We start from the raw sequence: 55851 nt of genomic DNA on the forward strand, positions 1-55851 counted from the left end.
GCTGCGACCGGCCCGACGCATCACCCTGGAGGCCGATGTGACCGAGGCGAGTGGGCCTCACGACCGGGACGCGCTGCTCATGGCTCCTTCTCTCGTCATGCCGCTCACCGCTGTCCGGTGCCGTTCCTCGCGCGAGCGCATGCAGCGCGGAAAGCGCCCAGCACTGGACCGGAGTTGTCGTGTGACGTCATTCGCGGCTAGGAAGACGTCCAGCGCGGGGCTCTGGTTCACCTTTTCGAGCAGCATAATATCTCCGTCCATTCGTGAATCGCACCCTCACCCGCTTTTCGACACTTACGTTTGTCACATTCAGCGGGAATCGGCCCACGTCACTACGCGGTTGCTCCGCGGCGGGTCAGCCATGGCTGGCCGGAAAGTGCCTGCCCGGCGCTCGGCGTGACCGGATCGGGACGAGGGCGGCCAAGTGCGGCCGTCAGCAAGGAGAGCGGGCTCGACCAGGGGTGCAACTCCACTGCCAGGGGAGGAGCCACCCTCGCCGGGGCTGAATACCGGTGGGCCAGTTTGAGCCAGCACGGCAGGCTGAATTCGGAACCCCAGCGCCCTCATTCTCACTGGTCAATGCGTAAAGCATGACTAATGTCATCACCAACTTCGCGCCAAGGGTGGAGAAGTGCCATCGGCCAGTCGTCTCCCATTTCCTTTCCGTGTGTGATGCACGTCACGCGTAATGGGCTTGATTCCAAGCTCTGCAATATTCATATAGTGGTGCCCGTAACGGGGAGTTGATCGATCGTTGGCGAGCGGGTGCCGAGTAAGAAACTCAGGCGACGCTCGGAATTTCAGCCGCCCATGAGGGACGTGCGTGGTCCATTGATTTCATGGGTGATATTCCATGCGGGAATCTTTCGGCATTTCACTGCATACAATCGGCGACGATTCCAACGCCCCGACGCCTCGATTTAAATCAACAGGAGGAATGGATCATGGGCGAGATCGCTGCCTTTATGAACCAGCAGGAGCTGGGCTCCCTCGAGGACGGCCTGATGAACGCCGACGGCACCCCTGTCATGGCCACCCCGGCCGTGGCCGTGCCGGTCACTGCCAAGATCACGGCGGGCATTGTCGCCTTCACCGTCCCGGTGGGCGCGTACGTCGCCGGCCGTGTCGTCAACTAAAGGCCGCCAGTAAAGGCCGCCAGGCTTTCCGAGCATCTTCGAAAAGGAGATCAGAATGACTCACATCATCGAAAGCGTGCGTTCGATCACGGCGCCGACCCTGACCGAGGGCGAGCAGGACCGTGTCACCCGCACCATGCCGGTCGCTTTCACCCCGGCCGTCCTGGTCACCTGCCCTTACGCGGGCGGCGGGCTCGCGGCCGGCGCGACCATCGTCGGCGCCTATGAGCTCGGCCGTGCCGCCGGCGCCGGCGGCAAGTAGAGAACACCGTCAGTAGCCCTTGACATGAGTGTGGGCTTCTGAAGCCGCTCGGAGTGTGATCTCTGCGAGCACCAGGCGAGCTGTCGGGCCGCGCCGCAATCGCGGCCCGACAGCTTTCAGATATTAGCTCACCCATGGTTCAGTCGTGAGGAACATCTTGTGAGACGAATAAAGAAGGTTGTCTCGTCGCTTTTCTCTCCGGTGCCAATATCCCGGGACCGTGCCCTGGGTCTGTCTGAGCGACTCTCCGCGCTCACCACTCTCTCCTCCTCTCTCGAATATCTACACCAGCACAAGCAGCTCGACCCCGGTGGACTAAACGACTGGGAAATCATGAAGGAGACTCCGGAGACCAAGAACCTGGCAATTCGTAAACTCACCGAGGCCGTCAGTGGCAAAAAGGCAACCGTGGCGATACACGTCGCGCGAGCCGCCGTGAGTGCCGGGCTCCTTTTTCCGGGAAACAGTCGATGGCGCGGGGCAGGCAGCCTTTTCCTCACGGCTTCCACCTCCCTGCTGCAAACACGCCACCGCTATGGCACAGACGGTTCGGACCAGGTGGCGAACCTGGTGCAGACCGCCACCGGCCTCGCCCGCCTCTCGAACAGCCCACAGACCAAGGACGCGTTCCTCTGGTACGTGGGGATGCAGGCGAGCCTCTCCTACGCGGCTTCCGGCTGGGTCAAGCTCATCGGTGAGAAGTGGCGTGACGGCTCGGCGCTGCCCGGGGTGATGCGCACCCGCACCTATGGGTTCGAGAGCGCCTACCGCCTCACCCAGCGCTACCCCCGGACCGCGAAATACCTGCAGCACAGTGTGCTCGCGATGGAATGCCTCTTCCCGGTCGTGTACCTCGCCGGAGGCAAGCTGGCCCGCCCGATGATCGCGGCAGCGGGAAGTTTCCACGTGGCCAACGGCTTCGTCATGGGGCTCGGACGCTTCATGACAGCCTTCCCGGCCATGCACCCCATGGTCGCCTACACCACGGCGCCCAAGACGCACCCCTTGGTGGCGGGTCGCGACGACCGCGCGGTGAAGGCCGCGGGCCTGTTCCTCGCCGGAGGCATCGCCGTCGCCGCCGCGGTCGCCGCCCAGCGCCGCGCCGTGGTCCTCGAAGGCTGGCCCACGTCACGGAAGTTCGTCACCCGGCACGGCAACGAACTCATGTACGAGACGGGCGGCCGGGACGACGAGACGAATGCTCCGGTGCTCGTCTTCTGCGCGGGGCTCACCTCGACCTCCGAGCACTTCGCCTGGATCACCGAGCGGTTCGTGAACGACTCGGACAGCGCGGTCGTCGCCTACGCGCGAGCCGGGTACGCGGGCAGCCTCCGCCGGACCAGCGCGCCCTTCGTCCTGGACGAGTCGGTCGACGATCTGGAAGATCTGATCCGCGCCACCGTGCCCGCGCACCGCAAGGCGGTCCTGGTCGGCCACTCCCTGGGCGGAGAGCTGATTCGCAGGGTCTCGGCCCGGATTCCGGACCGGGTCGCCGGCCTCGTCTACCTCGATCCGTCCCACCCGGCCGAGCTGCAGCGCTCCGAGCGCCAGAGCGACGGTGCGAAAGACCTCAACGACAACATCACGCACGCGGCCCGCTACCTCTCCCTGGGCACCGGCATCCTCATGAGCCGCCCCGCGTGGCTCGACAGGCTCCCGGCGAACTACCGGGACAAGGTGTTCGCCCAGTACACCGACGCCCGCCTCTGGAAGGCCGGCAAACGTGAATGGGCAGCGGTCGAGAAGGACTTCAGGTCCTTCGACGGTGACCTGCCGCAGGTGGCGGCGCCCGCACTGATCATCGCTGCGCAGCAGACCGTGGACCAGGACCCCGAGCAGCTCCTGATGTACAACGAACTGGTCCGGGTGCACCAGAGCGGTGAGGTGAAGGTCGTCGACGGAGCCGACCACGACTCCCTGCTGACCAACGCGCTGTACGCCCACAAGACGGTGCAGCACATGACCGACTTCTTGAAGCACGCCACGGGCGACGCGCACAGCGAGCCCGCCCTCGACGGACGAGGAGCACAGAGGTGAAGCCGACAGCCATGCTCAAGGACACCTTCACCGGTCCCGGCTCCTTGGCGCGCGTCGTGGGCGCGGGGATGCTGGTGGCGACCGTGGCCGCGCAGCATCCGCACCCGGCGTTCGACCGGGTCCGCGGTAAGGACCTCTTCTCGTTCATACCGAACTGGAAGTTCTTCGCCCCGAACCCGGCGACACACGACTTCCACTACGTCTACCGCACCCTCGACCACACGGGCGGGACGTCGGAGTGGAGCGAGATCGACATGATCGAGCCCCGGAGGATGTACCAGGCGTTCTGGTTCGCCACCCGCCGCCCGGAGAAATCGGTGTTCGACCTGTGCACCGCCATCCTCCAGCAGGCCACCAAGGCCGGTGCGACGGAGGTGCAGAAGACCTCCTCCTACCGGGTCCTCGCCGAGTTCATCCGCAAGACGATCCGCGAACAGCAGGGTGAGGCGAACGTCAAGGGCTTCCAGTTCGCGGTCGTACGAGCCGCGGGGCACGACACCAGCGAAGAGCCCGAGCCCCTGTTCATCTCCCCGTACACCCCGATGCGCCGGGTCGGTCCGCACCTCGCCGCGGCCTGAGCACCACCGAGAACCACCGCCACACCAGTGTTGGAGAACGCGCCATGACCACCGCCCCGATCCCCGCCGATGACTTCGTCGGTTACCTTCGCACCTACACCGCCGACGCATTCGCCTCCGAGGAGAGCCTCGAAGACGTCTGGGACCGCTACCACGTCCCGGACGCCGGCCACGTGGTCAACCGGAAGCAGCGCGACCGGAGCGGCGCACTGAAGAACCTCGCGCAGTGGCGGGCGGACCAGACGCCGTACGAGCTGTGGATCCACGAGGCGGTGGTGGACGGCGACCGCGCCGCCGCCCGCTACACCATCAGCAAGCCCCTGGTGATGCAGGTACGGCACAACACCGAAGCGGTGATCTTCGCCGACCTCGCGGACGACGGACGGGTCGCGTCCACCGTCACCACCGCGCGGTCGACGTACGGATGGGGCGGCGCCGACACCGAGACGTGGGACAGCGACGCGGCAACCGTCGGCGCACCGAGCGGTGCGCCGACGGACCCCGCGGCCTACCTCACGACCTTCGCGGAGCTCGCCAACGACCCGGGCGTGCCCCTCGAAGAGGCCTACGACCGGTTCCACACCCCGGACTCCGTCCAGTACATCAACGGCACGTCGATGCAGCGCCCCGCGGCCCTGCAGTCCCTCGCCGCGGCCCGCGACAAGGGGCCCGACTACACCCTGGACGTCCATACGGCGCTCACCCAGGGCAACCGCTTCGCCGCCCGCTACTCCATGGTGCCCTCGCGGGACGGGCGCCGGGCAGGCGAGATGGAGGTCTTCACCTTCGGCGAGTTCGCCGACGACGGACGCGTGCGCCTCCTGCGCTCCGTGATGCAGACCAGGAGCGGCTACTGGCCCACCTGAGCCGCGCCACAGCCCCCGGACACCGCCCATGGGAAGTGACACCCCGTAATGACCAGCACAGTTGCAGACATCGGCTACGGCGCGCAGTTCGCGAAGTGGTACGACCGGATCTTTCCCCAAGGCGCCGACGCCCAGGCCACCGCGGACGCCCTGGCCCGACTCCACCCCGACCCCGAAACCGGAACCATCGAGTTCGGGGTCGGCACCGGACGCATCGCTGTCCCGCTCTCCCAGAAGACCGGACAGGTGACGGGAGTCGACTCGTCCCCGGAAATGCTCGCCCAACTCGCCGACGCCCCGGGGAGCGGCCAGGTCGTCCCCGTGCACGCCGACATCCGCACGTACACCGACACCCGCACCTACGGCCTGGTGTACGCGGTGTGCGGAACGCTGTCGATGCTGCTCAGCCCCGAGGACCAGCAGGAGACGGTGCGCCGCGCCGCCGAACTGCTGCACCCCGGAGGGCGGTTGGTGGTGGAGACCGGCAACCGCCCCGCGGTCGAGGCCCTCCACGAGGGCCGGCTGCGCACCACCCTCTTCACGCCCTACCCGGAGCCGGGAACGGGACTGCAGACCCACTCCACGCTCACCTCTGAGATCTGGCAGTGCTCCCACATCTGGTACGAGTCCGACGGCAGCACCCGTGTCGGCAGTGAGCTGGCGCGCCTCACGACCCCCGACGAGGTCGACGGATACGCCACGGCGGCCGGACTCACCCCCGAAGGCCGCTACGCCGACTGGAACCTCTCCCCCTACACCGAGCAGTACCCGATGTTCCTGACCACGTACACGAAGAGCGCCTGAACCACCGCCGGTGCAGCGAGCAGCACAAGGGAGGAACCATGATGACAACAAGCCGTGCGGTGTGGTTCGCGGTCACGTTCGCCTTCGCCGCGCCCGGCATGTCCGCGGTGTTCCGGGAGAACGGGCGGCTCACCCGACGGGCGATGGCCCTCGGCATCGTCTTCGCCACGAGCATCGCGGTGATCATGGCCATCTCCTTCGGGCAGGACGCGTCGTGAACTTCTCCGCGATCGTCCGGCGCCACCGGGTGCTCCTCGCCGTGGGCATCCTCCTCGGTCTCGGCGGCACCGCCGCGACCCTCGTACAGCCGCTCCTCATCGGCGACCTGATCGAAGCCGTCTCCCTGGACAAGTCGACGACCTGGCCGATCCTGTCCATCGCCGGCCTGTTCGTCGCGGACGCGGCGCTCGCCGCCACGCACTTCTACCTGATCGGCCGGGCGGGCGAGAACATCGTCCTCGACATGCGCTCCACCCTGACGGGACGCTTGCTCCACTCCCGGATACGGGCCTTCAACAAGCTCGAACACGGTGACGTGTTCACCCGTACCGTCTCCGACACCTCGCTCGCCCGGATCGCCCTGTCCTCGTCCGTCGCCCAGATGATCACAGCCGGATTCACCACGGTCGGCTGCATCGCCGTCATGGCCTGGATCGACTGGCGGCTGCTCCTGGTCACCGCCGGCTGTCTCGGCGCCGCGTCCACCCTCGCGCTGTTCCTGGCCAGAGCGGTCCGCAAGGGGGCGGTCCAGAACCGCGAGGACACCAGCGACTACGGGTCAGGACTCCTCCGGGTCCTCGGCGCGCTCACCACGGTCAAGGCCTCCGGCGCCGAGCACCGCGAAGCCGAGCGGATCGACGCGCTCGCCGACGCCGCACGCGGCAGCGGAATCCGGGTGACCCGGCTGTCGGCGATGCTGATGCCCGCGATGAACGTGGGCACCCAGGTCTCCCTCGCGGTGGTGATCACCTGGGGCATGGCCCGCACCACCACGGGAGCCCTCCCGGCCGCGGACCTCACCTCCTTCATCATGTACCTCTTCTATCTCGTCTCACCGCTGGTCACGCTCTTCATGTCGCTGGGGGAGTTCCAGCAGGGCCGGGCCGCCATCGACCGCGTCAACGACCTCGCCACCATCGACCAGGAGACCGTCGGGGCCCCGGCGGGACCTGTGACGGCGCGGGGCCGGGGCGAGTCCGAGGGCGCCGCCGCCGTCGAGTTCCGAAACGTCACCTTCAGCTACTCCGACACCGCGCCCCGAGCCCTCGACGACGTCTCGTTCGCGCTTCCCCCCACCGGTGTCACCGCGATCGTGGGGCCGTCAGGTGCGGGCAAGTCCACACTGTTCCAGCTGATCGAACGCTTCTATGACCCCGACAAGGGAACGGTCCGCGTCTCGGGTGACGACGCCGCTCTCCTGCCACTGCGGGAACTCCGCTCCCGTATCGGCCTGGTCGAGCAGGACTCCCCGCTCATGCGGGGCACGGTCCGCGAGAACCTCGTCTACGCCAGGCCCGACGCCACGGCGGAAGAGATCGCCCAGGCCGTGGAGGCGGCCCACCTCACCGACGTCGTCGCCGCCTTGCCGGACGGCCTCGACACCAACCTGGGGGAGGGCGGCGCCGGGCTCTCCGGCGGCCAGCGCCAGCGTCTGGCCATCGCCCGGGCCTTGTTGACCCGCCCCGCGGTCCTGCTCCTCGACGAGGTCACGTCGAACCTCGACTCGGACTCCGAGAGGGCGTTGCGCTCCGCCCTCACCACCATCGGAGCCCACTGCCAAGTGCTCACGATCGCCCACCGCATCTCCACCACAGCAGGCGCCGACGAGATCCTCGTCATCGAGCAGGGCCGGCTGAGAGCCCGCGGCAGTCACCTGGAGCTCATGGCGGAAGACGCCACCTACCGGCGCCTGGCCAGCCAGCAGTTGGCCCCCATCGGAGCCTGACAGAAAGCCGAACCCCGCCGGAACCCGTCACTCCACCGTGACAGGATGCGGGCGCCGCCCGTACTGACACACCTGCGAAGAGGTGCACATGCTCGTGATGCTGTGGAAGCGCTATGGCCTGGTGTTCGCCGCCGGTGCCTTGTGCGTCGTGGTGAACACGCAAGGTCTCGGCCCGCTCTGGTACACCGGCGTGGCGCTGCTGATCGTCGGTCAGACCATGCGCGTGACACTGATCCGCGCCCAGCGCCCGCCCCAGGACCGCGAGCCGGTGCTCCTCGGCATCCCTGTCACCGGGCGCTGGATGGCGCTCAACGGCCCGGCCACGAAGGTCCCCAGCCACACACACAGCCATGCGCAGACGTACGCCATCGACCTGAAGCATGTCCCCGAGGCGAGCGGCGACGACGGCGAGGGAGTCACGCCGCAGGCACCGCCTTTCCGCTGGATCTGGCCACTCGCCCGGCGCCCCCGCCTCTATCCCACGTACGGCATGCCCGTGCTCGCCCCCGCCGACGGAGTCGTCGTCGCGACCGGGGGACGACAGCGGGACCACCTCTCGCGCATGTCGCTCCCCGCCTTCCTCTTCCTCTACCTGGAGGGCTTCGTCCGCAGTCTCGGCTGGCCGGCCCATCTCATGGGGAACTACATCATTCTGGACATCGGCGACGGCGTGTACGCGGCCTTCGCACATCTGCGGCGCGGCTCGCTGCGCGTAGCCGTGGGCGACCGGGTCACGGCGGGCCAAGAGATGGCCGAATGCGGCAACTCCGGCAACTCGTCCGAGCCCCACCTGCACTTCCAGCTGATGGACGGCCCCGACGTGATGACGGCACGAGGTGTGCCGTTCGCATGGCGCTACCGCGACGACGAGGGCGAGGAACACACCGGCGTACCCGAAGACAGCACGCACTGCGTCCCTGTCTCACCCCTGTCGGGACCGCTCCAGGTGACGGGCGGGCCGGATCTGCCCGAAGGCCCCGACGCCCGCGGCCGGTGATCACCCGGCCACAGCGCCCCCCCCCGCAGCCGTGCGGGGGGCGTTCCACGAGGCGCGCGGATCAAAGCCGAACACCTTCGCGGGCAACACAAAGCGCTGGCCGGGATCGCTCCCGACCAGCGCGTTCGTGGTCAATCTTTGGTGTCCGAGGGGGGACTTGAACCCCCACGCCCGATAAAGGGCACTAGCACCTCAAGCTAGCGCGTCTGCCATTCCGCCACCCGGACCGGTGGTCTCTCGCGGTTTCCCGCGGCGACGTGGAAAACCATAGCAAACATTCGGGGGCCTCTGATCACACAGGTCAGGTGCGTGAACCGCGTATGACGGCGGGTGCCCGGCCTTGGGCGTCGGCGGGGGAACGCGGGAGGATGAGGGGGACCACCAGCAGCGATAGCGGGAGGAACCATCGTGAGCGAGTCGAGCAGGGCCGACAGGGCGGACGCGGCGGACCGGTCGCGGACCGTCACCGGTGAGGACGAGGTCGTCGATCTCTGCCGCGATCTGATCCGCATCGACACCAGCAACTACGGCGACCACTCGGGCCCGGGGGAGCGCAAGGCCGCCGAGTACGTCGCGGAGAAGCTCGCCGAGGTGGGTCTCGAGCCGCTGATCTTCGAGTCGCACCCCGGCCGCGCCTCCACGGTGGCCCGCATCGAGGGTGAGGACCGCTCCCGGCCCGCGCTGCTCATCCACGGCCACACCGACGTCGTACCGGCCAACGCCCAGGACTGGACGCACCACCCCTTCTCCGGGGAGATCGCGGACGGCTGCGTGTGGGGCCGTGGCGCCGTCGACATGAAGGACATGGACGCGATGACCCTCGCGGTCGTCCGGGAGCGCATGCGTACCGGCCGCAAGCCTCCGCGCGACATCGTGGTGTCCTTCATGGCCGACGAGGAGGCCGGCGGCACGTACGGCGCGCGCTACCTCGTCGACAACCACCCCGAGCTCTTCGAGGGCGTCACGGAGGCCATCAGCGAGGTCGGCGGCTTCTCCTACCAGGTCAACGAGGACCTGCGGCTCTACCTCATCGAGACGGCCCAGAAGGGCATGCACTGGATGAAGCTGACCGTGGACGGCACCGCCGGTCACGGTTCGATGATCCACAAGGACAACGCGATCACGGAACTGTCCGAGGCCGTGGGCCGGTTGGGCCGGCACGAGTTCCCGGTGCGGGTGACCAAGACGCTGCGGCACTTCCTCGACGAGCTCGGCGACGCGCTGGGCACCGAGCTCGACCCCGAGAACATGGATGAGACGCTCGCCAAGCTCGGCGGCATCGCCAAGCTCATCGGCGCCTCGCTCAAGAACACCGCCAACCCCACCCAGCTGGGCGCGGGCTACAAGGTCAACGTCATCCCGGGGCAGGCGACGGCGCACGTCGACGGACGCTTCCTGCCGGGGTTCGAGGAGGAGTTCCTCGCCGACCTGGACCGGCTGCTCGGCCCGCACGTGAAGCGCACGGACGTGCACGCGGACAAGGCCCTGGAGACCACCTTCGACGGCGCGCTCGTCGACGCCATGCAGACCGCGCTCCAGGCCGAGGACCCGATCGCCCGCGCCGTGCCGTACATGCTCTCGGCGGGCACGGACGCCAAGTCCTTCGACGACCTCGGCATCCGCGGCTTCGGCTTCGCGCCGCTCAAGCTGCCGCCGGAGCTGGACTTCGCGGGCATGTTCCACGGTGTGGACGAGCGGGTGCCGGTGGACGGCCTGAAGTTCGGTGTGCGCGTGCTCGACCGGTTCATCGACGCCTCCTGAACGCCGGTCCGTACGCCCCCGCGCGAGAGGAATGTGTGCTGAAACGAAACTCCAATAATCGTCAGCGCGTGCGCATTTGACTGAAAAGAGTGAAAGCGACCATACGCTCGTAGCCTCAATACTTCCTCCTCGTTACAGGTGGTGCGGTCCGCGGCTGGGATCGCATTGCCAACAAGGAGGAATAATGATCAAGAAGGTCGTCGCTGCTGCGGCTGCTACTGGTGGTCTCGTGCTCGCTGGTGCGGGTATCGCTGCTGCCGATGCCGGTGCTCAGGGTGCCGCTGTGAAGTCCCCCGGTGTGCTCTCGGGCAATGTCGTTCAGGCACCCGTCCACGTGCCGGTGAACGTCTGTGGCAACACGGTCTCCGTGATCGGGCTGCTGAACCCCGCCTTCGGCAACACCTGCGTCAACAAGTGACGTTGCAGTGCCTCACCCCATGAGGGTCTGAGTCTGTCGGCCCCGGAGTGCGCGCCATGCACTCCGGGGCCTTCCGGCATTCCGTGTGCGCGCCCCGAGGCGCGCACGCATTCCTGAAAGTCACAAGGCAGGGAAAACCTATGCGACAGGTCACTCGTAAAGGCCTGATCACGGTGGCGGCCGCGACGGGCGTGCTCGCGATCAGCGGTGGATACGCGCAAGCCGACTCGGGCGCCCGCGGGGGAGCGTCGGATTCTCCGGGAGTCGCGTCCGGCAACTCGGTCCAGCTCCCGGTCAACGTGCCGCTGAACGTCTGCGGCAACAGCGTCAACGTCGTCGGTGTGCTCAACCCGGCGGCGGGCAACAACTGCGTCAACACCTCCGACGAGGGTGGCGGCGGCAACGACAAGCCCTCGGGCGGCGGGTCCTCGGCGGACGGGCACACCAGTGACTCGCCGGGCGTCGCCTCGGGCAACGACGTTCAGCTGCCCGTCGACGTGCCGGTGAACGTCTGCGGCAACAGCGTCACCATCGGCGGCCTCGGCAACGCGACCGGCGGCAACGACTGCTCGAATGACGCGGGCGAGGGGACCCCGCCGGGCAGCGAGAAGCCACCGGGCGAGGGGACCCCGCCGGGCAGCGAGAAGCCGCCGACGAAGCCCGAGCAGCCGCCGGGCGGCCCGGAGAAGCCTCAGACGCCGGAGAAGCCGGGCGGGCAGGAAGAGCCGGGGAACCCCGGTGCGCCGGGTGAGAAGCCGGGGGACGACCGGACGGAGCCGAACCAGCCGGGGGCGAACCAGCCGGGGGCGCAGACCATCGCGCAGCCCAAGGGCTCGGAGACGCTTGCTCAGACGGGCAGCGAGCTGCCGGTCGGCGTCGTCCTTCCGGTCGGTGCGGGCATGCTGCTCGCGGGCACGGTGCTGTACCGCAGGACGCGGTCGAACGCTTGATCAGGGTGCGCGTCGCCGCCTGATCCGGTACGCAGAACGGAGGGTGCCCCGGCTGATCGGGGCACCCTCCGTGCTCGTTCCCTCACCTCACCAAGTGGCCCGCAGCTGGCGGATGATCCGCCGCTTCAGCCGCACCCTGCGGCTGCCGTCCGTGCGCAGGCTCAGGCGGTCCAGTTCCCAGTGGCCATACTCTGCGTGGTCGGTCAGCAGGCGCGTCGCTTCCTTGCGGGTGACCCCGCGCGGCACATACACGTCGACAAATTCGTATTCCGGCATCGCATCTATTGTGCAAGTACGGGCCCGGTACGGATAGCGTCTGCACTATGTCTGATGCTGCGCAGCCCACCGCTGCCGAGGTACGCGCCGCCGCCGAGGCGGTCAAGACCGCGCTCGACCGTCACCTTGCCGCGGTCGAACGCAGGTCGGGGGAGGACGACCCGGCCGTCTACGAAGCGTTCAACGAGCTGGCCGCCGCGGCCGAGGAGTACGACGAGCTTCTCTACGACCGCCATGACGAGGTCACCCCCTTCGAGATCCCCGGTTCCGACAGCGGAGTGCTGCCGCCGTACCAAGGCCCGGAGGAGGCGAACGCGCTCAGCGTGCTGATCCGCAGGGACTACGCCGTGGCGGAGCCGCAGCGGCTCCTCGCGCAGGCCCAGCGGGTCGCCGACCTCGACGCGGGCACGGCGGGCGAGAGTCCCGCCGCCGCGGCGGCGGGCAGCAGTGTGCACGCCGCGCTCGGGGTCCTCTTCGGTGAGTTCGAACCGGATGAGATCGCTTCCCGGCACAAGGAGTTCGGCCTGGAGGAGGGTGACTCCACGCTCTGGGTCACCGCGGCGGACGAACCCGCCGAGCCGGGGGAGTGGCTCGACGCCCCCTTCGACCAGGCGGACCCGCACCGGGTCGTGTGCCGGTTCGACGTCAGCGCGGTCTTCGACGACGAGCCGGACGACGACGGGATCGAGGTCGACCCCGACGTCCACGTCCGTGTCGATCCCGACGCCGTGGCGGTCCTGGAGGAGCTCGACGAGGTCGAGGAGGTCGAGGAGGTCGATGACGTCGATGAAGCGGACGTGCTCGACGTCGACGACGACAGAAGACCTCTGGACGCGGATCGCTGACCCCGCGGGCTCGCGGGTGCCGGTGGCCGCGGCGGCCACCGGCACCTGGGAGCGCGAGACCGTTCCGCGGCTCAGGCCGTGGTCGGGACCTGGGGGCGCAGGAGGGTCTGGAGGCGTGTCGTGCGGGCCTTGGCGGGGATCTCCGCCACCGCGCGCGGCAGCGCCTGCTCGGCGCCCTGGACCACCGAGAGGTGGCGCTCACCGCGGCTGAACGCGGTGTAGACCCACGGCCTGCTCAGGGCCGCGGTCGCGTCACCCGGCAGCACCACGACCGCCGCGGGCCAGCTCAGGCCCACGGCCTGGTGCGCGGTGAGCGCCCAGGCGTGCCGCACCGTCTGCTCCACCTGTTCCTTCGCCACGACGACGGGGGCGCCGTCGCACTCCAGGTGCAGCCCCTCCGCGTCGGCCCGCAGGACCCGGCCCAGCGTCGTGCGCCCGGGCGCCGGGACGTGGGCGACGCGGTCGCCGGGATCGAAACCGGCGAACCGGCCGGGGCCGGGATTCAGCCGCTCCTTGAGCGCGGTGTTCAACGCGCGCGTGCCCGCGGCGCCGCCGTGCCCGGGAGTGATCACCTGGGTGTCCTCCGGGGGCACCCCGATCGCCCGCGGCACCGAGTCCGCCACGAGCTGGACCGTGCGGTGGACCGCCTCGCCCGCGTCGCGCACGGGGACGATCACGACTTCCTTGCCCGGCGCCTCGACCTGGGTCAGCTCGCCGATGCCGATGCCGGAGACCAGTTCCCCGATGGGCCCGGGGTCCGGGACGCGTGAGACGACCTGCGGGCAGCAGCGCGCCGCCAGGAGGTCCGCGAAGACCCGGCCGGGGCCCGCCGACCACAGCACCCCCGGGTCGCCGCTCAGCACCAGCCGGGCGCCGTCCGGCAGGGACTCCACCAGCATCGCGGCGGTCTCCACGTCCAGCTGCGGCGCGTCCAGGACCACCAGAAGGTCGAGGGCGAGTGCGCCGTCCCTGTCCCGCCCGGGGCCCTCCGCGCCCGACAGAAGCCCCGCCACGGTCGCGGTGCCCGCCTCCTGCGGGCTCGTCCCCTCCGGGCCCGTGTCGTCCGTTCCGGACTCGTCCGTGCCCGCGAGCGCGGCGATGCGCCGTCGGCCCGCGGAGCTGTGCGTGACCGCCCAGGACCGCAGGCCGAGACCCGCGGCGGCCTTGACCACCGCGGCGGGCTCGGCACGCGCCGCCTCGCCGCCGGTGTGCAGCACGAGACCGTGACCGGCCACCGCGCGGATCAGCTCGGCGGTGGAACTCGAGGCCTCGCCTGCCGCGGACTCCCATGCGGCGGCCCGCGGGCCCGAACCCTCTTCCTTGGTCAGGGAGTTGATCACCCGGGCGAGACCGTCGGCGAGGCTCTCCTCCGCGAGGGCGTACTGCTCGAGGCCGACCAGGACGCGGACCGGCTGCTCCGTCTCCTCGCCCTCGCTGTCGCCTTCTTCCCGCGCGGGGGCCGGCGTCCCCGGTGTCTCGACGGCGTCCTGGAAGACCAGGATGTCGCCCTCCGCGATGGCGCTCTGCACCGCCGCGTCCGGATCGGGCACGGCACGCCGGCCGAGCGCCGCGGTGAGCGCCGCCGCGTCCAGGGCCGTGTGCCCCGCGACGGCCGCCTGCTCCAGGAGCCACGCGGTGATCGCGCGGCCCCTGCGCTCGTCCTCGGGCCCGCACTCCGCCCCCAGCAGCGCCCGCGCGAACCCGTCTGCCTGTTCCGTGCGCACGCCGCTGACCCGCAGCAACTGCCAGGGGTCCGCACGCAGCCGAGCGTCGGCGCCTTCGCCGAGCGCTGCCGCCGTCCGCGCGGCGAGGGCGGCGGGCGCGCCGCCCTCGGCGAGCACGGCGCGGACTGCCTCCACGGTCTCGTCACCGGGGCCCGAGGGGGCCGCCGCGGTGGGCTGCGGCCGCCGCGCGGGCTCCGGAGCCGACTTGCGGGGCGCGGGCCCGGGCTCGCTGAAGGCGCTGGCGACCGGCTTCTCGCCGCTCTCCACCGCGCGCACCGCGGCCAGCAGGTCGGCCGCCGTGCCGCTGAGCTTCGCCCCGGCGTCGACCGGCCCCTGTTTGGCGGCCTTCCGCTCGGCGATCCGCTCCTGGAGCTCCCGCTGAGCGGCGATCTCCGCTTCGGTCTCGGAGAGCTCCTTGCTCTCCGCGGCGGCTTCGGCACTGGCCGAGCCGCCCGCCTCGCCCACGCCGTCGGAACCGGCCTCGGCGGCAGCGGTGTGAGGCGCGTCGCCGTCGGCGGAGCCGCCCGCTTCGGCTGCCTCTTCGGAGCCCGCGGTGTCGGCCGCGCCCTCGGCCTCCGGCGCCCCCGCTCCGGTCTCCTCCGCGGCAGCGGCCTTCTCCGCTTCCTCCGCGGCAGCGGTTTCCGGCTCCGTACTCACAGGGTGCTCCAGTCGTGATCGGGGTAGCGGTGCACGGGCGCCGACACGTCGTCGAGCGCCCGGCAGATCTCGTCAGGAAGACTAAGGGTCTCCACTGACAATGCGGCCGTGAGCTGCTGCGCGTTGCGCGCGCCGACGATCGGGGCGGTCACTCCGGGGCGGTCGCGCACCCAGGCGAGAGCGACGTGAAGGGGCGTGGCCGCGAGGCCGTCCGCCGCCGTGGCGAGCGCGTCGACGACGCGGCTCGCGGCGTCGTCGAGATAGGGCGCGACGAACGGCGCGAGGTGCTCGGAGGCGCCGCGCGAGTCGGCCGGGGTGGAGTGGCGGTACTTCCCGGTGAGCACGCCGCGGCCGAGGGGCGACGAGGGCAGCAGACCCACGCCCAGGTCCATCGCGGCGGGCAGCAGCTCCCGCTCGACGCCGCGCTGGAGCAGGGAGTACTCCATCTGCGTACTGGCCAGGCGCGTGCGCGTGCCCGGGGCGGCGAGCTGCCACGTCGCGGCCTTGGCGAGCTGCCAGCCCGAGAAGTTCGAGACGCCCGCATAGCGCGCCCGGCCGCTGCTGACGGCGATGTCCAGGGCATGGAGCGTCTCGTCCAGGGGCGTACAGGGGTCGAAGGCGTGCACCTGCCACAGGTCCACGTAGTCCGTCCCCAAGCGCGCCAGGGAGGCGTCGAGCGCGGAGAGGAGGTGGCCCCGAGAGCCGTCGAAGCGGCGGTCGGGGTCCGGCACGCTGCCCGCCTTGGTCGCGATGACCAGGTCGTGCCGCGGCACGAGCCGCTCTATGAGGCGTCCGAGCAGATATTCGGCCTCCCCGTCGCCGTACACATCAGCCGTGTCGACGAGGCTGCCACCGGCTTCCCAGAACACCTTCAGCAGATCGGCGGCGTCGCTCTCCTGGGTGTGCCCCCAGGTGAGGGTGCCGAGTCCGATCCGGGACACGCGAAGGCCGGTACGGCCGAGATGCCTCTGCTCCATGGGCGCTGAGATTACTGGCCGTGCTCCAGCGGCGTGAGGGGCTGTGGACAAACCCGTGCCTGTGGAAAACCCGCTAACCCCCCGGCCACCCCCCGAGCCCGCCACTGACGATCCCCGCACCCACGCGCTACAGTCCCCGGCACAGGGACGTTACTGCTCAGTAAGGGGATTCGGCCATGCAGCTCGGGATCAACCTCGGCTACTGGGGCGCGGGGATGGACGCGGACAACCTCGCCGTCGCCAAGGAGGCCGACAAGCTCGGTTACGCGGTCTGCTGGGCCGCCGAGGCCTACGGCTCGGACGCCGCGACGGTGCTGTCCTGGGTGGCCGCGCAGACCGAACGCATCGACATCGGATCGGCGATCTTCCAGATCCCGGCCCGGCAGCCCGCGATGACCGCCATGACGGCGGCCACGCTCGACTCGCTCTCCGGCGGCCGCTTCCGCCTGGGCCTCGGCGTCTCGGGACCGCAGGTCTCCGAGGGCTGGTACGGCGTCAAGTTCGACAAGCCGCTCGCCCGCACCCGCGAGTACGTCGAGATCGTCCGCAAGGCGATGACGCGAGAGCGCCTCAGCCACGAGGGCGAGCACTGGACGCTCCCGCTGCCGGGCGGACCGGGCAAGCCCCTCAAGCTCACCGTCCACCCGCAGCGCGAGCACATCCCGCTGTACGTCGCCGCGATCGGCCCCAAGAACCTGGAGCAGACCGGCGAGATCGCCGACGGCGCCCTGCTGATCTTCCCCGCCGCCGAGCACCTGGAGGAGACCGCGATCCGTCACCTGCGGGCGGGGCGCGAGAAGGCGGGCAAGACGATGGACGGCTTCGACGTGGTCCCGACGGTGCCGCTCGCCGTGGGCGACGACGTCAGCGGCCTCGCGGACATGTTCCGCCCGTACACCGCCCTCTACGTGGGCGGCATGGGCAGCCGCAAGCAGAACTTCTACAACCAGCTCGCCCAGCGCATGGGCTACGAGAAGGCCGCCGCCGAGATCCAGGACAAGTACCTGTCCGGTGACAAGGAGGGCGCGGCGGCCGCGGTGCCGCGCGAGCTGATCGACTCGACCACGCTGCTCGGCTCCGTGGACCGCATCGCCGACCGGATGCAGGCCTACGCGGCCGCCGGGGTCACCACCCTGACGCTGGCGCCGGCCGGCTTCACGCTGGATGAGCGGATCGCGGCCCTGCGCGCGGGTACGCAGGCGCTCGAACGCGCTGGACTGGCGTAACCGGAGGGAGAGTTCTGCGGCCGTGGTGGGGGCTCGGGGGTCTTCCCCGCCACGGCCGTCACGGGGCACAACGCGTCATGGAGCCCGTCGGTTACGGCCCCGTCCGGGGGCGGCTGTCCTTCGTTCGGGGGAGCTGTCCGCGACACCTGTTGCCACACCCGCGCCGCCGCATTTGACTTGTTGGTTGCGGAGGTCCGCGCGGAGGGCATGGAGGTGCCACTGATGCTTTCGGCCAGGAGTGTCTTCGAGGAGATCCTCGACAACGACGAGTCGTTCCAGCTCTTCTGTTCCATCGCCGCCAGTGGAGAGTCGCAGGGCGGCTGGGAGAACGGGCGCATCGCGGCGCTGCTCCCCGAGGGCCGGCGCCACCTCACCGCCAAGGTCACCCGGCACGGCGCCGACGAGGACAAGCACGGGCGGATCTTCAACGCCCTGTTGAAGAAGCGCGGTCTGGCACCCGTCCCTGTCCCGCCCGAAACGGACTACACCATGCTCCTGGAGCAGAAGGGCATCGGCCTCGCGCACGAGAAGCTGCGCCGACAAGAGCCGCTGACCGAGCGGGACGTCGTCGTCTACCTCGCGCACAGCCGCGTCACCGAACAGCGCGCCGCCGACCAGATGGACATGCTGGTCAAGTACTTCGGCGACCACCCTGAGGTCGGCAAGGCCATCAGGATGATCTGCCACGACGAGGACAACCACCTGGCGTACTGCCACGAGGAGCTGCTCAGCCTGGCGGCGGCGGGACACGGGCGGACGATCCTGGACACCCTGCACGAGTGCGCGCGCGCCGAGACGCGTGTGTACCGCGACGTGAGCATCGCCGTGATGGGCCACATGGGACGCATCCTGGGCTGGCCGAAGGCCAAGTCGGCGGCGCTCGCCTCGGGTGTCAACGCCCTCTACGCGTACGAACGGCTCGGCGGCTGGCGGCGGATGGTGTCCCTGAAGATGCCCGAGCGGCGCGACGCCCTCGGCGGGCCCGCCACGTCGGCCGCCGGATTCGCCTGACCCGGCCGCCGCCCGAAGGGGCCTAGAGCCAGCCGCGGTGCTTGAACAGCCGGTAGAGGAAGAACTCGATCGCGACCATCAGCAGGATCACCGCCGGATAGGACCACAGCCAGCGCAGCTCGGGCATGTGGTCGAAGTTCATGCCGTAGACCCCCGCGATCATCGTGGGGACCGCGGCCATGGCCGCCCACGCCGAGATCTTCCGCATGTCGTCGTTCTGCCGCACGCTCATCTGCGCCAGGTGCGCGGAGAGGATGTCGGACACCAGGCGGTCGAGGCTGTCCACCCAGTCGTTCACGCGCGTCAGATGGTCGCTGACGTCCCGGAAGAACGGCTGGGCCGTGTCCTTCACGAAGGGCACGTCGGGCGCGAAAGGGCCCGACCCGGACAAGCGCATCATGGGCATCGCCAACGGTCCCGTGGCCCGGCGGAACTCGACGATCTGCCGCTTGAACCGGTAGATCCGGGACGCCGTGTTGCGGCTGCCCCCGCTGTCGGGCGAGAAGACCTCCGCCTCCAGCTCCTCCAGGTCGGTCTGCAGCTCGCCCGCGACTTCCAGGTAATGGTCGACGGTGGCGTCGGCGACCGCGTACAGGACGGAGGTGGGGCCGTGCCTGAGCATCTCCGGCTCGGCCTCCATGCGATGGCGTACGGCACCGAGGGGCGAGCCCTCGCCGTGCCGCACGGTCACCACGAAGGCGTCGCCGATGAAAACCATGACCTCGCCCGACGACACCGCGTCGCTGTCCGGCTCGTACACGACCGGCTTCAGGACCACGAAGAGGGAGTCGTCGAACACCTCAAGCTTGGGCCGCTGATGCGCCTTCAGGGCGTCCTCCACCGCCAGCGGATGCAGCCCGAACTCCCTGCTGACGTCGTCGAACTCCGCCTCGGTCGGTTCGTGCAGGCCCACCCAGACAAAGGCGTCCCCCGCGGCACGTGCCTCACCGAGGGCATGCGAGAAGTCCGCCTCGCACTCGGTGCGGCGGCCGTCCCGGTACAACGCGCAGTCCACGATCACGGGGGCATTCTTCCGAACCTCTGCTCGGGGCGCACCCCCGCGTCGGCTTAGGCTGGCCCGCATGCCCACGCTGATCCTCGTCCGGCACGGACGATCCACCGCCAACACCGCGGGCCTGCTCGCCGGGTGGACCCCCGGCGTGGCCCTGGACGAGCGCGGCGCCGCACAGGCCGCCGCGCTCCCCGGACGCCTCGCGGACCTGCCGCTCGCCGAGGTCGTCACGAGCCCGCTGCAGCGCTGCCAGGAGACCGTCGCACCGCTGCTCGCGGCCCGGCCCGACCTTCGGGCGCACACCGACGACCGCATCGGGGAGTGCCACTACGGCGACTGGTCGGGCCGCAAGCTGGCCGAGCTGTCCGACGAGCCGCTGATGGAGGTCGTACAGCAGCATCCGTCGGCCGCCGCCTTCCCGGGCGGCGAGTCCATGCGCGCCATGCAGACGCGGGCGGCCGAGGCGGTACGCGAGTGGAACGCGCGCGTGGAGCGCGATCACGGCCCCGACGCCGTGTACCTGATGTGTTCGCACGGCGACATCATCAAGTCCCTTGTCGCGGACGCCATCGGCCTCCATCTGGACCTCTTCCAGCGCATCTCCGTGGAGCCCTGCTCCGTCACCGCCATCCGCTTCACACGCCTGCGCCCCTTCCTGGTACGCCTGGGAGACACCGGCGACTTCGGGTCGCTCGCGCCCCGCGTGGAGCCGTCGGGCAGCGACGCGGCGGTGGGAGGCGATGCGGGAGCACCGTGATCGTCACCCGCAGTAGGGTGCAGTCGTCGCGCCGAACGGGCGCAAATGATCAACCGCAGTCGATCCCAATGGAGACAGGACGTGTCGCGTCAGGTGTTCCTCTACGACCCGCCGGACCGCTTCGTGGCCGGAACGGTCGGACTCCCCGGACGGCGTACCTTCTTCCTCCAGGCCTCCGAGGGAGTCCGGGTGACGAGTGTCGCCCTGGAGAAGACTCAGGTGGCCGCCCTCGCCGAACGCATGGAGGAGCTCCTCGACGAGGTCGTGCGCCGCAGCGGCGGCAACGCCCCCGTGCCCGCGGTCGCCCCCAGCGAGGTCGGTGACAGCGCGCCCCTGGACTCACCCGTCGAGGAGGAGTTCCGCGTCGGCACGATGGCGCTCGCCTGGGACGGCGAGGAGGAGCGGATGATCGTCGAGGCGCAGGCTCTGGTCGAGCTGGACGCCGAGTCCGACGAGGATCTCGCCGAAGCTGAGGAAAGGCTTCTGCAGGACGAGGAGAACGGGCCGCCGATGTTGCGCGTGCGGCTCACCGGGGCGCAGGCGCGCGCGTTCGCCAAGCGCGCCCTCGACGTCGTGAACGCGGGGCGGCCGCCGTGCCCGCTGTGCAGCCTCCCGCTCGACCCGGAAGGACATGTATGCCCGCGGCAGAACGGATACCGGCGGGGCGCGTGAGCACCTCCGAGGTGGCGGCGGACGCCGGGGTCGTGGAGCTGCTCACGCGCGGCGAGCTGACCGTCCGGGGACGGATCCGTGGTGCCTCGAACGCGGTGCTCTACTGCTCCGTCTCGTACGAGGGCCAGGAGGCCGCCTGCGTCTACAAGCCGGTCGCCGGGGAGCGCCCCCTGTGGGATTTCCCCGACGGGACGCTCGCGCAGCGGGAGATGGCCGCGTACGAGGTCTCCGAGGCGACGGGGTGGGGCCTGGTCCCGCCGACCGTCCTGCGGGACGGGCCGCACGGCGAGGGCATGTGCCAGCTGTGGATCGAGGGTTCGGACACCGACCCGGAGTCCGCCGATGGCGGCGGGGAGCTGCTGGCCCTCGTCGAGGGCGTGGAGCCCGGCGACGGCTGGAAGGCGATCGGCTTCGCCGACGTGGGGGAGGGGCGGACGGCGCTCCTCGTGCACGCGGACGACGAGCGGCTGCGGCGGCTTTCGGTGCTCGACGCGGTGATCAACAACGCGGACCGCAAGGGCGGCCATCTGCTGACCGACGGGGACCGCCTGTACGGCATCGACCACGGGGTCACCTTCCACGCCGAGGACAAGCTGCGGACGCTGCTGTGGGGGTGGGCGGGCGAGCCGCTGACCGCCGAGGCGGTGGGGGTGCTGGAGTCCCTGCGGGACGGGCTCGGCGACAAGGCGCCGCTCGCCCTGCGGCTGGGAAAGCTGATCACCGGCGCCGAGGTGGACGCGCTGCGCGCGCGGGTCGCCGCGCTGCTGGCGTCCGGGAAGCATCCCGTGCCCGGCGGGGAGTGGCCCGCCATCCCGTGGCCGCCGGTGTGATCCAGCTCCCGGCAGGTGCCCGGAGGCCGCGACGCCGCCGGGCGTGTGCCTGGAGGCCGCAAGACCGCCGGGCATGTGCCTGGAGGCCGCAACACCGCCGCCTCATAGCGGATCTCTCCCGCCCCGCCACCCGATTGTCCGGAACCTTGATCCCCCCGCTCGTATGCGGACGCTCCGTCCGGTTAGGCTCATGGCATGCATGCCTGGCCCGCTTCTGAGGTCCCCGCCCTGCCTGGCAAGGGCCGCGACCTCCGGATCCACGACACCGCGACCGGTGGTCTTGTCACCCTTGACCCCGGTCCCGTCGCCCGTATCTACGTCTGCGGCATCACTCCGTACGACGCCACCCACATCGGTCACGCGGCGACCTACAACGCGTTCGACCTGGTGCAGCGCGTGTGGCTCGACACCAAGCGGCAGGTTCATTACGTCCAGAACGTGACCGACGTGGACGACCCGCTCCTGGAACGCGCCACCCGCGACGGCAAGGACTGGGTCGAGCTCGCCGAGGGTGAGACCGCTCTGTTCCGCGAGGACATGACCGCCCTGCGGCTGCTCCCGCCGCAGCACTACATCGGGGCCGTCGAGGCGATACCCGGCATCGTGCCGCTCGTCGAACGGCTCCGGGACATGGGCGCCGCCTACGAGCTCGAGGGCGACGTCTACTTCTCGGTCGAGTCCGACCCGCACTTCGGCGAGGTGTCGGGACTCGACGCCGCCGCGATGAAGCTGCTCTCCGCCGAGCGTGGCGGCGACCCGGACCGTCCGGGCAAGAAGGACCCGCTCGACCCGATGCTCTGGATGGCCGCCCGCGAGGGCGAGCCGAGCTGGGACGGCGCCTCGCTCGGCCGTGGCCGCCCCGGCTGGCACATCGAGTGCGTGGCCATCGCCCTCGACCACCTGGGCATGGGCTTCGACGTGCAGGGCGGCGGCTCCGACCTCGCCTTCCCGCACCACGAGATGGGCGCCTCGCACGCCCAGGCCCTCACCGGTGAGTACCCCTTCGCCAAGGCGTACGTGCACGCCGGGATGGTCGCCCTGGACGGCGCGAAGATGTCCAAGTCCAAGGGCAACCTCGTCTTCGTGTCGAAGCTGCGGCGGGACGGCACCGACCCGGCCGCCATCCGCCTCGCGCTCCTGGCGCACCACTACCGCGCCGACTGGGAGTGGACCGACGCCGTCCTGACCGAGGCCCTGGAGCGCCTCGGCCGGTGGCGTGGAGCCGTCTCGCGTCCCGACGGCCCCTCCGCCGACGCCCTCGTCGAGGAGATCCGCGAAGCCCTGGCCAACGACCTGGACGCACCGGCCGCGCTCGCCGCGGTCGACGCGTGGGCGGCCCGCCAGGAGGCCGAAGGCGGTACGGAAGAGGGCGCCCCCGGCGTCGTCTCGCGCGCCGTGGACGCGTTGCTCGGCGTGGCCCTGTAACCACCGGTTCACCGAATGGGCCGCTCCGGAAGTCCAGGAGCGGCCCATCAAAGTCCTTGGCCGAGACGCACGTCGAGGCGCTGGACCACGGACCGCACCGCCACCCAGCGGTTCGCGGTCGCCGTCATGCCTCCGGTGCCGACGGCCGACACCTGGGCGAGCGACATGGCGTGGCTGAAGTCGGCCCATGGCTACGGCCCCGCCGAACGCGACCGCGGCAACGGGGAGTCGGGCGCCGCTGACGGCCACACGCTGGCCCTCGCCGGGACGACGTACGAGAAGGGGCTCGGCACCCACGCCGACTCCGCCATCGAGGTGTACACCGGTGGTCAGTGCTCGAAGTTCACCGCCGACGTGGGCATCGACGACGAGAGCAGCTGCGCGCAAGGGCCGCGCGCGAACCGGTCGCCGGTTCGCCGGCAGGGAGCTGCGCCGGGCGGGAAGGACTCCGCCCGGCGCCGCGGTCCGTTCACGCGACGGTGGGGAGCGTCACTTCGTGACCACGACGGCCAGCAGATACGCCGGGTTGTCGGTGTCGTAGTAGCCGTACACCCGCTGCCCGAAGGCGAACGCCTCCTGGACCTCGTCGCGGGTCTGCGGGTTGGGGTTGATGCACACCCGCCATGCGTCGTCGACCCACAGATAGAGGGCCGACGCCTGGCCGGGGAGGGGCTGGACGACGTCCCAGAACGACGTCGCGACATTCGACGCCATCGCCTGGGTGGAGATCTCGGGCGCCTGCGCCTGCGGAACGTTCTCCTGGCCGAGCTGCTGGAGCAACTGCTGGTAGGGCTGCTGCCGGCCGAGCTGTTGGAGCTGCTGCTGGAGGTGCGGCGGGGCCTGCTGCTGCATCCCCTGCGAGCCCTGCATGTCCTGCATTCCCGGTGTCCCCTGCAGGCCGCGCATGCCCTGCCGGCCGAACTGGTGCCGGCCTTGGGGCTGCTGGCCGAACGGCGGCTGTTGCTGTTGCTGTTGCGGGCCGAACTGCTGGGGCGGCGCGGTGCTCGGGCCCTGCCGGCCCTCTTGCTGCCGGCCTTGCTGCTGCAGGGGACTCATGTGCGGGGTGGTGCTCATGCCTGTGCCACCTTCCCTCGATGGTTGCGATGCCTCAGCCCGTGACGACCAGGCCGACGACCTCGTCGTCCGAGAACCAGACGCGTACGTCGGGGTGACCTCCGGCGAAGGCGGCGCGCACCGCCTGGCGGATGTCGGGGGACGGGTCGTTCAGGTTGCGCCACTCTCCCGCGACGAACAGCCGCAGACGCGGCGGGAGTTCGGGGGGATACGGGATCAGTTCGTCCCAGTAGCGCTCGGCCCGGCCGGAGCCCACCGCCGACGGCAGCAGGTTCGTGACCGCCGACCTGATGTCGGGACGGTTGCCGATCCGCTGCGAGGCCGGACGGCCCGGGGCGTCCTGCTGCGGCGAGCCCGTCGAGCGGAGCACCGCACGCGCCCGGTCCGGGTTCATCAGCTGCTGGCCCGCGGCCTTCAGCATGCCCTGCAGACAGGCCAGTGCGCCGACGACGACCGGTGAGGCGGACGAGGTGCCGGAGAACGTGTCCGTGTACCAGGCGATCTCGACCGGGCCGCCCTGCAGATCGCCCGGCTGGTTCCAGGAGCCGCCGGTCGTGGTCGTCTCGCGGCCCCAGCCCTGGGCGTCCACGCGGGCGCCGTAGTTGGAGAACCCCAGACGCGAGCGGTCGGGACCGTGATCGCGGCCGTGCGTGCCGGGCGGGGGCGCGCCCGCGCCGACCAGCACGGCGCGCGAGGGCTGGTTGGAGGGGTTGAAGGGGTTGCGCCACCACTCGGGGAACCCGTCGGGCCTGCGCTCGTACACCGCGTCGTCCAGGGACTCCGCGCCGTTGCCCGCCGCGCCCACCACGATGACGCCCTTCGCGGTGGCGTACCGGATCGCCGCGTAGTCGTCCGGCCACCACTCCAGGGCGACGTATCCACGCTGGTCGTCGCGCGGCTGGAAGTCGAACCGCGGTCCAGGGCGGTGCAGTTCGATCAGCACGATGTCACCGGGGCCGAGCCGCTCCGCCGCCGCGTGGATCGTGGCCGCGGTGCCAAGGGGCTGGAAGGAGGCCGTCGCGGTCATGGCCTCGGGCGCGATGCCGGTGATTCCCACCGAGTTGCGGTCGCCGCCGATCACACCGATCACCGCGGTGCCGTGGTTGCGCCAGGCCACGTCCTGGATGGGCGTGCCGATGACCACGCCGGCGAGCTTGCCGGCCAGGTCCTCGTGGCTCAGCTGCCAGGCGCCCTCGATGTCGATCACCGTGACGCCCTCGCCCGAACCGCCAAGACGCTGCCACGCCCAGTGCGCGTCGACGCCCTCCGGCGCGGGGCGCAGATAGCCTTGGCGGCCGGTGAAGTCGGGGGTGACGGGGGCGCCCTCCTTGCGGCGCCCCGACTCGCCGACGTCGGGCGAGCCGGACGGGCCCGACGGACGCTGGGCCGGGGTCTGCGCCCGGTCGGTCGCGCCGAGCGACGCCGGTACGGCACCCGGCTTGACGTACGCCGTGTCGATCCCCGGCAGCGCCGCCAACCGTGAGCGCAGCTCCTGTGCCCGGCTCTCGCCGCCGCGTACGCGGTAGAAGAGCGCCAGGTCGGGTACGCCGTCCTCGTCCGATTCCCGGTGCTGCCCGGCCGCGGGGTGCAGGCGCTCCTCGTTGCCGAACAGCGGTTCAAGGGCGAGCTGTTCGTCGCCGAGGAACATGTTCAGGGCCGACACGTCGGAGCCCGCCGCCGAGCGGACGCCCTCCGCCCCGGCCCGCAGCCGGGCCTCCGGCCGTGCGACGACGATCAGCTCCTGCTCGGAGGCATCGGGGGTGCGGTAGGTGAATCCCGCCCCGTCGGGTCCGGGGCCGTCGGCTCCCGGGCCCCCTGCCGGCTCTACCTGGTCGGTCATCGCTTCACCGCTCCCTTCGGTCCTGCGGGGGTGCCGTGCTGTGCGCTGTGGCCGCGCGTTCCGGGGCTCACCCTGCTACCGACGGGCGCGGCCGTCCACCCCCTTTGCCCCAACTGGGTTTGGAATCAAGGGGATCAGGGAACTTCGCGCAATTCGTCCGGAAGGCGATGTCACGCCTCGATCCGGCCACACGTCGAACGCGGTGGGGCGGCACCCTCGCGGATGCCGCCCCATGCCATGCGTCCTGTGCCGCTGTCAGTCCACGCCTGTGCCGCGTTGTCAGTCCTCGGACGAATCAGCGGGTCCGGATTCGCCGCTGCTCTCCTCGTCCGGTTCCTGTGCCGCTCCCGGGCCGGGCTCCGTGTCCGGGCGCGTCTGCGGCCTCGGCGGCCGTGTGCGGTCGCCGCCGGGGCTGTCGCGCAGATACGGGGCCGTGTCGCCGCCCTCCGTGGCGTGACCGCCGGGCACCGGCGGACCGCCGCCGTCGCGTCGCCGCAGATAGCGCTCGAACTCGCGGGCGATCGCCTCGCCGGTCGCCTCGGGCAGCTCGGCCGTGTCCCGCGCCTCTTCGAGCGACTGGACGTACTCGGCGACCTCGCTGTCCTCGGCCGCCAGCTGGTCCACGCCCACCTGCCAGGCGCGCGCGTCCTCGGCGAGGTCACCCAGCGGGATCCGCAGGCCGATGAGGTCTTCCAGGCGGTTCAGGAGGGCCAGCGTCGCCTTCGGGTTCGGCGGCTGCGAGACGTAGTGCGGGACGGCCGCCCACAGGCTGACCGCCGGGACGCCCGCGTGCGTGCACGCCTCCTGGAGGATGCCGACGATGCCCGTCGGACCCTCGTACTTCGTCTCCTCCAGGTCCATGGTGCGGGCCAGGTCCGGGTCGGAGGTGACGCCGCTGACCGGGACGGGGCGGGTGTGCGGGGTGTCACCGAGCAGTGCGCCCATGATCACCACCAGCTCCACGCCCAGCTCATGGGCGAACCCCAGGATCTCGTTGCAGAACGACCGCCAGCGCATCGACGGCTCGATCCCGCGCACCAGCACGAGGTCGCGCGGCTTGTCGCCGCCCACGCGGACCACCGAGAGCCGGGTCGTCGGCCAGGTGATCTTGCGGGCCCCGCCTTCCAGGAAGACCGTGGGGCGGTTGACCTGGAAGTCGTAGTAGTCCTCGGCGTCGAGCGCTGCGAAGACCTCGCCCTTCCACTCCTTGTCGAGATGCGCGACCGCGGTGGAGGCGGCGTCGCCGGCGTCGTTCCAGCCCTCGAACGCGGCCACCATGACCGGGTCGACCAGCTCGGGTACCCCCTCGAGCTCGATCACCCAGGCCTCCTTCCGACGTCCTTTACGTACGCCCCAACCTTACGGCGTCCGGCGGGGCCCTCCGCAGCCCCCTCGCGCGGGCTGCGATGAACGGATCACTGCCCCGCGGGAGGCTCGCGCACTCCCCCGGAACCTGTGCTTCACAGCGTCGAGCGCAGCCACTGCTCCACGCTCGCGATGTGGACCGTCGCCCATGACCTGGCCGCCTCGGCGTCGCGGTCACGCAGCGCGGTGAGGATCGCGCGGTGCTCGTGCAGGGTGCGGCTGACGGCGTCCTCCTGGGTGAGGCCGCGCCAGACGCGGGCCCGGGTGGTGGGTCCGGAGAGGCCGTCCAGGAGGGAGCAGAGCACGGAGTTGCCGGACGACTGCACGATGCCGCGGTGGAACTCCAGGTCGCAGGCGACCAGTTCCTCCACCGAAGGGGCCGCCCCCAGGGCGTCCAACTGCGCCGTCAGGACGTCGAGCTCGGCGTCGGTGATGCGGGCGCTGGCCATCGCCGTGGCGGCCGGCTCCAGGATGCGGCGCACCGCGAGGAACTCCAGGACCGTGTCGTCGCGGTGGAAGTCGACGACGAAGCTCAGGGCTTCGAGGAGGAGCTGCGGGTCCAGGCTCGTGACGTACGTGCCGTCGCCCTGTCGTACGTCGAGGATGCGGATCAGCGAGAGCGCGCGCACCGCCTCGCGCAGCGAGTTGCGTGACAGGCCCAGGTCGGCGGCGAGTTCACTCTCCTTGGGCAGCCGGTCGCCCGGGCGCAGCGCGCCGGAGACGATCATGCCCTTGATCTTTTCGATGGCTTCGTCGGTGACAGCCATGGGGACCTCGCCTCGCAGACGGAAGACATCCGATGTATCGGACGATTATGGCGTGCCCCGGCGCGGTCGTGCAGGTGGTCCCGCGCATACGCACTTCTCTCAGGGCTAAGATTTCCCTACTGACCGCGGGACGGCACTGACGGACGGCACTGACCGCGGGACGGGCGAGAGGGAGGCTACGGCACATGGCCGGGAAGAAGTCGGCGGGGCCCCAGCGGGACGCGGTCGCGTCGATCATCGAGGACTGGGCGAGGGAACGGCCGGATCTCGACACCGCGCCCCTGGAGGTCCTCGCGCGGCTGCACCGGACCTTCCTGCGTTACAACACCAGGCTCACCACGGCGATAGAGCGGCACGGCCTCGCGGTCGCCGGCTTCGACGTGCTGACCGCCCTGCGCAGGGCCGGGGCGCCCTACCGGCTCACGGCGGGCCAGCTCGCCGACTCCGGTCTCGTCTCGTCGGCCGGCGTGACGCTGCGCATCGACCGCCTGGAGAAGGACGGCCTCATCGTGCGCGAGCGCGACGCGCAGGACCGCCGCGTCGTCTACTCACGACTCACCGAGACGGGCCTCGCCAAGATCGACGAGGTGTTCGCCGAGCATCTCGACAACGAACGCCGGATGCTCGGCGGACTCTCCCCGGCCGAATGCCGTCAGCTGGCCCGCCTCATGTCCAAACTGGAGCGGTCCATCACCGACTCCGACGAGCCTCACGAAGCAGAGGCCTGAGCCTGAGCCTCCGCGCGGTACATCCGGCGCAACCGGACCACGCCCAGGTCGTGCTGGTAGAGGTTCTCGCGCTGGTCGGCGTCGGCGGGCATCGCCTCCAGCATCACGCGGTCCTGTTCGAGGACCTGCCAGTGGCGCTCCTCGATGAGGGTCTTGTACAGGAAGCGCCAGGTGTCGCGCTGCCACCCCTGCACGCGGCGGTAGCGCCAGAAGAAGACTCCGGTGCGGTTCTCGTCGACAGGGCAGACCATGCCGACGATCCCGAACGGACCGCCGGGACCGGCCGATGGCGGGTACGGGATGGTCAGGTCGACCCAGTCCACACCAGTGCGGCACAGCTCCACCCAGTCGAAGTTGACGCCCCGCTGGTCGGTCTTCTCGAAGAAGTAGCCGCGGTCCGTCTCCCGGATGCGGAACTTGGCGGTGGTGTCGCCGTCGTACATCGTGTGCGACTCGTGGTGCAGGAAGGCGCCGTGCATCGGGTCGAGGAGGTTCTCCACCGCGAACCGCCAGGGGCCGTTCCACTCCGCGTAGCAGAGGATCGCGTCGACGTCGGGGTCGGTGAGCGGTTCGGGCAGCGTCAGTTCGGCGGGCTCCGGGTGCCGCTCGTCGCCGAAGTACGCGAGGATCGCGCCGCCGATCTCCCGTACGGGCAGCGACGTGACGAGTTTCTTGCCCTCCAGGCTGCAGCCGGGAAGGCCCGGTACGGAGGAGACGGTGCCGTCGGTCTCGACCTCCACGCCGTGGTACCAGCAGGCCACCCGGTCCCCGAGGTGTTTGCCCAGAGAGAGGGGAGCCCCGCGGTGCGGACAGCGGTCGGCGAGCATCGACAGGGCGCCGTCGGAGCGGCGGAAGAGCAGCCACTGCTCGCCCAGCGCGGTGACCTTGCGCATGGCGCCGGGGGCGACGAAGCCCGAGGGGACGACGGGGTGCCACTGGTTGCGCAGGCCGGTGGCGTAGATGTGGTCTGCGGAAGCGGTTGGTCCTGCGAGGGTGTTCATCGGGGTCACGCTCCCAGTCGGTTCATCTCGGCACGGAAGGATTCTTCGGTCCACGGGGCGCCGTCGGGCGCGTGCACCTGACGGGCGTTCAGCCCGCCGACGACATCGGCGAGTTCGTGTCCCTCCTTGGTGAAGACCTCTTCGAGGGTGGCGGCGAGCTTGTACTCGTAGGGGGTCGGCTCGTGCGTACGGGACTGGTGGATGTCCAGGTACGGCCAGGTGGTGGTCACTGTTGCCTCCGGTGGGGAATCACAGGTCGAGGACGAGACGGCCGGACGCGCAGCGCGAGACGCAGATCATCATCGAGGCGTTCGCGGCGTGCTCGGCCGCGCTGAGCAGGAAGTCGCGGTGGTCGGGCGTGCCGTCGAGCACCCGGGTCTCGCAGCTGCCGCAGATGCCTTCCTGGCAGGAGCTGCTGACGCTCAGGCCCGCGGCCTCGGCGGCCCGCAGGATGGAGGTGTCGGCGCCGACGGAGAGAGTCAGGCCGGATGTTCGGCACTCCACCTCGAACGCGGAGTCGTCCCCGGCGTGCTCCCCGACGGGCGCGGCGAACCGCTCCACGCGCAGCCGGTCCGCCGGGCAGAGCGCTTCCACGGCGGCGAGCAGCGGCTCAGGCCCGCAGCAGTACACGAGAGTGCCGTCGGGCAGCCCGTCGAGTGCCGACGGGAGGTCGATGTGCCCGTGCTCGTCCTGCGGCACGACGGTCAGGTCGCCGTCCAGGGCGGCGAGTTCCTCGGTGAAGGCCATCGACTGCCGGTTGCGTCCGCCGTACACCATGCGCCAGTCGGCCCCGCGCCGCGCTGCCTCGCGGGCCATGGCGAGGAGCGGGGTGACGCCGATGCCGCCCGCGACGAAGAGATAGCTGGGGGCCTCCTCCAGAGCGAAGTGGTTGCGCGGCTCGGAGGCGGTGACCGTCTGCCCCGGCCGCAGCCTGGTGTGCACGTGCCGTGAACCGCCGCGCGAGGAAGCCTCATGGAGGACGCCGATGCGGTACGCGGACGCGTTCTGTGGGTCGCCGCACAGGCTGTACTGGCGTACGTGCCCGCCCGTGTGGAGGTCGAGGTGCGCGCCGGGGGTCCAGGCGGGCAGTGGCTTGCCGTCCGGGTGGGCGAGCTCGACGGAGAGCACTCCGTCCGCCTCCCAGGTCATGCGGCGTACGAGCAGCGTGAGTTCGCTCTCGCTCATGGTGGAGTCCTCCTCACTGGCCGGGGATCTTGACGGGCGGGGTGAACGGGTTCTTCATCGGTCCCAGGCGGGCCAGGTCGACCTCGACGAGGGTCGGCCCGTCGGATTCGACGGCGTGGCCGATCACCGGGTGCGCGTGCTCCTCGGCGGCGATCCTGGCGTAGGGCAACCCACAGGCCCTGGCCAGGAGTTCGAAGTCAGGAGTGGCGAGGTCGACTCCGGAGCGGCGCTCGCTGTAGCGGTCCTGCATGTTGCGCAGGACGCCGTAACCGCCGTCGTTGAAGACGATCAGTGTCAGGCGGGGCCGCTCCTGGGCGAGCGTGAGCAGTTCGCCCAGGTGGACGGCGAGCCCGCCGTCGCCCGCGAGGACGACGGTGGGCGCGTCGGGCCGTGCGAGCGCCGCGCCGATGCCCATGCCGAGCCCCTGCCCGATGCCGCCGCCGCGCGGGAAGACGTTGTCGCGGGGGTCGTACATCTCCAGGAGCCGGTTGCCCCAGCTGCTGGACGGGATGGTCACGTCCCGTGCCACGACCGCCTCGCGGGGGAGCGCGGCCCGGATGGCGTCGCAGATCGCGGCCTGCGGGCCGATGGTGGCGTGCAGGGTGGCGCGGACGTCCGCGCGGACGTCGGCGACCCGCCGCGTCCAGCTCTCGTCGGCCCGGCGCGCGTGCGGCAGCAGAGCCGAGAGCACCTCGGGCGCGTGACCGTGCAGGGCGTGGAGTGTCGGGTACGCACGGCCGAGGGCGCCGGCGTCGACGTCGATCTGGATGTGCGCGTCGGGGAGCGTGAGCCCGTAGTCGGCGGTCTCGTTGGACCGGAAGTGCGTGCCGACGCTCAGCAGCAGGTCCGCGTCGGCGAGGAGAGCGCGGGCGGCCGGGGTGGTGGCGAAGTTGCCGATGACCTGGGGGTGGTCCTCGGGCGCGGCACCCCGGCCCGAGTTGGAGGTGAGCAGCCCCGCGCCGGTGGCGTGCAGCAGCTCGGCCAGCTCGGCGCGCGCACGGGTGGCCCCGCCACCGGCCCAGACGAGGGGGCGCTCGGCTGAGGCCAACAGGGCGCGTGCGGCGTCCAGTTCAGCCTGGCCGGGGTGGGGGAGGACCGGGGCGGGCACCGAGTCGGCGGCGTCCGTCTGGGCCGCGTACTGCAGGTCCACCGGCCACTCCACGCTCGCCGGGCCGCCCGGATCCGCCAGGGCCGCTCGTGCCGCCTCGCGCAGGATCCGGCCCGCGTCGGCAGCCGACGGGACGGTTGCCGCGTACGTGGAGACCGCCCGGAGCATGCCCAGCTGGTCCTTGGTCTCGTGGATGAAGCCACGGCCGCTGCCCAGGAACTCGCTCTCCACCTGGCCGGTGACATGCAGGACGGAGGTGCCCGCGCTGAGCGCCTCGACCAGGGAGCCGGCCGCGTTGCCCGCGCCCGTCCCCGTCGAGGTGAGCGCGCAGCCGAGCGAGCCGCGGGCCCGGCCATAGGCGTCGGCCGCGTTCACGGCGGTCGCCTCGTGGCGCACCGGGACGAACCGCAGCTCCCGGTCGACGGCCTCGACCAGCGGCAGATTGTGCACGCTGACGATCCCGAAGACCGTGTCGACGCCGAGTTCCCGCAGGACGGCGACGAGGAGATCGCCGCCGGTGGCGTACTGCATGAGGGGTGTAGGAGGCGTGGGTGGCATGGGTGAGCTCCTCAGAGGATGCCGCGGCCGACGCCGCCGCAGACGTCGATGCTGGTGCCGGTGGTGTACGAGGCGCGGGGCGAGAGCAGCGCGACGATCGCGTACGCGACCTCCTCCGCGCGGCCCAGGCGGCCGAGGGCGATCCCGCGGTCCGCCGCGAGCTCCGCCTGCCAGTCCTCGTAAGCGAGCCCCGAGTCGGCGGCGGCGTGGCGGCGGGTCCACTGGCCGGTGTCGATCAGGCCCAGACAGACCGAGTTGACGCGGATGCCCTCGGGGGCGAGCTCCGTGGCCAGGGACTTGGAGAGGTTGAGGATGCCCGCACGGGCGGCGCTCGTGGTGATGAGGCGGGGCTCGGGCTGCTTGGCCAGCACCGCGTTCACGTTGACGACGCTCGCCGCGTCCGACGCCGCCAGATGCGGGCGGGCCGCGTGCAGAGGGTGGAGGACCCCGGCGAACTTCAGCTCCAGCTCGTCGCGCCAGTCCTCGGCGGTCGACTCGGCGAAGCCCTTCATGCGGGACTGCCCCGCGTTGTTGACGAGCCCGTCGAGCGAGCCGAAGGTTTCGGCCGCGCGCTCGGTGAACTCCCGCACGGCGTCCGCGTCGCGTACGTCGCACACGCCCGTGAGGAGGCGGTCACCGCCGCCGAGGCCGGCCGCCGCCTTGGCGAGGCGGTCGGCGTCACGCCCGCAGGTCGCGACGCGCGCGCCCTCGTCGAGCAGGGCACGGACCGTGGCCAGGCCGACGCCCGAGCTGCCGCCGGTGACCAGGACGGTCCGGTCGGAGAGGCCCAGATCCATAACTCAGTGCTCCGTTCCGTCAGTTCATGGTGAAGCCGCCGTTGACGGCGATCACTTGTCCGGTCAGATAGCGGGACTCCTCGGAGAGGAGGAAGGAGACGAGCCCGACGAGGTCGTCCGGCTGCTGCGGGCGTGAGATCGCCCGGTTGCCCCGGTAGAGCGCGTGCCGCTCGGCGGGGACCGTCTCGGTGGCCTCCACCTCGGTGAGCCCCGGAGCCACCGCGTTCACGGTGATCCCCTTGTCGCCGAGCTCCCGTGCCATCGCCCGGGTCAGCGCGATCACCGCACCCTTGGAGGCGATGTAGTGGGCCAGGCGAGGCGACCCGTAAAGAGCCGCGTCCGACGCGATGTTGACGATGCGCCCGGGGGAGCCGAAGAGCGGGTGCAGGGCCTTGGCGACCAGCCAGGGGCCGCGGGCGTTCACCGCCATCAGGCGGTCCCACACCTCGATGTCGATGTCCTGGAACTCCTTGCCGCCGACACCGTTGGCGAGCGCGGCATTGTTGACCAGGCCGTACAGCGCGCCCAAGTCGCTCACGCGGGCCCGCAGTTCATCGACCGACCCGGGGTCCGCCACGTCGCACCGCACGAAATGCGCGTCCAGGCCCTCCGCGCGCAGCCCGGCGACGGCTTCGCCGCCGAGCCCCGCGTCCACCTCGGCGACGACGACCCGGAAGCCGTCCTCGCCCACCCGGCGGGCCATGGCCAGACCCAGGCCACGGCCCGCGCCGGTGAGGACGACGGTGCGGTCGTCGGTCGTGCGGTCGTCACTCACGGGTGACACGTCAGTCACGGGTGACGCCGTGCATCGGCGAGTGCTCGGGATACGTCGGGACCTGCGGCTTCTGCGTGCCGATGACGACGCAGAAGAGCGCGTCGGTGTCGCCCTCGTTCTTCAGTGAGCGCGCCACGCCCGCCGGGACGACGATCATGTCGCGGTAGCCGAGGGTGCGGTACTCGACCTCGTCGGCACCCCGGTGGATTCCCACCTTGACCTGCCCCTCCAGGACGAAGAAGGCCTCCTCGACGTCGTGGTGGGTGTGCTCGGGGCCCTCGGCGCCCGGCGGGAGCAGCATGTTGGAGAAGGTGAAGCCGCCGGACGGCAGGATGCGGCTGTCGTTCTCGTGGTTGCCGGTCGCGCCGGAGCCGACGTAACGGATCTGGCCGCGGCGGTACTGCGGGCCCGCCTTCTCCTGGAAGGACAGCGTGCTGAAGTCCGCGACACGGGACTCCTTGGTGGCGATCAGCGAGTCGGTGTACTTGCCGAGGTCGCCGCCGTTGTCGTACTCGGTGGTGGTCAGAGGCATGAGGAGAGCTCCTGTTCGGGGGTGAGGGCTTCGGACACGGGGGCTTCGGGGATACGGGCGGTGATGCGCAGGTGGGAGAGGACCCAGGCGTTGAAGGCCTCGGGCCGCTCCTGGTTGGCCAGGTGACCGGCGTCCTTGACGATCACGTAGGCCGTCTTGTGCAGGGCGGCGGAGAGGGTCTGCGAGGCGTCGAGCCCGGTGATCCGGTCGTGTTCGCCACAGAGGACCAGGGCGGGTGCGCCGATCGCGGGCAGTTCGGGGCGCAGGTCGGCCGCGGCCATGGATTCGGCGGCGTACGCGTACCCGGGCAGGCGCACGGAGGCGGCCATGGTGTCGATGACGCGATGGACGAGCTGAGGGGGCGCGTCCGGAGACACGAGCCGGGGGCCGCGCCGCTCGGCGAACTCCCGCGGCCCGAGCTCCGCGAGCTCGGCGGCCCGCTGCCGCATGGCGTCGGCCTTCGCGGGATCGGTGCCGGAGCCCGCGCTGGAGTCCGCCACGATCAGTGAGTCGACGAGCTCGGGGTGGCGGGCCGCGAGCCGCAGCGCGATCACCCCGCCCCACGAGACTCCGAGGACGTGGGCGCTCGCGCCGCGCTCCCGGATGAGGTCGGCCGCCGCGTCGGCGAAGCCGTCCAGATCCAATGGCCCTTTCGGGTCGGTGGACTTGGCGTACCCGGGAGCGTCCCAGGCCACGACCCGCACGTACGCGGACAGCTCGGCGAGCTGCGGGGCGAAGGCGGCGGACGAGGAGCCGATGCCGTGCAGGCACAGCAGCACAGGGCCCTGTTCACCCGCCTCCTCGACGTGTACGGCCGTCACAGGATCTGCCCCGTCCGCCCCGCGAGCGCCGCGAGGCTGCGCAGGACCGCGTACGGCACGACCTGGCTGGTGGCCGGGTTGCCGGGGTCCGGCAGATGCGCGACCTCGAAGCGGTACGTGCCGTGCGCGCCGGACGCCTCGACGACGTGCCGCGTGTGGTGGGCGCCGGGGTCGGCGACGACCTGGACCCGCACAGCGTCCAGGTCGCCGACGGCGAGGGCGACCGAGGCCGCGACGTTGGTCGACTTGGGGAACTTCACGGGGACGTCCCGCGCGGTCCCGGACATGACCTCGACCGGGCCGGTGGCCGTCCGCAGCCGTGCCAGCAACTCGGCGCCCATCCAGGGTTGTTCGAGCGTGGCGGGCAGCTTCGTGGTGGTGAGCCGCACTTCGTCGAGCGGGCCGAGCGCACGCACCGCCTGGAGCAGATCGAGCCCGCCGACCGCGCCCCCGGTGAAGTACACCCGGCCGGGACCGGCGGCCAGAAGCCGCTTGGAGAGTTCCTCGTCGGTGAGCGCGCCGGTCGAGGCGATCAGCAGATCGGTCCCTGACGCGAGGACGCGCTCGCCCCATTCCCGTACGACACCCTGGCCCGCCGCCTCGACGATGAGATCGCAGCGCTCCATGGCCTCGTCGAAGGAGACCTGCGGGGCGGGGGCGCTCTCGCCGAGCGGACGGTTGTCGACGAGGCACGTCAACTCGGCGCCTGTAACGCGCTGTTCGGCCAGCGCGGCGCCGACGACGCGCCCGATCGCACCCCAGCCGACGATGCCGACCTTGCGTACGCGGCTCATGCCTGGACCTCCGGTTCGTCGCGGGAAGAGGGGGCGGACAGCGGGGCGGACAGCGGGCCGGGGTCGGGAGCCCCCGCCATGTGGCAGCGGATCTCCTTCGACGGCGGGCCCGCCGTCCCCCACAGGTCGGAGAGCTCCGGAACCCGCCGCCAGACCTTGGCGATCCACGCGTCCTCGACGATCTGCGCGACCTCGGAGGTGTACTCGCAGACGAGCCCGGACGGGTCGGTGAAGTAGGAGAAGGTGTTGTTGCCGGGGCCGTGCCGTCCGGGGCCCCACTGCGGGGTGATGCCGTGGTGCCTGAGCCGGCCGAGGCCCCGCATGAAGTGGTCCACCGAACTCATCTCGTACGCCACGTGGTTGAGCGAGGCCCACTGGGCCTGGTTGAAGGCGATGCAGTGGTGGTCGGCGTTGCAGCGCAGGAACGCCATCTGATGCTCGGACCAGTCGGAGACGCGCAGGCCGAGGACGTCGCGGTAGAAGGCGACGGAGGCGTCGATGTCCGTGGTGTTGAGTACCGCGTGCGTGACGCCGACCGGAACGGCGCCGTCCCGGCCGCGCGGCGCGACCGCGTGGACCTCCGCGCTGATCTCGATCAGGCGGTGCTCGGGGTCGGTGAAGCGCAGGCCGTAGCCGCCGCCCACCTGGTCGAGGGGGCCTGGGCCCGCCACCGGTGTGATGCCGCGCGCGAGCAGCCTGCGCGCGGCCTCGTCGACCTCGGCGGGCGTGCCCACCGCGAAGGAGATCCTGCCGAGGCCCGTGCGGTCGGCGCGGGTGAGCTGGAGGGCGTGGTGCTCGGCGCCGGTGCCGCGCAGCCAGGCGGCGGCGCCGCGCTCGGACTCCACGGTCTGAAGGCCCCAGACCTCCTGGTAGAAGTCGGCCGCCTCGGTGAAGGAAGGCGTGAGCAGTTCGACGGAGCGCAGGGCGCGCAGCCGTGCGACGGGGGGTTGAGGCATGACCTTCTCCAGAGGTACGGGGTTCGGTTGGCCCGGTTCGGTCGGCTCGGTTCAGTCGGCCCAGGGGAGGGGCGCGTCGGTCAGGCCCCAGTACAGGGACTTCTGGCGCTGGTGGGCGCGGATTCCGTCACGGCCCTTCTCGCGGCCGAGGCCGCTCTCCTTCATGCCGCCGAAGGGCGTGGCGATGCTGAACTGCTTGTAGGTGTTGATCCAGACCGTGCCCGCGTCGACGCGTCGCGCGATCCGCCAGGCGGCCCGGTGATCGCGGGTCCAGATGCCGCAGGCGAGGCCGTAGACGCTGGAGTTGGCCTGCCTGACGAGATCGTCCTCGTCGTCGAAGGGCAGCGCGACAAGGACGGGCCCGAAGATCTCTTCCTGGCAGGTCCGCGAGGAGTTGGGCAGGCCGTCCAGGACGGTGGGCAGGTAGTACGCCCCGTCCTGGTACTCCGCGCCCTCGGGTACACCCCCGCCGCACAGCACCCGCGCGCCTTCCTCGCGAGCGAGATCGACGTACGAGGCGACGGAGTCCCGGTGCTGGTGGTGGACGAGGGGTGCGACCTGGGTGTCGGGGCGGGTGCCGGGCCCGATCCGCAACTTCCGGACGCGCGCGACCAGTTCGCCGACGAACTCCTCGTACAGCCGACGGGCGACGAAGAGCCGGGACCCGGCGACGCAGGACTGTCCGCTGGAGGAGAAGATCCCGAACATCACGCCGGCCAGAGCCTGCTCGACGTCGGCGTCGGCGAGGACGACCGTCGGCGACTTCCCGCCCAGTTCGAGGGAGACCGGCATCAGCTTCTCGGCCGCCGCGTGGGCGAGCGTCCGGCCCGTGCTCGTGCCGCCGGTGAAGGTGACCTTGCCGACGTGCGGATCGCGGACGATGGCGTCCCCGACGACGCTGCCGCGGCCGGTGAGGACCGAGAGCAGACCGGCCGGGAGCCCGAATTCCTCCAGGGCGCCGCTGATGAGGCGGCCGAGCGCCAGCGAGACGAGCGGGGTCCACTCGGCGGGCTTGAGCAGGACCGCGTTGCCCGCCGCGAGCGCCGGGGCGAGCTTCTGGGCGTCGCTGGCTATGGGGGAGTTCCAGGGGTTGATCGCGCCGACGACGCCGATCGGCTCGTACACGCTCAGCGTCACGTAGTCGCCGCGCGAGGGGGTGATCGCCTCCTCGGCGGTCTCCAGGGCGGCGGCCGTGTAGCGGAAGGTGGCCGCCGCGCTGCCCACCAGGGCGCGGGTCTCGGTGAGCGCCTTGCCGGTGTCGGCGGTCTGCAGGGCCGCGAGGTCGTCCGCGGACCCCTCGATCAGCTCGGCGACGCGGTGCAGGAGCAGGGCGCGCCGGTGGGGCAGCAGGTCGCGCCAGCGGGGGTCGGCGGCTGCCGCGGCCGCCGCTCGGGCCGCCTCGGCGACCTCGTCGGGGGAGACGGCGTGGACGGTGGCGAGGACGCGGCCGGTCGCCGGATCGACGGTGTCGGCCGGGGCGCCCGCGCCGCGTCGCCACTCGCCCGCGATGAGGGCTTCGTCGGCTGGGATGCGGGGCATGGGGGCCTCCTGGGCGGCACGGGGCGGGGTCGAACAGAACGCGGCCGAACGGGACTTGAGGGAACGGGCCCGGGGCGAGCGCTGCACGCTCTTCGGTAAGTGCTAGGAATCTAAGGGCTTAAATATTTGGAGCGCAAGACCCTGCCCGTTGTCGTTCTTCGGCGAATTCCCTGTGCAGGCTCTTGACGGGCTCCGGTGTCCGGACGGTACAACTTAAGCGCTTAGAAGCTTTGCGCTTACTCGCTCCTTGGCTCGGGTTTCCCCAGACTCCGCAGTCCGTAGCGCTTCCCCGGCTCGCCCCCGTCCCCGCCCCCTCAGCAGCGGAGTACCCGCATGACGATCGACGCCTCCCCGGACCCAGCGGTCCGGGCCGCCATAGCCGCCCGCTTCGAGCGGTTGCCCCTGTGCCGCTGGCACGTCACCGTCCGCCTCATCGTGGGCGCGGTCACCTTCTTCGAGGCCTTCGACCAGCTCCTGATCGCCTACGCCCTGCCGGACCTGCGCCACGAGTGGGACCTCAGCACGTCCGCCGCGACGCTGCTGCTCACCGTCGGCTCGATCGGCATGCTGATCGGGGCGCTGCTCTCCGGACGCCTCGCGGACCGCGTCGGCCGCGTGAAGGTCATCGCGCTGTGCATCGCGCTGTCCAGCGTCGCCAACCTGGCCCTGTCCGTGACCACCTCACCCGACGCCTTCATGGCCCTGCGGTTCGTCCAGGGCCTGGCGATCGGGGGCGAGGTGCCGGTGGCGGCGACCTTCATCGCCGAGATCACCCGCAGCCACCGGCGTGGCCGCTTCGTCCTCCTCTACGAACTGGTGTTCCCGGCGGGCCTGACCGTGGGCGCGCTGGTCGCGGCCTGGGTGGTGCCGATGCTGGGGTGGCGCTGGATGTACGCCATCGCCGCGCTGCCCGGCCTGCTCTGCATCCTCGTACAGCGGAGGGTCCCCGAGTCGCCGCGGTGGCTCGCCGACCACGGCAGGGCGGACGAGGCGGACGCGGTGATGTCCGGCATCGAGGCGGACGTCGAGCGGATCACGGGGAAACCCTTGCCGCCCGTTCCCGACACGCTTCCCGATGCGGTTCCCGGCGCGCTTCCCCTCGTGGCTCCCGGAGAGGCGGCTTCCGGGCTGCGCGGCTTGTTCACCGGCCGCTACCGACGCCGGACACTGATCATCGGCGTGCTCTGGTTCACCGGTTACTTCGTCAACTACGGCATCACGTCCTGGCTCCCGACGATCTACCAGAACCGCTACGACCTGACCCTCTCCGACGCACTCCTCTACTCGACGGTCACGTCCTGCGCGGGTCTCGTCGGCTGCCTCGTCGCCGCGCTCACGGTCGACAGCGTGGGACGCAGGAAGGTCATCGCCGGCTGTCTGGGCGGGGCGGCGGTGATGCTGGTGGCGCTCGCGGCCGTCGGCGCGGACACGCCGGTCCAGGTCCTGGTGTGGACCTCGCTCGCGGCGGTCTTCTTCTTCGGCTCCAACATCTGCCTGTACCTCTACACGCCGGAGCTCTTCCCGACGCGGATGCGGGCGCTCGGCAGCAGTGTGGGCGGGGCGATGAACAGGCTCGGGGTCATCCTCGGCCCGATCGTGGTGGGAATCGTCTACGCGGGCGGCAACGTCTCCACGGTGTTCGTGATGCTGGGGGCGGTGGCGCTGGTGGGGTCCGTGGTGGCGGCCGTGGGGGCGGAGGAGACGGCGGGGAGGCGGTTGGAGGAGGTTTCGCCGTAGGGGCGTGGGATCAGCACGAAGAACGCCGGACGGGCTGAACAATCAGCCCGTCCGGCGTTCAGCCCGTCATGGGGGTCCCCCTGCTCTTCAAGAGCTTGGCGGAGTTCGAGGACGAACGCGGCGAAGCCGGTGACCGACGGCGCGCGACGCCCCCGGGGTCAGCCGAACCGCTCGATGCGGATCCGGTCGACCGGCTGGCCCCCGGCCACCAGCAGCCGCGACGCGTGCTCCGCGAAACCGTTCGAGCCGCAGATGTACGCCTCCCAGCCCCCCTCGGGCTGAGCGGCGCCGAGGAACGGCGCCAAGTGCTCCGCGTTCAGCCGGCCCTCGGTCCGTGTCAGGACGACCGTGGTCTCATCGCCGTACTCGTCCGCGTAAATGAGATCCCTGGACGTCCGCGCCGACACCAGAAGCCGCAGCGGCATCGGACGCCCGGCCCTCCGCCAGTGCCGCAGCATCGACATCAGCGGGACCACACCCGACCCCGCCCCCAGGAGCAGCGCGGGACGGTCACCGGGCCACGCGAAGAACCCCGAAAGCGGCCCCCGCACCTCCACCACGTCGCCGACGCGGGCGACCGTGTGCAGATGCCCGGACACCTCGCCGCCCGGAACGTGGTCCAGGGTCAGCTCGATCTCACCGCTCTCGGCGGCATCCTCCGGCGCGGAGGCGATCGAGTAGTGGCGCTGGGCGACATACCCGTCGGGCGCCGTCAGCCGCAGCATCAGATGCTGGCCCGGCAGGTGCCCCGGCCAGTCCGGCACCTTCAGACGGAAGGTCGAGACGGTCCCGGCGGCGTTGTCCCGGTGGACGTCCACCACCACGGCCCGCTGCCAGAGCGCCGCCGCACGATTGCTCACCGCGATCCGCCCCGGCACGGCGAACCGGGTCAGCGGCACGAAAGTCTCAGTCACCGGAGTAACGCTCCTCCCGCCACGGGTCTCCCCGGTGGTGATAGCCGTGTCGCTCCCAGAAGCCCGGCTCGTCGTGGTCGAGGAGCCGCAGCCCCGCGACCCACTTCGCGCTCTTCCAGAAGTAGAGGTGGGGGATGATCAGACGCGCCGGGCCGCCGTGCTCGGGAGGCAGCGGGCCGTCCCCGTACTCCCAGACGATCCACGCCTTGCCGCCCGTCACGTCGGCCAGGGGGAGGTTGGTGGTGTACCCCGTGTGCGCGTACGCGACGACGTGCGTGGCCTGCGGGCGCGGCCCTGCGGCGGCCAGGAACGCGTCGAGGCTCACCCCGCCGAAGCGCACCCCGAACTTGGACCAGCTGGTCACGCAGTGGATGTCGCCGCGGTACTCGGACGCGGGCAGCGCGTGCGCCTCGTCCCACGTCCAGGTGTGCGGGGTGGTGACGAGGCCGTCCACGCGGAACGTCCAGTCCGCGGGCGCGAGCTCGGGCGTCACCTCGGCGGACAGGACGGGCCAGCCGTCGGCCGCGTCGTACTGCCCGGGGGGAAGGCGCGGGTCGCGGTCGGCGGCGCGGGCGCGGCCGGTGAAGCCGCGGGTGGGTTCGACGGTCATACGGTGTTCGCCACTTCGGAGGTGCTCGTCGTGCTGGTGGGGCCGGGGCTGGTGGGGCCGGGCGCCGCGGAGTCCGCCGCGTCCTGCAGGGCGCGCAGCACGCGCTGCTCGTCCAACGTCACCAGCGTACGGTCCCGCATCAGGACCCGGCCGTCGACCACCGTGTCCCGCACGTCACTGGACGCGGCGGCGTAAGCCAGCATCGACCACGGGTCGTGCCGCGGGGTGAGGTGCGGCCGGGCGAGGTCGAGGACGATCAGGTCCGCGCGCTTCCCGGGTTCCAGCGAGCCCAGCTGGTCGCCGAGGCCCAGTGCCCGCGCCGACTCGACGGTCGCCATCCGCACGGCCTGCTCGGCGCCGACCGCCGTCGGGTCGCCGCCCGCCTTGTGCACGAGCGCGGCGACCTTCACCGCGCCGAGGAGGTCCAGGGTATTGGAACTCACCGCGCCGTCCGTGCCGAGGCCCACCGTGACGCCCGCGTCGAGCAGGTCGGGAACGCGCGCGATGCCGCAGCCGAGCTTCAGGTTCGACACCGGGCAGTGCGCGACGGACGTCCCGGTGCGGGCGATGATCCCGATCTCCGCGTCCGTGAGGTCGACGGCGTGCGCCAGCAGCGTGTCCGGGCCGAGCACGCCGAGGGAGTCGAGCAGCTCCACGGGGCGCATGCCGTGCTGCCCGGTGACCATCTCCACCTCGCCCGCGTTCTCGGCGGCGTGGATGTGCAGCAGGGCGCCGTGCTCGCGGGCCAGCGCGCTGATCGCCGTCAGCTGCTCGGGCCCCAGGGTGTACGCGGAGTGCGCGAAGACCACCGGGCGGGTGCCCGGCGCCGGGGTGCGGGCGGCCAGGTCCGCCGCGGCCCAGCCGAGCCGGTCGGCGTAGGGGCGGCCGTCCGGCGGGCCCGGCACGTCCATGAACGTGGGCCCTGTCAGCAGGCGCCACCCGGCGTCGCGGGCCACGGCCTCGGCTGCCTCGTGGAACCAGTACATGTCGAGCGCGGTGGTGACCCCGCCGCGCACGGACTCCGCGATCGCGCCCTGAATGCCCGCCGTCACCGTCCGCGGCGACAGGCCCCCGGCCTCCGCCGGGATCACCCGGGCCAGGAAGCCCTGGAGCGTGACGTCGTCGGCGATGCCGCGGAACAGGGTCATCGCGAGGTGGGTGTGCGTGTTGATCAGACCCGGCATGACGAGGCAGCCACGGGCGTCCACCTCTTCGGTGGCCTCGTAGGAGGCGCGCAGCCGCTCGGCCGGGCCGACCTCGACGATGCGGCCGTCGCGCACGGCGACGGCGCCGTCCCTCACGACGGTGCCGGACGCGTCGACGGTGAGGACGTCGCCGCCGTGCACCAGGAGATCTATGGAGCCGCCCCGGTCCTGGGCCGGCAGGTCAGTGGGGTGCATCGGTTCCGTTCTCCGTGAGGTGGTTCGCTTACGGCTCGTTCAGTGCTCCGTGCTGGCAAGGAGACGGAGCGCGTCCAAGGCTATCCGTGCGCCCCGGTCGACTCCCTCGGCCACCACGTCGCGGTGCGGGTTGTAGCCGCCTGTCGAGAAGGGCGCTTCCTCGTCGACGAGTTCGTCGGCGTTGGCACCGTCGATCACGAGCGCGCCGCCCGCGACCAGGCCGTGCGTGGAGGCGAAGACGTACAGCGCCGACAGCTCCATCTCGATGGCCGCGATCCCGGCGGCCGTGTACGCCTCGCCCGGCAGCGGCAGGAAGCCCGGCTGGAACGCGGCCCGCGTCCACACCACGCCGCGGTGGTAGGGGGCGTCGGCCGCGCGGGCCGCCCGCTGCAGGGCGATGACCGCCTCCGGGGCCGCGAACGCCGGGTACTCGGCGGGGATCAGCTGCTGGGTCACGCCGTCGTCGCGTACCGCCGCGTCCGCGATGACCAGGTCGCCGTCGCGGATGCCGGGGCGGATCGCGCCCGCCGTGCCGAGCCTCAGGATGGTGCTTACGCCCGCCTCCGCGAGCTCCTGGAAGAGGAGGATCGCGCCGGGGGCGCCGACGCCGTGCGAGGCGACGACGACGGGGGTGCCCTGCCAGGTGCCGGTGAACGTGCGGTACTCGCGGTGGTACGACACCTCCTTCGCGTCCTGGAGGAGATCGGCGACGGCGGTGGCGCGCGCCGGGTCGCCGACCACGACCGCCTGGCTCGGCAGGCCGGTGCGGGGGACGCGGGTGATGGGCAGCGCGTCGCCGGGCGTACGGGCGTCGGGGGACGTATCGGCTTCGGTCGTCATGAGGGTGCTCCTACCAGGGGCGACTTGCGGCGGCGCCTGCGCGCCGTGGACAGGAAAAGGGCGGCCAGGGTCACCACGTACGGGGCGGCGTCGGTCGCCTGCTGCGGCATGCCGAGCCCTTGGAGACGGAAGCCGACGGCCTCCGCGATGCCGAAGAGCAGCCCGGCGAGCAGGACGCCGAGCGGCAGGGCGCGGCCCAGCATCACGGCCACCACGGCGATCCAACCACGCCCGGCCGTCATGTTCTCCGAGAACAACGTGACGTTGCCGAGAGCGAGTTGGGCTCCCGCGAGACCGCACAGGACACCGGACGTCAGGACGGCGGCGTACTGGTACTTCGCGGGGCTGACCCCCAGCGTCGCCGCCGCGTCGGGCGCCTCGCCGACGCCGCGCAGGCGAAGGCCCCACGGATGGCGGGCCAGGAACACCGCGGCCACGGCGACAGCCGCCCAGGAGAGGTACACGAGCGCGGAGTGTCCGGAGAGGGCCGCGCCGACGAACGGGATGTCGATGCCGTCCAGGCCCGCAAGCCCCGGGTCGGAGAAGGTGCCCTGCACGCCGAAGACCGTACGCAGCAGGAACCCGGTCAGGCCGACGGCGAGGAGGTTGAGCGCGACGCCGAGGACGACGGCGTCCCCGCGCAGCGAGATGGTCCCGACGGCCAGGATCATCGAGTACGCCGCCGACGCGAGGGCGGCGAACACCACGCCGAGCCAGGCGCTTGAGGTGAACCAGCTGCCTGCGACGCCGCTGAAGCAGCCGACCAGCATCATGCCTTCGAGGCCGATGTTGAAGACGCCCGCGCGCTCGCAGATCGCACCGCCGAGCGCGGCGAGGAGGATCGGGGTGAGGGCGAGCAGCGCCGAGTGGAACAGCGCGGAGTCGATGCTCATCGCACGCTCACTTCCTTCACTTCGATCTCGGCGGTGGGCTTCTTCCTGGCCCGCCGCCACGTCAGGTTGAGCCGGGCCGCGAGGAAGACGATGACGACGGCCTGCAAGACCTGCGTCAGCTCACGCGGCACCTCGGTGGTGCGCTCCATGGCGAGCCCGCCCACTTCGAGCGCCGCGAAGAACAGGGCGGCGAGTGCCGTGCCGATCGGTGCCGCGGCGGCCAGGAGCGCTGCCGTGAGTCCGGTCCAGGTGTGCCCGGCCGCGGTCAGCGATCCGTCGATGAAGCGGTAGGGGAAGCTGAGGACGCCGATGGCGCCGACAAGACCCGCGACGGCGCCGGAGAGCGCCATGAGCCGTAGCGTGAGCCGCGGCCTGTCGACCCCCGCGTATGCGGCGAAGCGTGGATTGAGCCCCGTCATGCGGATCTCGTAGCCGGTGGCGGTGCGGGCGTCGGCGAACACGAAGACGGCGGCCGCGACGGCCACCAGGAGCAGGCCCACGGTGACGGTCGACGACCCGAAGGCGGGCAGCTCGACCCCGTCGGGCAGCCGCCGCGTCTGCGGAAGGCTCGACCCGTCCTCCTTCAGCGGAAAACGCGCGAGGTAGGAGGCGAAGGACATCGCCGGGTAGCCCAGGAGCAGGCTGCTGACGAGCAGCGGCACTCCGAACCGGTTCTGGCAGACGGCGGCGAGCGCGGCATAGCCCGCGCCGGCCGCCATCCCCGCGAGCAGCGCGGCGACGACGGTGAGGGGCGCGGGCAGCGGAGAGTAGAGCCCGGTGGCGGCGGCGGCGATCCCGCCGAGCACCAACTGCCCGTCCCCGCCGAGGTTGAGCAGCCCCGCCCGCATGGGGATCGCGAGCGCGACGGCGAGCCCGATGATGCTGGTGCCCGTGGTCAGCGTGGACCCGATGCCGTCGGGCCCCAGCGCGCCGCTGACCACGGAGCCGTACGCCTCGAGGGGGTCGGCCCCGGTCCCGACGAGGAAGAGCGCGCCGACCAGGACGGCGGCGATGACGGAGTGCAGTGCGGGCGCGCGCAGGACGCGCGCCCCGAGCGATACCCCGGAGCCGGGGGTCTGTGTCTCGGCCGCCATGTCAGGGGGCCTCCTTCACGGGGGCGGGGCGGTCGTCGCTCTCGCGGGGAGGCGGGTCCACGGCGCCGGACGGGGGAGCGGCGGCCGGGGAGGCGCCGTCGGTCTGATCGGTGACCGCAGTCGCAGTCGCAGCCCCGGTGCCGGGCGCGGGAAGTCCCGGGTCCGCTGCGGCGTCGCCCGGCGGGCCGGCTGCCTGCGCGGCTTTGGCAGGCGCGGCCTCCGGGAGGGACCCGCCCGCCATGGCGAGGCCGAGCGTGCGCTCGTCCGCGTCCGCGCGGGTGTACTCCGCGGCCACACGGCCCTCGTACATCACCAGGACACGGTCCGAAAGGCCGCGGATCTCGCTCAGTTCGGCGGAGACCAGGAGGATCGCGTGGCCCGCGTCGCGGTGGGCGATCAGCTGGTCGTGGATCGTCTGGATGGCGCCGATGTCGACGCCTCGGGTGGGCTGCTCGACGATCAACAGGGGTGACTCGTGGGCCAGTTCGCGCCCGATCACCAGCTTCTGGAGGTTCCCGCCCGACAGTGATCCGGCCGTGTGCCGGGACGAGGCCGCCTTGATGCCGAAGCGGTCGATCAGGACCCGCGCGTGCTCGCGGAGCCACGACGGGCGCAGGAGGCCGTGCCCCCGGTGGTGCCCCATCGCCAGGTTCTCCGCGATCGTCGCGTCCGGCGCGGTGCCGACCGCCGCGCGGTCCTCGGGGACGTAGGCGAGACCCGCCGCGCGCCGCCCGGCGGCCGACGCGTCCGTGATGTCCTGACCGGAGAGCGTGACGCGCCCGGAGGCGATCGGACGCAACCCGGCGATGGCCTCCACGAGTTCGCTCTGACCGTTGCCCGCCACCCCCGCGACGCCCACGATCTCGCCCGCGCGGACGCTGAGCGAGACCTCGCGCACCGCGTCCGTCGACAGGGAATCGACGAGAAGGACCTCACCACCCGGCGTACCCGTCGGATGCACCCGGTCCAACTCCACCGCGCGCCCGGTCATCGCCGCGGCGATCCCGTCCGCGGTGGTCTCCGTGGTCCGCATCCGGGCCACGACCCGGCCGTCCCGCAGGACCGTCACCGCGTCGCTGCCCTCCATCACCTCACGCAGCTTGTGGGTGACGAGGAGGACCGTGCGCCCGTCCTCCGCGAGGGACCGCAGCACACCGAACAGGCCGTCGGCCTCGGCCGGGGTCAGGACCGCCGTCGGCTCGTCGAGGATCAGCGTACGAGCGCCGCGGTAGAGGAGCTTGAGGATCTCCACCCGCTGGCGCACGCCCACCGGCAGGTCCCCGACCTTCGCCGCCGGGTCGACCGCGAGCCCGTGCTCCTCGGCGAGCGCACCCACGCGCCGCAGCGCCTCGGCCCGGTCCGTCAGACCGAAACGGCGCGGCTCGGCGGCGTACACGACGTTCTCGGCGACCGTGAAGGACGGGAAGAGCTTGAAACTCTGGTGCACCATGCCGAGGCCCGCCGCGATCGCCTCGCTCGGGCTGGCGAACGTCACCTCGCGCCCGTCGAGCAGGATCTGCCCGGCGTCCGGCTGCCGCAGCCCGTAAAGGACGGACATCAGCGTCGACTTGCCCGCGCCGTTCTCGCCCATCAGGGCGTGGATCTCACCGCGCGCGACGGTCAGATCCACGCGGTCGTTGGCGAGGGTGCCGGGAAACTCCTTGGTGATGCCGCGGAGTTCGACAGCGGGGGAGGCGGCGGTGGAGACGACGGTGGACTCAGGCCGCGGGGTCATCGACCTTCAGCTTCCCCGCGACGATCTCGTCCCGCAGCGACTCGACGCGCTTCAGCACGTCCTTGTGGTCGGCGATCAGGCACTTGGAGTCCGCGACGCCGGGTTCGAGGCCGGTCAGCGACATGCCGCCTTCCTTGAGGCCGTACGACACCGTGGTGCCGCCCTTGCCCTTGAGGATCTGCGCGATGCCCTTCTCGACGGCGACATCGGTCTTCTTCAGTACGTTGTCGACGACGACCCCCGGGTTGCCGAGGCACTGGTTCGCGTCGACGCCGTACGCCTCGAAGCCCTTGGCCTTCGCGGCCTGGAAGACGCCGGTGTTGCCGCCGGCGGCGGCAGCCATCACCTGGTCGACCCCGCCGGAACCGAGCGTCGCCGCCTGGTCCTTGGCGCGGGCCGCGTCATTGAACGGCGACTGTCCGCCGACGAAGAGCGTGCGGGACTTGGCCTTGGGCTGGGCCTTCTTCGCCCCGGCCGCGAACGGCTCGCTGTAGCGGCGGAACTGCGGGGTGTCGAGGACGTCGACGGCGCCCACCTTCTTGCTCTTGGTGAGCAGCCCGGCCTCGGCGCCCGCGAGATACACCGCCTCGTGCTCGCGGAAGACGGCACAGGTGACGTTCTCGTACGTCTTCTTCGTGCACGCGTCGACGAGCAGGAACTGCTGCTTCGGGTGCGCCTCGGCCTGCTGGGCGGCGATGTCGGCGAACTCGAAGCCGACGAGCGCGATGACATCGGGCGCGGAGTCCACGGCCGACTGCACGTTCTGCTGCTGCGAGGAGGTGTCGCTGCTCTGGAAGACCTTCGGAGCCCCCGCCCCCTGCGCCTTCGCCGCCGACTTCACCCCGCTGACGGCCAGCTTGAGGAACTCGTTCTGCGCCACCGGGTCGGGCGTGACGAGCGTGAACGCCTTGGCTCCCGCTCCGTCCTGCGCGTCGTCCTTCTTGGCCGCGGCGTTGCAGCCGGTGGCGAGGAGGGCGGCGCCCACGGCGAGGGAGGAGAGCCGGAGGGACGTACGACGGGATGTGCGAAGAGACATACGCGGGTACATGGACATACGGGAGCGCCTTCTCGAAGGAGCCTGGGAGCCCAGGCGGTGGCGGGGAGGGTCGGACGTGCGAAGCGGTGTCGCTCAGCGACAACCGCGACAGCGGCGGCAACCGCGGCGACAGCGGCACATTCGCCTGCCGTCGGTCACGGCGGGGCAGCGCATGGGGCCAGCGGCTTGCTGGGCTTTCATGGCTGTCCTCCTCGCACCGTGGGCCGGTCCGTCCTGGGTGGCGGTGAGGGTAACACCGGATTTCGGACAGCCGCACAAACGTCTCGAAATATGGTTCGAGCACGTCAGGTACGGTGACGGCACCCCTCCCCGCATGGCTGGAAACGCCCCTATTTTCCCGGAGTTGAGCACATGAGCAGCCAGGACCTGCGCGCTGTCACGTGGACGGCGGTCGCGGCGGAGGGCGGTACGCCGTCCCTCTCCCTCATCGACCAGACGGCGCTCCCGCACGCTCTGAAGCGCCTCGACTGCACGACCGTCGACGAGCTGATCGACGCGATCGTGCGGCTGGTGGTCCGCGGCGCCCCCGCGATCGGCGCGGCCGGTGGGTACGGCGTCGCGCTCGCCATGGCGCAGGGTGAGCGCGAGGGCTGGGACCGGGCACGCCTCGACGCGGAGGTCGCGCGGGTACGTGCGGCGCGGCCCACCGCCGTGAACCTGATGGTGTGCGTGGACCGGGTCGCGCCGCTCATCGACTCCGGTCTGCCCGCGGTGCTCGCGGAGGCGGACGCGATCGTGCGCGAGGACCTGGAGGCGAACCACGCGATGGGCGCGTTCGGCGCCGACTGGCTCCTGAAGCGGGTGGCCGTGGACCGCCCGCTGCGGATCCTCACCCACTGCAACACGGGCGCGCTCGCCACGGCCGGCTGGGGCACGGCGCTCGGCGTCATCCGCGAACTGCACGGCCGTGGCCGCCTGGAGACCGTGTACGCCGATGAGACCCGCCCCCTGCTCCAGGGCGCGCGGCTCACCGCGTGGGAGCTGGTGCAGGAGAAGATCCCGCACTTCGTCCAGGCGGACGGGGCGGCGGCGGGCACGATCCTGCGGGGTGAGGTGGACGCGGCGATCGTCGGCGCGGACCGGATCGCCGCGAACGGCGACACGGCCAACAAGGTCGGAACGGTGGGGATCGCACTCGCGTGCGCGTACGCGGGCATCCCGTTCATGGTGGCGGCGCCCACGACGACGGTGGACCTCGCCACGGCCACGGGTTCCGACATCCACATCGAACTGCGGGGTGAGGAGGAGGTGTTGGAGTGGGCGGGGGTGCGAACGGCTCCCGCGGAATCCCGCGGCCACAACCCCGCCTTCGACGTGACCCCAGCCTCACTGGTCTCGGCGCTGGTGACGGAGCGGGGCGTGCTGGAGGTGGCGGCGGGGGAGTTGCCGGCGGACGGCTGAAAGACTTCCCCCGAGCCGGGGGAATCTTTCAGCCCGTCCGGCGATTGAGGACGAACTCGGCGGAGCCGGTGATGACGGTAACCAAGGCTCCCGAAAGGCCCCCGCGCCGGAGCGGGTTTTCGGGAAGGGGCGGGGTTGGGGAGAACTCAACCCCGCGTCAGCTCAAGCTCCAGCAACCACTCCACCACCTCAGTACGATGCCGCGCCTCCCGAGGGTCCGCCCCCCACACGTACAGCCCGTGCCCGGCGACGACCACCGCCGGCATGCCGGGCTGGAGCGCCGCCTCAAGACGATCCCCAAGGACCTCCATGTCCTGGCTGTTCTCGATCACCGGCAGCGTCACAGCGACCTCGTGCGTCCCGTGGCCGAGCCCCTTCAGCATCTCCAGGTCCCGGAACGCCACACCCCCGGGCTTCCGGTGCCCCATGGCGACCGACGCCACGGTGTGGACGTGCACCACGGCCCCGGCCCCGGTGAGCGCAGCCACCCGCGCGTGCAGCGCCGCCTCCGCGGAGGGGCGCCCGGCGCCGAGCGCGGCACCGGACGCGTCCGTCAACACCACGTCCGCGGACGTCAGTTCACCCTTGTCCCGCCCGCTCGCCGTCACCGCGAGCTGAAGCGGCGTACGCGAAAGGACCACAGACAAGTTCCCGGACGTACCCCGCATCCATCCGAACGACGCGAAGCGCGCGGCCTCGGCGGCGAGGACGGCGCCCGCCTCCTCCAGATCCAACGAAGCAGTGGTCTCACTCATCGCATGCTCCTGGTTCCTGACGAGGCTGATCTCATCGAAGGCCGCGGCCTCCGGATGCCCGCCGACCCCGGCGGCGAAGTAAGGCTCCCCGGCCCGCCGTACGCCCACGACTCGCCACCCGGCGTCCCGCGCCGCGTCGAGCTCCCCGAGCCGGTCGGAGAGGAAGAGCGTGCGGCCCGGGTCCACCCCGACAGCGGCTGAAATCGCGCGGTAGGAACCGGGCTCCTGCTTGGGCCCCGCGTTCTCGGTGTCGTAGAAACCGCTGACGAGGTCCAGCAAGGACCCCTCGGGCGTGTACGTGAACCACGCACGCTGCGCCGCGACCGACCCGGACGAGTACACGTACAACCGCACCCCGTCCGCGGCCCAGCCCCGCAGCACGTCGATCACCTCGGGGTAGAAGTGCGAGATCAGCTCGCCCCGCGCGAAGCCCTCCGCCCAGAGGATGCCCTGGAGCGTCTTGAGGGGAGTCGCCTTGCGGTCGGCGTCGACCCACTCACCCAGGATCTTCTCCACACGCCCGGTGTCCGCGTCCGGTTCACCGGCCAGTTCACGCACCTGCGCGACGGCCCGCGCCACCTCCGGCTCGTCGCCCCGCGAGGCGAGCAGCGCCCCGAAGCGTTCGCGCGCGTAGGGATACAGCACATCCACCACGAAGCCCGTGGCGCTCGTGGTGCCCTCGATGTCGAGCACCACGGCGTCCACGGAACCCTCGTCGAACCGAACGGTCACGCCGTGTACCCCGCGTGGATCGCGTCGAAGTCCGGGAAGCGGTCCGCGATCGGGCTGCCGGTGAACGTGCCGATCCAGCCGTCCTCCTCGTGGAAGAAGCGGATCGCCGTGAACGAGGGGGACGTACCCATGTCGAACCAGTGCGTCGTGCCGCGCGGCACCCCGAGCAGATCGCCCTTCTCGCAGTAGACCGCGTGCACTTCGCCGCCCACGTGCAGATAGAAGATCCCGGAGCCCGCGACGAAGAACCGCACCTCGTCATCGTCGTCGTGCGTGTGCTCGGCGAGGAACTTCTGCCGGGCCGCCTTCGCCTTCTCGGGCCACTCGGGGTCGTCGCTGGGGTGCAGCGCGACCACGTCGACCGTCTGGAAGCCCTCCTCGGCGTTCAGCAGGTCGATCTCCGCGCGGTACGCGGCGAAGACGGTGTCGCTGTCCGCGTCGGCGGGCACGTCCTCGCGCACCGGCCACTGCTCGTAGCGCACACCGACGGGGGCGAGCGCGGCGGCGATCTCCACCGGGTCCGCGGTGCGGCGTATGACGGTCTCGGGGCCGGTCTCCGGCCAGGTCGTCAGGAGAGTCATGGCTCGCTCCAGAAGGGGTCGGGGTGGGTACGGGGATCGTAACTCGCAGGTCAGCAGAGGTCAGCCGTCGTTACGCGCCGTCCCACAGCGTGGACGGGCCCGGACGTGCCGCAGGGCGGCTTCCCGTGGGAAACCGCCCTGCGACGACTCTCGAATCTCGCACCGATGCGGCTACTTGCCGTCGAGCACGTCCTGGACCTTGGCGCGTACGTCGTCCGTGGCGAGGCCGCGGATCGTCAGCGTCGTACGGCGGCGCAGGACGTCGTCCACCGTCTCGGCCCACTCGTGGTCGCGGGCGTAGACGACCTGTGCCCAGATCTCCGGGGCGTCCGGCGAGACGCGCTCGGCGAGCTCCGGGTTCTCGTTCGCCAGACGGGCGATGTCGAAGGAGAGCGAGCCGTAGTGCGTCGCCAGGTGCTTGGCGGTGTCGGCGGCCATGCGCGGGCCGGGCGCGGGCCCGTCCACGAGCAGGCGGTGCGCGACCGCGCGCGGGTTGGCGATGCCGGGCAGCGGAAGTCGCTTCTGGAGCTGCGAGATCGGCTCGTAGTCGTCGCCCAGCGGGTGGCCGGGAAGCGACTCCAGCTTCTTCATCACCGTACGGCCGATGTGGCGGAAGGTCGTCCACTTGCCGCCCGCGACGGAGAGCATGCCGCCCGCGCCCTCGGTGACGACCGTCTCGCGCTTGGCCTTGGAGGTGTCGCCGGGTCCGCCGGGCAGGACGCGCAGACCCGCGAAGGAGTACGTGATCAGGTCGCGGGACAGCTGCTGGTCGCGGATGGAGAACGCGGCCTCGTCCAGGATCTGCGCGGTGTCGGACTCGGTGACGCTCACGTCGGCCGGGTCGCCCTCGAACTCCTCGTCGGTCGTGCCGAGCAGCAGCATGTCCTCCCACGGCAGGGCGAACGTGATGCGGTACTTGTCGATCGGCGTGGCCAGCGCGGCCTTCCAGGGGGCGGTGCGCTTGAGGACCAGGTGCGCGCCCTTGGAGAGGCGGATGGAGGGGGCCGCGTCGGGGTTCTCCATCTTGCGCAGGTGGTCGACCCACGGACCCGTGGCGTTGAGCACGAGCCGCGCGTTGACGCCGAACTCGTCGCCGCTCATGCGGTCCTTGAGCTCCGCGCCCGTGACCCGGCCCTTGGTGAACCGCAGGCCGGTGACCTCGGCGTGGTTGAGGACGGCGGCACCCGCCTCGACGGCCGCGCGGACCGTCATCAGGGCCATGCGGGAGTCGTTCATCTGGTCGTCGCCGTAGACGGCGACGGCCTTCAGGTTGTCCGTGCGCAGCTCCGGCACGTCCTGCGCCGCCTTGGAGGGCGAGAGCAGGTGGCCGACGCCGTCGCCGAACGCGGACAGCGCGCTGTACGCGAAGACGCCCGCGCCCAGCTTGGCGGCGCCGTGCGGGCCGCCCTTGTAGACGGGCAGGTAGAAGGTGAGCGGGTTCGCCAGGTGGGGGGCCACCTGACGGGACACCGCGCGACGCTCGAAGTGGTTCTCCGCGACCAGCTTCACCGCGCCGGTCTGCAGGTAGCGCAGACCGCCGTGGAGGAGCTTGGAGGAGGCGGAGGAGGTGGCGCCGGCGAAGTCACCGGCGTCCACCAACGCCACCCGCAGTCCCGACTGCGCGGCATGCCAGGCAGTGGAGATGCCCAGGATTCCGCCGCCGATCACCAGGAGGTCGTACGTCGCCTTGGAAAGCTGCTCCCGGGTCTCGGCGCGGCTCGCCACTCCAAAAGAAGCACGTGAACCGGCAGCCGGATGCGTCCCGAGGGCAGGGACGCTCTGCAGGGTGGTCATTTTCTTTACTCCTCGCCACTTTCGTCGAGCCAGCCCATGGAACGCTCTACGGCCTTGAGCCAGCTCTTGTACTCACGGGCGCGGGTGTCCGCGTCCATGCGGGGGGTCCACTCCGCCGCCCTGCGCCAGTTGGCGCGCAGTTCGTCGGTGCCGGACCAGAAGCCGACGGCCAGACCGGCGGCGTAGGCGGCACCGAGGCAGGTCGTCTCGGCCACCATCGGGCGCACCACCGGTGCGTCGAGGAAGTTCGAGAGCGTCTGCATCAGCAGGTTGTTGGAGGTCATGCCGCCGTCGACCTTGAGGGCCGCGAGCTCGACGCCGGAGTCCTTCGTCATGGCGTCGGTGATCTCACGGGTCTGCCAGGCCGTGGCCTCCAGGACGGCGCGCGCGATGTGCGCCTTGGTGACGTACCGGGTCAGACCGGCGATCACACCGCGGGCGTCGGAGCGCCAGTACGGGGCGAAGAGGCCGGAGAAGGCCGGTACGAAGTAGGCGCCGCCGTTGTCCTCGACCGACGACGCGAGCGTCTCGATCTCGGCGGCGGAGTTGATCAGGCCCATCTGGTCCCGCATCCACTGCACCAGCGAACCGGTGACGGCGATGGAGCCCTCGAGCGCGTAGACCGGCTTCTGGTCGCCGATCTGGTAGCCGACGGTGGTCAGCAGGCCCGAGTAGGAGTTGATGGCCGACTCACCGGTGTTCATCAGCATGAAGGTGCCGGTGCCGTACGTGGACTTGGCCTCGCCCTTGGCGAAACAGGTCTGCCCGAAGAGGGCCGCCTGCTGGTCGCCGAGCGCGGAGGCGACGGGGACGCCGCCCAGGATGTCGCCGAGCTTGCCGCCGGTGACCTCGCCGTAGACCTCGGCGGAGGAGCGGATCTCGGGGAGCATCGCCAGCGGGACACCGATGGACTCGGCGATCTTCTCGTCCCACTTCATGGTGTGCAGGTTCATCAGCATGGTGCGCGACGCGTTGGTGACGTCGGTGACGTGCCTGCCGCCGTTGACACCACCCGTCAGGTTCCAGATGACCCAGGAGTCCATGGTGCCGAAGAGGATGTCGCCCGCCTGGGCGCGCTCGCGCAGGCCCTCGACGTTGTCGAGCAGCCAGCGGGCCTTCGGCCCGGCGAAGTAGCTGGCCAGCGGCAGGCCCGTCTCACGGCGGAAACGGTCCTGGCCGACGTTGCGGCCGAGCTCCTTGCACAGGGAGTCGGTGCGGGTGTCCTGCCAGACGATGGCGTTGTGCACCGGCTCGCCGGTGTTCTTGTCCCAGAGCAGCGTGGTCTCACGCTGGTTGGTGATG

At 71.2% G+C, this 55851-nt stretch carries 53 protein-coding genes, 1 tRNA gene and 1 pseudogene (1 of these 55 only partly in view); 23 read left to right on the forward strand and 32 right to left on the reverse strand.

What is annotated here, in order from left to right; genetic code table 11:
- The first annotated feature begins 944 nt into the window (after positions 1 to 944).
- The 9 genes from AB0I94_RS28855 (at position 945) to AB0I94_RS28895 (ending at position 8625) form a co-directional block, all read left to right on the forward strand.
- Complete coding sequence (locus AB0I94_RS28855; RefSeq protein WP_363312622.1) at positions 945 to 1136, forward strand: hypothetical protein; 192 nt, start codon at positions 945 to 947, stop codon at positions 1134 to 1136.
- A gap of 55 nt (positions 1137 to 1191) precedes the next feature.
- Positions 1192 to 1398, forward strand: coding sequence for a hypothetical protein (locus AB0I94_RS28860; protein ID WP_363312623.1), 207 nt, complete (start codon positions 1192 to 1194; stop codon positions 1396 to 1398).
- 570 nt (positions 1399 to 1968) lie between these two features.
- Complete coding sequence (locus AB0I94_RS28865; protein ID WP_363312624.1) at positions 1969 to 3435, forward strand: alpha/beta fold hydrolase; 1467 nt, start codon at positions 1969 to 1971, stop codon at positions 3433 to 3435.
- Positions 3432 to 4013, forward strand: a complete 582-nt coding sequence (locus AB0I94_RS28870; RefSeq protein WP_363312625.1) for a hypothetical protein — start codon at positions 3432 to 3434, stop codon at positions 4011 to 4013. The genes AB0I94_RS28865 and AB0I94_RS28870 overlap by 4 nt, the downstream gene beginning before the upstream one ends.
- Positions 4014 to 4057: 44 nt before the next feature.
- Positions 4058 to 4879, forward strand: a complete 822-nt coding sequence (locus tag AB0I94_RS28875) for a nuclear transport factor 2 family protein (protein WP_363312626.1) — start codon at positions 4058 to 4060, stop codon at positions 4877 to 4879.
- 48 nt (positions 4880 to 4927) lie between these two features.
- Positions 4928 to 5683 carry a class I SAM-dependent methyltransferase gene (locus tag AB0I94_RS28880; RefSeq protein ID WP_363312627.1) on the forward strand — a complete coding sequence of 252 codons (756 nt, stop codon included), beginning with the start codon at positions 4928 to 4930 and terminating at the stop codon, positions 5681 to 5683.
- Positions 5684 to 5721: 38 nt separating this feature from the next.
- Positions 5722 to 5901 carry a hypothetical protein gene (locus AB0I94_RS28885; protein ID WP_363312628.1) on the forward strand — a complete coding sequence of 60 codons (180 nt, stop codon included), beginning with the start codon at positions 5722 to 5724 and terminating at the stop codon, positions 5899 to 5901.
- The gene (locus tag AB0I94_RS28890) at positions 5898 to 7628 is read left to right on the forward strand and encodes an ABC transporter ATP-binding protein (protein WP_363312629.1); all 1731 of its coding nucleotides are present in this window, start codon (positions 5898 to 5900) and stop codon (positions 7626 to 7628) included. The genes AB0I94_RS28885 and AB0I94_RS28890 overlap by 4 nt, the downstream gene beginning before the upstream one ends.
- An 88-nt stretch (positions 7629 to 7716) precedes the next feature.
- Entirely contained in the window at positions 7717 to 8625 is a 909-nt protein-coding gene (locus AB0I94_RS28895) for a M23 family metallopeptidase (RefSeq protein WP_363312630.1), read from the forward strand.
- A 139-nt stretch (positions 8626 to 8764) separates the two neighbouring features.
- Here AB0I94_RS28895 and AB0I94_RS28900 read toward each other — a convergent pair.
- Positions 8765 to 8852: transfer RNA gene (locus AB0I94_RS28900), tRNA-Leu, on the reverse strand.
- 181 nt (positions 8853 to 9033) lie between these two features.
- Between AB0I94_RS28900 and AB0I94_RS28905 the strand changes: the two genes are divergently transcribed.
- The 3 genes from AB0I94_RS28905 to AB0I94_RS28915 all read left to right on the forward strand — a co-directional run bounded on the left by AB0I94_RS28905 (position 9034) and on the right by AB0I94_RS28915 (position 11754).
- Positions 9034 to 10386, forward strand: a complete 1353-nt coding sequence (locus AB0I94_RS28905; protein WP_363312631.1) for a M20/M25/M40 family metallo-hydrolase — start codon at positions 9034 to 9036, stop codon at positions 10384 to 10386.
- A gap of 184 nt (positions 10387 to 10570) precedes the next feature.
- Positions 10571 to 10804 (forward strand): chaplin ChpH, encoded by a 234-nt coding sequence (gene chpH / locus AB0I94_RS28910; protein ID WP_363312632.1) that lies wholly within the window; start codon positions 10571 to 10573, stop codon positions 10802 to 10804.
- A gap of 140 nt (positions 10805 to 10944) precedes the next feature.
- Entirely contained in the window at positions 10945 to 11754 is an 810-nt protein-coding gene (locus tag AB0I94_RS28915; RefSeq protein WP_363312633.1) for a chaplin family protein, read from the forward strand.
- An 87-nt stretch (positions 11755 to 11841) separates the two neighbouring features.
- Here the strand turns inward: AB0I94_RS28915 and AB0I94_RS28920 are convergent, their stop codons facing one another.
- Complete coding sequence (locus AB0I94_RS28920) at positions 11842 to 12030, reverse strand: DUF5703 family protein (RefSeq protein WP_363210842.1); 189 nt, start codon at positions 12028 to 12030, stop codon at positions 11842 to 11844.
- A 47-nt stretch (positions 12031 to 12077) separates the two neighbouring features.
- On the opposite strand from AB0I94_RS28920, the gene AB0I94_RS28925 reads away from it, so the two are divergent.
- Positions 12078 to 12875: a hypothetical protein gene (locus tag AB0I94_RS28925; RefSeq protein WP_363312634.1), complete on the forward strand. Its 798-nt coding sequence runs from the start codon at positions 12078 to 12080 to the stop codon at positions 12873 to 12875.
- Between the two features lie 71 nt (positions 12876 to 12946).
- On the opposite strand, the gene AB0I94_RS28930 is transcribed toward AB0I94_RS28925, so the two are convergent.
- Positions 12947 to 15256: a helix-hairpin-helix domain-containing protein gene (locus AB0I94_RS28930; RefSeq protein ID WP_363312635.1), complete on the reverse strand. Its 2310-nt coding sequence runs from the start codon at positions 15254 to 15256 to the stop codon at positions 12947 to 12949.
- Positions 15253 to 16233 carry an aldo/keto reductase gene (locus tag AB0I94_RS28935; RefSeq protein WP_363312636.1) on the reverse strand — a complete coding sequence of 327 codons (981 nt, stop codon included), beginning with the start codon at positions 16231 to 16233 and terminating at the stop codon, positions 15253 to 15255. Before AB0I94_RS28935 ends, AB0I94_RS28930 begins: the two co-directional genes overlap by 4 nt.
- Before the next feature lie 176 nt (positions 16234 to 16409).
- Here AB0I94_RS28935 and AB0I94_RS28940 point away from each other — a divergent pair, with 176 nt between their 5' ends.
- Together AB0I94_RS28940 and AB0I94_RS28945 are read left to right on the forward strand one after the other, a co-directional pair.
- Positions 16410 to 17459 (forward strand): LLM class F420-dependent oxidoreductase, encoded by a 1050-nt coding sequence (locus AB0I94_RS28940; protein WP_363312637.1) that lies wholly within the window; start codon positions 16410 to 16412, stop codon positions 17457 to 17459.
- A gap of 222 nt (positions 17460 to 17681) precedes the next feature.
- A complete protein-coding gene (locus AB0I94_RS28945; RefSeq protein ID WP_363312638.1) occupies positions 17682 to 18470 on the forward strand; it encodes a ferritin-like domain-containing protein in 789 nt (262 codons plus the stop codon).
- Between the two features lie 22 nt (positions 18471 to 18492).
- On the opposite strand, the gene corA is transcribed toward AB0I94_RS28945, so the two are convergent.
- Complete coding sequence (gene corA / locus AB0I94_RS28950) at positions 18493 to 19491, reverse strand: magnesium/cobalt transporter CorA (protein ID WP_363312639.1); 999 nt, start codon at positions 19489 to 19491, stop codon at positions 18493 to 18495.
- A 61-nt stretch (positions 19492 to 19552) separates the two neighbouring features.
- On the opposite strand from corA, the gene AB0I94_RS28955 reads away from it, so the two are divergent.
- From AB0I94_RS28955 to AB0I94_RS28975, 5 genes and pseudogenes are all read left to right on the forward strand, one after another.
- Positions 19553 to 20239 (forward strand): histidine phosphatase family protein, encoded by a 687-nt coding sequence (locus AB0I94_RS28955; protein ID WP_363312640.1) that lies wholly within the window; start codon positions 19553 to 19555, stop codon positions 20237 to 20239.
- Positions 20240 to 20320: 81 nt separating this feature from the next.
- Entirely contained in the window at positions 20321 to 20911 is a 591-nt protein-coding gene (locus AB0I94_RS28960) for a DUF3090 domain-containing protein (RefSeq protein WP_363312641.1), read from the forward strand.
- On the forward strand, positions 20875 to 21741 hold the full coding sequence (locus AB0I94_RS28965) for an SCO1664 family protein (protein ID WP_363312642.1): 867 nt from the start codon (positions 20875 to 20877) through the stop codon (positions 21739 to 21741). Before AB0I94_RS28960 ends, AB0I94_RS28965 begins: the two co-directional genes overlap by 37 nt.
- 195 nt (positions 21742 to 21936) lie before the next feature.
- The gene (gene mshC, locus AB0I94_RS28970; RefSeq protein WP_363312643.1) at positions 21937 to 23166 is read left to right on the forward strand and encodes a cysteine--1-D-myo-inosityl 2-amino-2-deoxy-alpha-D-glucopyranoside ligase; all 1230 of its coding nucleotides are present in this window, start codon (positions 21937 to 21939) and stop codon (positions 23164 to 23166) included.
- Between the two features lie 93 nt (positions 23167 to 23259).
- Positions 23260 to 23538, forward strand: a pseudogene (locus AB0I94_RS28975) (NPCBM/NEW2 domain-containing protein); the annotation flags it as partial.
- A 117-nt stretch (positions 23539 to 23655) separates the two neighbouring features.
- On the opposite strand, the gene AB0I94_RS28980 reads toward AB0I94_RS28975, so the two are convergent.
- The 4 genes from AB0I94_RS28980 to AB0I94_RS28995 all read right to left on the reverse strand — a co-directional run bounded on the left by AB0I94_RS28980 (position 23656) and on the right by AB0I94_RS28995 (position 28212).
- On the reverse strand, positions 23656 to 24240 hold the full coding sequence (locus tag AB0I94_RS28980) for a hypothetical protein (protein WP_363312644.1): 585 nt from the start codon (positions 24238 to 24240) through the stop codon (positions 23656 to 23658).
- Between the two features lie 34 nt (positions 24241 to 24274).
- A complete protein-coding gene (locus AB0I94_RS28985; RefSeq protein WP_363312645.1) occupies positions 24275 to 26080 on the reverse strand; it encodes a S8 family peptidase in 1806 nt (601 codons plus the stop codon).
- A 279-nt stretch (positions 26081 to 26359) separates the two neighbouring features.
- Complete coding sequence (locus AB0I94_RS28990) at positions 26360 to 27400, reverse strand: PAC2 family protein (protein ID WP_363312646.1); 1041 nt, start codon at positions 27398 to 27400, stop codon at positions 26360 to 26362.
- Positions 27401 to 27540: 140 nt separating this feature from the next.
- Positions 27541 to 28212 carry a FadR/GntR family transcriptional regulator gene (locus AB0I94_RS28995; RefSeq protein ID WP_363312647.1) on the reverse strand — a complete coding sequence of 224 codons (672 nt, stop codon included), beginning with the start codon at positions 28210 to 28212 and terminating at the stop codon, positions 27541 to 27543.
- Between the two features lie 185 nt (positions 28213 to 28397).
- On the opposite strand from AB0I94_RS28995, the gene AB0I94_RS29000 reads away from it, so the two are divergent.
- Positions 28398 to 28940 carry a MarR family transcriptional regulator gene (locus AB0I94_RS29000; protein WP_363312648.1) on the forward strand — a complete coding sequence of 181 codons (543 nt, stop codon included), beginning with the start codon at positions 28398 to 28400 and terminating at the stop codon, positions 28938 to 28940.
- Here AB0I94_RS29000 and AB0I94_RS29005 read toward each other — a convergent pair.
- The 11 genes from AB0I94_RS29005 to AB0I94_RS29055 are packed head-to-tail and all read right to left on the reverse strand — an operon-like array spanning position 28922 to position 39006.
- Positions 28922 to 29941, reverse strand: coding sequence for an aromatic ring-hydroxylating dioxygenase subunit alpha (locus tag AB0I94_RS29005; protein WP_363312649.1), 1020 nt, complete (start codon positions 29939 to 29941; stop codon positions 28922 to 28924). The two genes, AB0I94_RS29000 and AB0I94_RS29005, sit on opposite strands and share 19 nt — an antisense overlap.
- Before the next feature lie 5 nt (positions 29942 to 29946).
- Entirely contained in the window at positions 29947 to 30171 is a 225-nt protein-coding gene (locus AB0I94_RS29010) for a recombinase-like helix-turn-helix domain-containing protein (RefSeq protein WP_363312650.1), read from the reverse strand.
- Between the two features lie 19 nt (positions 30172 to 30190).
- The gene (locus AB0I94_RS29015; RefSeq protein WP_363312651.1) at positions 30191 to 31126 is read right to left on the reverse strand and encodes a PDR/VanB family oxidoreductase; all 936 of its coding nucleotides are present in this window, start codon (positions 31124 to 31126) and stop codon (positions 30191 to 30193) included.
- A 13-nt stretch (positions 31127 to 31139) separates the two neighbouring features.
- A complete protein-coding gene (locus tag AB0I94_RS29020) occupies positions 31140 to 32765 on the reverse strand; it encodes a thiamine pyrophosphate-binding protein (RefSeq protein WP_363312755.1) in 1626 nt (541 codons plus the stop codon).
- A 38-nt stretch (positions 32766 to 32803) separates the two neighbouring features.
- Positions 32804 to 33589 (reverse strand): SDR family oxidoreductase, encoded by a 786-nt coding sequence (locus AB0I94_RS29025; protein WP_363312652.1) that lies wholly within the window; start codon positions 33587 to 33589, stop codon positions 32804 to 32806.
- A 19-nt stretch (positions 33590 to 33608) separates the two neighbouring features.
- A complete protein-coding gene (locus AB0I94_RS29030; protein WP_363312653.1) occupies positions 33609 to 34364 on the reverse strand; it encodes an SDR family oxidoreductase in 756 nt (251 codons plus the stop codon).
- A gap of 10 nt (positions 34365 to 34374) precedes the next feature.
- On the reverse strand, positions 34375 to 34896 hold the full coding sequence (locus AB0I94_RS29035) for a cupin domain-containing protein (protein ID WP_344529664.1): 522 nt from the start codon (positions 34894 to 34896) through the stop codon (positions 34375 to 34377).
- Positions 34887 to 35717: an alpha/beta hydrolase gene (locus AB0I94_RS29040; RefSeq protein ID WP_363312654.1), complete on the reverse strand. Its 831-nt coding sequence runs from the start codon at positions 35715 to 35717 to the stop codon at positions 34887 to 34889. Before AB0I94_RS29040 ends, AB0I94_RS29035 begins: the two co-directional genes overlap by 10 nt.
- Complete coding sequence (locus AB0I94_RS29045) at positions 35714 to 36511, reverse strand: aspartate dehydrogenase domain-containing protein (RefSeq protein WP_363312655.1); 798 nt, start codon at positions 36509 to 36511, stop codon at positions 35714 to 35716. Before AB0I94_RS29045 ends, AB0I94_RS29040 begins: the two co-directional genes overlap by 4 nt.
- Complete coding sequence (locus tag AB0I94_RS29050) at positions 36508 to 37467, reverse strand: VOC family protein (RefSeq protein ID WP_363312656.1); 960 nt, start codon at positions 37465 to 37467, stop codon at positions 36508 to 36510. The genes AB0I94_RS29045 and AB0I94_RS29050 overlap by 4 nt, the downstream gene beginning before the upstream one ends.
- 51 nt (positions 37468 to 37518) lie before the next feature.
- Entirely contained in the window at positions 37519 to 39006 is a 1488-nt protein-coding gene (locus AB0I94_RS29055) for an aldehyde dehydrogenase (protein ID WP_363312657.1), read from the reverse strand.
- A gap of 333 nt (positions 39007 to 39339) precedes the next feature.
- Between AB0I94_RS29055 and AB0I94_RS29060 the strand changes: the two genes are divergently transcribed.
- Positions 39340 to 40743 carry an MFS transporter gene (locus AB0I94_RS29060; RefSeq protein WP_363312658.1) on the forward strand — a complete coding sequence of 468 codons (1404 nt, stop codon included), beginning with the start codon at positions 39340 to 39342 and terminating at the stop codon, positions 40741 to 40743.
- A 158-nt stretch (positions 40744 to 40901) separates the two neighbouring features.
- Here the strand turns inward: AB0I94_RS29060 and AB0I94_RS29065 are convergent, their stop codons facing one another.
- The 8 genes from AB0I94_RS29065 to AB0I94_RS29100 are packed head-to-tail and all read right to left on the reverse strand — an operon-like array spanning position 40902 to position 49265.
- Complete coding sequence (locus AB0I94_RS29065) at positions 40902 to 41657, reverse strand: ferredoxin reductase (RefSeq protein WP_363312659.1); 756 nt, start codon at positions 41655 to 41657, stop codon at positions 40902 to 40904.
- On the reverse strand, positions 41650 to 42267 hold the full coding sequence (locus AB0I94_RS29070) for a sulfite oxidase-like oxidoreductase (RefSeq protein ID WP_363312660.1): 618 nt from the start codon (positions 42265 to 42267) through the stop codon (positions 41650 to 41652). Before AB0I94_RS29070 ends, AB0I94_RS29065 begins: the two co-directional genes overlap by 8 nt.
- Positions 42264 to 43667 (reverse strand): amidohydrolase, encoded by a 1404-nt coding sequence (locus tag AB0I94_RS29075; RefSeq protein ID WP_363312661.1) that lies wholly within the window; start codon positions 43665 to 43667, stop codon positions 42264 to 42266. The genes AB0I94_RS29070 and AB0I94_RS29075 overlap by 4 nt, the downstream gene beginning before the upstream one ends.
- Positions 43668 to 43706: 39 nt before the next feature.
- Positions 43707 to 44507, reverse strand: a complete 801-nt coding sequence (locus AB0I94_RS29080; RefSeq protein WP_363312662.1) for a nucleoside phosphorylase — start codon at positions 44505 to 44507, stop codon at positions 43707 to 43709.
- Positions 44504 to 45400 (reverse strand): ABC transporter permease, encoded by an 897-nt coding sequence (locus tag AB0I94_RS29085; RefSeq protein ID WP_363312663.1) that lies wholly within the window; start codon positions 45398 to 45400, stop codon positions 44504 to 44506. Before AB0I94_RS29085 ends, AB0I94_RS29080 begins: the two co-directional genes overlap by 4 nt.
- Positions 45397 to 46494, reverse strand: a complete 1098-nt coding sequence (locus AB0I94_RS29090) for an ABC transporter permease (RefSeq protein WP_363312664.1) — start codon at positions 46492 to 46494, stop codon at positions 45397 to 45399. Before AB0I94_RS29090 ends, AB0I94_RS29085 begins: the two co-directional genes overlap by 4 nt.
- Position 46495: 1 nt before the next feature.
- Complete coding sequence (locus AB0I94_RS29095) at positions 46496 to 48229, reverse strand: ABC transporter ATP-binding protein (RefSeq protein ID WP_363312665.1); 1734 nt, start codon at positions 48227 to 48229, stop codon at positions 46496 to 46498.
- Entirely contained in the window at positions 48213 to 49265 is a 1053-nt protein-coding gene (locus AB0I94_RS29100; protein WP_363312666.1) for a BMP family ABC transporter substrate-binding protein, read from the reverse strand. Before AB0I94_RS29100 ends, AB0I94_RS29095 begins: the two co-directional genes overlap by 17 nt.
- Before the next feature lie 372 nt (positions 49266 to 49637).
- Here AB0I94_RS29100 and mtnA point away from each other — a divergent pair, with 372 nt between their 5' ends.
- Positions 49638 to 50687, forward strand: coding sequence for an S-methyl-5-thioribose-1-phosphate isomerase (gene mtnA / locus AB0I94_RS29105; RefSeq protein ID WP_363312667.1), 1050 nt, complete (start codon positions 49638 to 49640; stop codon positions 50685 to 50687).
- Positions 50688 to 50833: 146 nt separating this feature from the next.
- Here mtnA and mtnC read toward each other — a convergent pair whose 3' ends face one another.
- The 4 genes from mtnC to glpK all read right to left on the reverse strand — a co-directional run.
- Positions 50834 to 52174: an acireductone synthase gene (gene mtnC, locus AB0I94_RS29110; protein ID WP_363312668.1), complete on the reverse strand. Its 1341-nt coding sequence runs from the start codon at positions 52172 to 52174 to the stop codon at positions 50834 to 50836.
- The gene (locus AB0I94_RS29115; protein WP_363312669.1) at positions 52171 to 52755 is read right to left on the reverse strand and encodes a cupin; all 585 of its coding nucleotides are present in this window, start codon (positions 52753 to 52755) and stop codon (positions 52171 to 52173) included. Before AB0I94_RS29115 ends, mtnC begins: the two co-directional genes overlap by 4 nt.
- A 171-nt stretch (positions 52756 to 52926) precedes the next feature.
- The gene (locus AB0I94_RS29120; protein WP_363312670.1) at positions 52927 to 54549 is read right to left on the reverse strand and encodes a glycerol-3-phosphate dehydrogenase/oxidase; all 1623 of its coding nucleotides are present in this window, start codon (positions 54547 to 54549) and stop codon (positions 52927 to 52929) included.
- 5 nt (positions 54550 to 54554) lie between these two features.
- On the reverse strand, positions 54555 to 55851 hold the 3' portion of the coding sequence (gene glpK, locus AB0I94_RS29125; protein ID WP_363312671.1) for a glycerol kinase GlpK. 251 nt of this gene lie beyond the right edge of the window; 1297 of the gene's 1548 nt are visible here — the last part of the coding sequence; its start codon lies off the right edge, out of view; the stop codon is at positions 54555 to 54557.

Origin of the sequence: Streptomyces sp. NPDC050147 (assembly GCF_040660195.1) — a bacterium.
Taxonomy (GTDB): domain Bacteria; phylum Actinomycetota; class Actinomycetes; order Streptomycetales; family Streptomycetaceae; genus Streptomyces.

Coding starts and splice junctions, on each gene's coding strand:
- AB0I94_RS29020 (WP_363312755.1), bottom strand. CDS start 32,765: ATGCAGTACGCCACCGGCGGCGATCTCCTCGTCGCCGTCCTGCGGGAA.
- AB0I94_RS28855 (WP_363312622.1), top strand. CDS start 945: ATGGGCGAGATCGCTGCCTTTATGAACCAGCAGGAGCTGGGCTCCCTC.
- AB0I94_RS29120 (WP_363312670.1), bottom strand. CDS start 54,549: ATGACCACCCTGCAGAGCGTCCCTGCCCTCGGGACGCATCCGGCTGCC.
- AB0I94_RS28915 (WP_363312633.1), top strand. CDS start 10,945: ATGCGACAGGTCACTCGTAAAGGCCTGATCACGGTGGCGGCCGCGACG.
- AB0I94_RS29115 (WP_363312669.1), bottom strand. CDS start 52,755: ATGACTCTCCTGACGACCTGGCCGGAGACCGGCCCCGAGACCGTCATA.
- AB0I94_RS29015 (WP_363312651.1), bottom strand. CDS start 31,126: ATGAGCGAGAGCGAACTCACGCTGCTCGTACGCCGCATGACCTGGGAG.
- AB0I94_RS29025 (WP_363312652.1), bottom strand. CDS start 33,589: ATGGATCTGGGCCTCTCCGACCGGACCGTCCTGGTCACCGGCGGCAGC.
- AB0I94_RS28995 (WP_363312647.1), bottom strand. CDS start 28,212: ATGGCTGTCACCGACGAAGCCATCGAAAAGATCAAGGGCATGATCGTC.
- mtnA (WP_363312667.1), top strand. CDS start 49,638: ATGAGCAGCCAGGACCTGCGCGCTGTCACGTGGACGGCGGTCGCGGCG.
- AB0I94_RS28965 (WP_363312642.1), top strand. CDS start 20,875: ATGCCCGCGGCAGAACGGATACCGGCGGGGCGCGTGAGCACCTCCGAG.
- AB0I94_RS29095 (WP_363312665.1), bottom strand. CDS start 48,229: ATGACCCCGCGGCCTGAGTCCACCGTCGTCTCCACCGCCGCCTCCCCC.
- AB0I94_RS28945 (WP_363312638.1), top strand. CDS start 17,682: ATGCTTTCGGCCAGGAGTGTCTTCGAGGAGATCCTCGACAACGACGAG.
- AB0I94_RS29005 (WP_363312649.1), bottom strand. CDS start 29,941: ATGAACACCCTCGCAGGACCAACCGCTTCCGCAGACCACATCTACGCC.
- AB0I94_RS28875 (WP_363312626.1), top strand. CDS start 4,058: ATGACCACCGCCCCGATCCCCGCCGATGACTTCGTCGGTTACCTTCGC.
- AB0I94_RS29075 (WP_363312661.1), bottom strand. CDS start 43,667: ATGCACCCCACTGACCTGCCGGCCCAGGACCGGGGCGGCTCCATAGAT.
- AB0I94_RS28925 (WP_363312634.1), top strand. CDS start 12,078: ATGTCTGATGCTGCGCAGCCCACCGCTGCCGAGGTACGCGCCGCCGCC.
- AB0I94_RS28920 (WP_363210842.1), bottom strand. CDS start 12,030: ATGCCGGAATACGAATTTGTCGACGTGTATGTGCCGCGCGGGGTCACC.
- chpH (WP_363312632.1), top strand. CDS start 10,571: ATGATCAAGAAGGTCGTCGCTGCTGCGGCTGCTACTGGTGGTCTCGTG.
- AB0I94_RS28880 (WP_363312627.1), top strand. CDS start 4,928: ATGACCAGCACAGTTGCAGACATCGGCTACGGCGCGCAGTTCGCGAAG.
- AB0I94_RS29060 (WP_363312658.1), top strand. CDS start 39,340: ATGACGATCGACGCCTCCCCGGACCCAGCGGTCCGGGCCGCCATAGCC.
- AB0I94_RS29100 (WP_363312666.1), bottom strand. CDS start 49,265: ATGTCTCTTCGCACATCCCGTCGTACGTCCCTCCGGCTCTCCTCCCTC.
- AB0I94_RS28935 (WP_363312636.1), bottom strand. CDS start 16,233: ATGGAGCAGAGGCATCTCGGCCGTACCGGCCTTCGCGTGTCCCGGATC.
- AB0I94_RS29090 (WP_363312664.1), bottom strand. CDS start 46,494: ATGGCGGCCGAGACACAGACCCCCGGCTCCGGGGTATCGCTCGGGGCG.
- AB0I94_RS28885 (WP_363312628.1), top strand. CDS start 5,722: ATGATGACAACAAGCCGTGCGGTGTGGTTCGCGGTCACGTTCGCCTTC.
- AB0I94_RS28955 (WP_363312640.1), top strand. CDS start 19,553: ATGCCCACGCTGATCCTCGTCCGGCACGGACGATCCACCGCCAACACC.
- mshC (WP_363312643.1), top strand. CDS start 21,937: ATGCATGCCTGGCCCGCTTCTGAGGTCCCCGCCCTGCCTGGCAAGGGC.
- AB0I94_RS29045 (WP_363312655.1), bottom strand. CDS start 36,511: ATGAGCCGCGTACGCAAGGTCGGCATCGTCGGCTGGGGTGCGATCGGG.
- AB0I94_RS29080 (WP_363312662.1), bottom strand. CDS start 44,507: ATGACGACCGAAGCCGATACGTCCCCCGACGCCCGTACGCCCGGCGAC.
- AB0I94_RS29070 (WP_363312660.1), bottom strand. CDS start 42,267: ATGACCGTCGAACCCACCCGCGGCTTCACCGGCCGCGCCCGCGCCGCC.
- AB0I94_RS28940 (WP_363312637.1), top strand. CDS start 16,410: ATGCAGCTCGGGATCAACCTCGGCTACTGGGGCGCGGGGATGGACGCG.
- AB0I94_RS29035 (WP_344529664.1), bottom strand. CDS start 34,896: ATGCCTCTGACCACCACCGAGTACGACAACGGCGGCGACCTCGGCAAG.
- AB0I94_RS29085 (WP_363312663.1), bottom strand. CDS start 45,400: ATGAGCATCGACTCCGCGCTGTTCCACTCGGCGCTGCTCGCCCTCACC.
- AB0I94_RS28860 (WP_363312623.1), top strand. CDS start 1,192: ATGACTCACATCATCGAAAGCGTGCGTTCGATCACGGCGCCGACCCTG.
- AB0I94_RS28985 (WP_363312645.1), bottom strand. CDS start 26,080: ATGACCGACCAGGTAGAGCCGGCAGGGGGCCCGGGAGCCGACGGCCCC.
- AB0I94_RS28895 (WP_363312630.1), top strand. CDS start 7,717: ATGCTCGTGATGCTGTGGAAGCGCTATGGCCTGGTGTTCGCCGCCGGT.
- AB0I94_RS29000 (WP_363312648.1), top strand. CDS start 28,398: ATGGCCGGGAAGAAGTCGGCGGGGCCCCAGCGGGACGCGGTCGCGTCG.
- AB0I94_RS29050 (WP_363312656.1), bottom strand. CDS start 37,467: ATGCCTCAACCCCCCGTCGCACGGCTGCGCGCCCTGCGCTCCGTCGAA.
- AB0I94_RS28980 (WP_363312644.1), bottom strand. CDS start 24,240: ATGAGCACCACCCCGCACATGAGTCCCCTGCAGCAGCAAGGCCGGCAG.
- AB0I94_RS29055 (WP_363312657.1), bottom strand. CDS start 39,006: ATGCCCCGCATCCCAGCCGACGAAGCCCTCATCGCGGGCGAGTGGCGA.